The organism is Anabaenopsis sp. NIES-4685, from assembly GCF_059725405.1.
This window is the reverse complement of record NZ_AP043602.1, coordinates 3806122-3863792: the sequence shown is the minus strand read 5'-3', so window position 1 is coordinate 3863792 and position 57671 is coordinate 3806122. Positions and strand designations below refer to the sequence as shown.

The following is a 57671-nucleotide window of genomic DNA, read 5'->3' as shown; positions in this document are numbered from 1 at the left end:
TGTAAATAATCGATCGCATCTGCAGCTATAACATCCAAAGCTCTGGCTTGACATTGCTCTATCATCACTCTATTGATATCTATACCTTTAGATATATATCCAGAGTCCCTGAGTAATTCTAACCATTCACCCCGCCCACAGCCTATATCTAAAATAGGCGCGTCTGGTGTACCAATATTGGCTTGCTCAATCAGAGGCAAATATACTTTTAATCTATTTAATATATCTTCACGGCTACCCCGGAAATAATCTTCAAAAGCCACATAGAAAGCATCTAACAAATGTTCATCTTCATTGACAAAGGTTTGCAGCTGTTCTTGATCAAAAGGTGCGGGTAATCGTCGCCGCGCTTCCTCCAAAAATAATCCTATTAACCGCTTCTGCTGCATGAGATCATTTTTCACATAGCTGTCATTTCTGATATAATCATCATGGGTGGTTTGTAGTTGAGTATCTACTGTTTGTAGGCGCTCATGGGTGGTTTGTAGTTGAGTATCTACTGTTTGTAGGCGCTCATGGGTGGTTTGTAGTTGGGTATCTACTGTCTGTAGGCGCTCATGGGTGGTTTGTAGTTGAGTATCTACTGTCTGTAGGCGCTCATGGGTGGTTTGTAGTTGGGTATCTACTGTTTGTAAATTTTCATTAATCTGTGTTTTTAAGCTGGAGATTTCTGCTATTAGTTGTTGGTTGATAACTACAGATTCTCTGAGAGCTTGGAGCAAATTAAAATTTATTTCTCTTTGGTCTTTGAAGAGAAAATTTAATAATTTTAAAGTGGCTTTTTGTAACTTTTTGCTCAGATTAAAAGGAAAGCGGTTGAGTTTATCAGGCCACTTGGTGCGAGTATATGCCCTATCCTCAGCATTTTTGAGGAAAGATTCAATATAACTCAGGTGTAATGTCAGATTACTTGTATCTGGGTCAGATGATTTGATGACTCGATGAGGTTGACCCTTGCGTTTAGCCACCTCATTGCGGATCTTGGCCATTAATTCATCAACGTTAATTTCGGGATTGTTTTCTCCGATCATCGCTCAACATATCTAACTAAATTAAGCTGTATCCTATCATCAAGTGAACAGTGACTAACATGGTTTACAAAAAAAACTAGTTCTAGCTCTCCCTTAAAGATAGCTGTGGTTTAAATGTATCATTTCTGGGGAAAATTTCAGCAATTTTGGGTAATTTTTGGCAGCAGTTAACTATAATATTCTCATCGATCGCGATCACCATGGAAAACTAAAAAACATAGGGGCGATAGCGAAGCGCTGCTGCAAGCAGATCGCACCAGGGCTGCTGATAAACCAGCCGGGGAATTAATTCCCCGGCTGAAAGCGAAAGTCCACTAAAAGTGGACTATTAGGTAACATAAAATACTCTAAGCAATGATTTTTTCCCCTATTTTTCCTGTGAGAATTAACACTCAGTCGGATTTATCCGACTTTAGCTATTAGACAGGGGTTTCTAACCCCTGGCGGGGTGGGCGCTCGCACTTTGTGTTAGGGGCGCTCGCGAAGCGCTGCTGCAAGCAGATCGCCTTTGTCCTACGAGCGCTCACCTTTGTGGTAGGGGCGATAGCGAAGCGCTGCTGCAAGCAGATCGCACCAGGGCTGCTGATAAACCAGCCGGGGAATTAATTCCCCGGCTGAAAGCGAAAGTCCACTAAAAGTGGACTATTAGGTAACATAAAATACTCTAAGCAATGATTTTTTCCCCTATTTTTCCTGTGAGAATTAACACTCAGTCGGATTTATCCGACTTTAGCTATTAGACAGGGGTTTCTAACCCCTGGCGGGGTGGGCGCTCGCACTTTGTGTTAGGGGCGCTCGCGAAGCGCTGCTGCAAGCAGATCGCCTTTGTCCTACGAGCGCTCACCTTTGTGGTAGGGGCGATAGCGAAGCGCTGCTGCAAGCAGATCGCACCAGCGCTGGTGATAAACCAGCCGGGGAATTAATTCCCCGGCTGAAAGCAAAAGTCCACTAAAAGTGGACTATTAGGTAACATAAAATACTCTAAGCAATGATTTTTTACCCTATTTTTCCTGTGAGAATTAACACTCAGTCGGATTTATCCGACTTTAGCTATTAGACAGGGGTTTCTAACCCCTGGCGGGGTGGGCGCTCGCACTTTGTGGTAGGGGCGATAGCGAAGCGCTGCTGCAAGCAGATCGCACCAGGGCTGCTGATAAACCAGCCGGGGAATTAATTCCCCGGCTGAAAGCAAAAGTCCACTAAAAGTGGACTATTAGGTAAGATAGAATACTCTAGGCAATGATTTTTGACCCTATTTTCCCTGTGAGAATTAACACTCAGTCGGATTTATCCGACTTTAGCTATTAGACAGGGGTTTCTAACCCCTGGCGGGGTGCGCGCTCGCACTTTGTGTTAGGGGCGCTCGCGAAGCGCTGCTGCAAGCAGATCGCCTTTGTCCTACGAGCGCTCACCTTTGTGGTAGGGGCGATAGCGAAGCGCTGCTGCAAGCAGATCGCACCAGCGCTGGTGATAAACCAGCCGGGGAATTAATTCCCCGGCTGAAAGCAAAAGTCCACTAAAAGTGGACTATTAGGTAACATAAAATACTCTAAGCAATGATTTTTCCCCTATTTTTACTGTGAGAATTAACACTCAGTCGGATTTATCCGACTTTAGCTATTAGACAGGGGTTTCTAACCCCTGGCGGGGTGGGCGCTCGCACTTTGTGTTAGGGGCGCTCGCGAAGCGCTGCTGCAAGCAGATCGCACCAGCGCTGCTGATAAACCAGCCGGGGAATTAATTAAGCGTCTGAAAGCAAAAGTCCACTAAAAGTGGACTGGTAGGTAAGATAGAATACTCTAGGCAATGATTTTTGACCCTATTTTTACTGTGAGAATTAACACTCAGTCGGATTTATCCGACTTTAGCTATTAGACAGGGGTTTCTAACCCCTGGCTCACCCCTGGCTGGGGTGGGCGTTGACTATGAGCAATAGCGAAGCGCTGCTGCAAGCAGATCGCGGCGATCGCTGCTGATAAACCAGCCGGGGAATTAATTCCCCGGCTGAAAGCGAAAGTCCACTAGAAGTGGACTATTAGGTAACATAAAATACTCTAAGCAATGATTTTTCCCCTATTTTTACTGTGAGAATTAACACTCAGTCGGATTTATCCGACTTTAGCTATTAGACAGGGGTTTCTAACCCCTGGCTCACCCCTGGCTGGGGTGGGCGTTGACTATGAGCGATAGCGAAGCGCTGCTGCAAGCAGATCGCGGCGATCGCTGCTGATAAACCAGCCGGGGAATTAATTCCCCGTCTGAAAGCGAAAGTCCACTAGAAGTGGACTATTAGGTAACATAAAATACTCTAAGCAATGATTTTTGACCCTATTTTTACTGTGAGAATTAACACTCAGTCGGATTTATCCGACTTTAGCTATTAGACAGGGGTTTCTAACCCCTGGCGGGGTGGGCGCTCGCACTTTGTGTTAGGGGCGCTCGCTGCGGTGGGTTTTGACGGCGGACGTTAACTCTGCTGGGTAATATCCCCGACTTCTACCAAAATTTATCACTACCTGACAAGAACATAGTCAGAAGTCGGGGATATGAGTACTAATTCTGACAAAAAAAAGGGCATAAGTTGATTATGCCCTAGAAAAACCTATGAAAAAGGTATGTTCCTATTTATCTACGCAAAAATGAAATCTGCTGCAGTTAGAGTATAAGTACCAGTAAGTTGAACGAAGAAGTCATCTGCAGTACCAGCATTATCGGCACCAGGAACACCACCAGTACGCAAAATGTAAGTATTACCTCCTAATTCAAAAGCACTTAATCTGTTCTCACCAGCAATTCCTGCTGCTGCATTAACAATATTTCTGAAGTTATCTTCAACAGTTAGGTTAAGCGCCACCGCTGCAGCATCGACCACTGCTTGCACCCCAGCGACCGGCACGAACTGAGCCGCAGTAGTTCCTGTAGCTGTCAAATCAATTCTGTCGGTTCGTTTGAAGTCAGTGATGACATCGAATGTTGTATTCGCACCCGTTAAAGTTCCAGCAGTGGAGTCAGTAGCAGCAAGATAAACGAAGGTATTAGCACCAGCACCACCGGTTAATCTGTCAGCACCAGCACCACCGGTTAAGGTGTCATCACCAGCGCCACCGGTTAAGGTGTCAGCACCAGTACCACCGGTTAATATGTCAGCACCAGCAGTACCGGTAGCTGTTAAATTGGCAGTAAAGCCAGCTTGACCTGGATTAATTGTTATTCCAGTAGGATTGTTTCCAGTGAGGGTAGGAGCAGCGATCTGCAGGTTTCGGTTACCTGTGACATTAATGGTTAATGTATTTGAATCACTGGTTATTTGGGTGATGTTATTTGTCCCCGCTGCAGCAGCACCTAGGTTGGAAGTGATATTTAAGGTTGCAGTAACAACAGTTGGTGCAGGATTCAGTGGAGGATTCTGTGGAGTAGTTGTTAAGGTTAAGTTAACACTTTGTGCTGCTTCTCTAAGATTTAAAGTTTGTAGTGTTCTTGTAAATCTTGTGTTGTCATTAGCATCAACTCCTCCTCCACTTTCCAGGGTAAATCTGTCATCGGGAGCTGCACCACTGAGATCAACCGTTGTTGCAAACAATTCATAGTTGTTAATCCCGGTGATTGTACTAGCGTCTACTGTTGCTGTGGTCAAATTAACAGGAGGGTTCGCTTGAGGGTTCGCTAACCTTTCTAATCGCAAGGTTTCAATGCTAACAGCAGCATTGAGGGCAGTAAGTAAGCGAATATTAGCAGCAGTATTATCAAAGCCAATAGTTTCTCTATTACTCCTCAATACCAATGTATCTGTATCACTGCCACCATTAATAACATCATTTTGATTCCAGTTATCGACTGCATTCCCTACCAGGATAATAGTGTCATCGCCATCGTCGCCGATTAATGTGTGATTGCCGGTACCATTTACTGTCAGACGGTCATCACCAGCACGACCGATTAATTCATGATTGCCATTACCATTTACTGTCAGACGGTCATCACTATCATTACCTTCGGGACCACCTCTTAAGATGCTACGACCAGTAGTATTATTGACCGTGACAGTGTTGTTACCAGTACCACCATTAAATTCAACGCTTCCACCTTGAAGGATCAAGGGTAAAACATCATTGTTTGCATCCAAACCACCGTTTAAATCACCAGTGTGTTGTGAGGCTTCAACCCTTGTCTGAGCATTATCGTTTAAAGCGATTGGGTTGGTAACAGTTAGGTCAGCATCCCCAGTAATATTGATGGTTCTCAGAGCATTGCCATTGTTTGTGAATGCTAAAGTGTCAACTTCATTATTTCCATTTGTTTCTAGGTTGAGGGTAGCGATTCTGTCACCGAAGATGTTAAGTGCATTCAACTGAGAATCATTCAAGGTGACAGAAGCAGTGGTTGCATTATTACCAAAATCGCCAGTAATATTGGGGTCATTAGTAACGTCCTCAATACCAAATCTAATCCCTTGTAATCCTGAAACTGTCGGGCTTACTATGACAGTGTTAGGGATAACTGGGTTAGGGATAACTGGGCCTGTTGGGTTAGATTGAATGATTACTTCCTGAATACCGCTACCAGCTAAACGGGTGAAGTCAATATTATTAGTCAATCCGATTAATTCAACTCGTTCAACACTGGTTAAAGTCGGGACTGTACCATTGGCACCGTAATATTGGAAGGTATCTGTACCAGCTCCACCGTTGATCTGGTCTCCAGCTTGGACACTACTAGAAAATCCAATACCACCACCACTGTTGTCACCAACAAACAGGTCATTACCACTGGTACCTCGTACATTATCGAGTGCATTGGTGAGTACAAAAGTTCTGCGAGTATCAAATGTGCTTTCCTGCCCAAAATTCGTATTACCCGTTGCATCGGTAGCTACGCCTTCTTGTACAGCTACTCTCACCTCTGATGCACTAGCATTGGGAGTTACCGATAAAGTGTATACACTGTCACTAACTTTATTGAAAGCTCCCGGAGTACCATTTGTAATGCCGATATCGCCGGCTTCAAAGCCATCGACATTTTCTGTGAAAGTAAAGGTGAAAAGAAAGTCGCCGTTCTCTAAGGGTTGGTCATCAATTCTAACTTCTGGTCGCGCATCAACAGGCGAAGCACCACTGGCAATACTTTGGTTACCAGCAGCATCAGCAGCGGCTCCGGCTATTACACTGACGGTGGGTGTGGCACCTGCAGTGGGAGTAACTGCTAAGGTGTACTGAGTACCGGCGGTGACTTCGTTGAAAGCTCCTGCTGTACCGCCGGTGACTGTAATATCTTCAGCAGCAAAACCAGTTACAGCTTCAGAGAAGTTGAAGGTGTAGAGAGTATTGTTAAGACCAGGAGTAACTGTGACTGTGGGCGCTTTGGTATCAACTACTTGAACTACTCTCTGCTCTTCCACCGCCACTGTCAAATCACCTTCAAAGTTGGCATTAGGTGTAACAACTAAGGTGTACTCAGTACCGCTAACTGCGTTGAAAGCTCCTTTAGTCCCGTTGGTGACTGTAACATCATCAGCGTTAAAGTCTGTGGCAGGTTGGTCAAATCTGAAAGTGTAGGTGATATTTCCGGTAGCAGTCCCCTCCACATTGTCTGTAATGGTGACACCACCGGGAGTGGGAGATCCGCCGACTAACTGATCAACACGTCCGTCAAAATTGTTCAGGTCTTCCTGAGTTGCATTCCCCAGGATTTCTAGATACACCTCACCTTTGGTGGCAGTATTGAGTCTTCCAGTCCATCTACTGAGATCCTCTGCTGAAGCTGGCCGACCAAAAGCATTTTGATATACGAAACTAACAAACTCATTATTAGTTGTGTATTTACCTTGTGCTTCCGTGGAGTTAGCAGTACTATCAATAAGTTGAGCAATGGATAGAGTACCAGCCTTCAACAACTCAACTCCACCTTGAAGACCGCCTTCTTCTCCAGCCCGACCCAGTAACGCTACATAAAATTGTTGAATAGCTAACTCGTAGCTGTCATTTTTTGCAGTTTCAATGTTAGTTCTCAGGGTTTCTGCTTCGGGACGCTGACTATTCTGGATTCCCTGTAAAGTTTCCAGAACCCACTCAGATCGTTTGGATGGATCTGGTGTTGCGCCTAAACGCCCTGTTAAACTAATTCGAGCAACTATGTCTGGTTGCAGCGCAAAATTTGCGTAAACCCGGTCAATAAATTGATCTGTAGTTAAACTGTTTATTTCTGGTGAATTAGCAAAACCTGAGGCCAATTGTGCCAATGTCAAGGTTTTGCCTAGTTCCAGCCCCTGAACTAAACCTAGGGTATCTGCCGCTTTACCACGGAAAGCAATATATAAACTTTGGATTTGATCAATAGTTACTGTCATAACTTGGGATTTTCACTCCTTCAAGGTTGGATACAACGCAACACCACACTAATTGTAACAGAAAATTGACTGCAAGTTCTGTTACATACATATTATTATTTGGCTATCAATTTTACACTTCTTTGGTTCAAAAGTTGCCAGAGTGTAACATTGTGCCACAAATTATGATATAGCATTTCCTCTTGTTTTTGTCATCTACTTTTAGATAGATGTTTAATTTGGCTTTTTGTTGTCATCTACCTAAAGGTGTATATTAATTTAAGACTCGTGATCATATGCCTATGCCCATGGCCAGGGGTTAAAAATGCCCGAAACCTAGGCAGAATAGAGAATTCACATATTAATGTGAATTCTAAGAGGATGTTTGATCAGTCATGATTAGTGTATCAACTATTATGTTACCCCTCCCTAACCCTCCCCTTGTCAGGGAAAGGTGACTGGATTTTATTGTTTTTTGTGTGTTCCCCAATCCTTCCGGCGTTACCTGTTACCTGTTACCTAAGATAAAAATTACCTAAAGATTGAACCTAATACAAGATTTTAAATCTATCAAGCCATCACAGGAAGTACCGTTATGGACTTCAAAAACTACCAGTTCATCCACCCAGTCATAACTTACGCCTGTTTCGGAATGTATACCCACCGTAATCGTATAAACCCCCTTATTCATTAAGCAGGGAACTTGAAACACAACTTGTAATTGTTGATTTTGTGGAATATCCGGTAATTTAACCTGCTGTAAGTGGGTGTTAGTACCATAAATTACTAAACCCATGAGATTTCTTAAGGATATACCAACAACTAAATCAGAAAGCTCCCCTTGAGCTAGGATTAATATACTAATTTCAAAACTCTTACCCGTCTCTAATTTGGTGACTGCTTCACCCTGGTCATCCAGAATAGTTACCTCTTGAATGACTGCTAGCTGATTACCATGCCTACTTAAACCATCATAGTGATTATTTGGACTCTTATCATCAGGCTGGTCAACTAATTGGGCGCTCTGGGTGATTCTGGTTTCGGTTTCCGGCTGATCATCTGTGCTTAACAGGGCAATATAATGGTTAACTATATCATTAGGAGTACCTATTTCTAGCATTCTGCCAGAATTCATCAACATAGCGCTATGACATAACATTTTCACACTACTGGCATCATGGGAAACAAATAATATAGTTACCCCCTGTTCTTTGAGTTGACGAATTCGCTTCATACAGCGAGCTTGAAACTTTGCATCCCCCACAGCTAAAGCTTCATCTACTATCAAAATACTCGGTTCTGTATGAGCGACTACCGCAAAAGCCAACCTGACCACCATCCCACTAGAATAAGTCTTCACAGGATGGTCAATAAAATCCCCAATTTCCGCAAAAGCTGCTATATCATCAAACTTAGCTGTTATTTCTTCTCGACTTAAGCCTAAAATTTGACCGTTAAAAAATACGTTTTGTCTCCCAGTAAACTCTGGGTTAAACCCGCTACCTAGTTCAAGGAGGGCGGATACCCTACCATTAACAAATACTTCACCTGTAGTTGGGGTGAGGGTTCCGGCGATAATTTGTAAAAGTGTGCTTTTACCAGAACCATTTTGACCAATAATTCCTAAGGTTTCCCCTTGGGGAACCTGTAAGTTAATATCCCGGAGCGCCCAAAATTCCTGGGCGTAGTTTTTATTGGGTAGTAAAATTTCCTTGAGCTTATCTACTGGACGAGGATAACGCTTGTAAGACTTGGAGATGTTCTTTAGTGAAATGGCAATTTCCTCACCCATATCTATCTTATATTATTTTCCATGGTCGTAAGGTACAAAGTTTTTTAGTTTGAGGGAACAGGGAACAGGGAACAGGGAATAGGGAATAGGGAATAGGGAATAGGGAATAGGGAATTGGTGTGTGCTTCATTAGACACACAGAAAGGATATATTAGTAAAAACTTTGCTACAGGACATCAGCAAAAGCCGGACGCAGCTTTTTATAAACGGTAAACCCAAAACCAAATATAATCAAGGCGACTATACTAGCAACCCCCCATTCTCCCCAATGTTGCACCTCTCCCACTAAAATTAAATCACGATATACCTCGGCGATGGACGTGAGGGGATTTAACCAAAATACCCAATTGCGCCAACCTTCGGGAATTGAAGTAGCGGGATAAATAATTGGTGTTAAATACAACCAGATATTTAAAACTACCCCCAGGGTTTGGGGAACATCACGCAAAAAAACCGTTAACCCCGCAGCTAAATAACCCAAACCGGTGGTTAAAAGTAATTGGGTTAACCAAACCAAAGGTAACAGCGCCAGGGTAGTATGTAATGTGTGAGTTTGGATAGCGACAAATACAATCAACGCCATTAAACCAAAAGAACTTTCAATAAAGGTAGATAAAATTGGCACCAAGGGTAACAAAGCTAGGGGAAAAACCACCTTTTTAACTAAATTTGGTTGTCCTACCACGCAACCAGCGGACTGGATGAGTCCCCCAGAAAAAGCAATCCAGGGAAGCAAACCCGCAAATAACCACAATCCGAAGGTAAAATTATTTTCGGGGAGACTCGTCAGGCTTAACTTGACTCTCAGGACAATGGCAAATACGTAAGTATAAATCAGTAACTGTGAAAGCTGATTTACCAATGGCCACAAATTCCCCAGGATTGACCCCTTATACCGCGCTTCTAAATCTCGCCTGACTAGGGTTCTGAGTAAATCCAACTTAGCCCTTAACTGCTGATTTATTGGCAGTATACTCCTCAGCTTCCCTGGGTATCCCATAATTCCCACTAATTAATCCTTACTCATAACTGATTACTGATAGCGTTTTCTGATTATACTGCTCAACATACCCGACTTGTGTTAGAAATCGGGTATCTGACTAATAATAAACTACAGATGAGACTGTAACCATATTTGCAAATCAGCCACAGTGGTAAAGTCTAACAAGTCCTCACCCAAAGCCTCAATCTGTGATAAAGATAACCCCTGTATCTGTGATCCACACTGGGGGGAAACCTCACCCAAGCGACGATTTAATAACCGCATCACCAAAGATAAAGCTTCCTGTGTGCGACCCTGTTCCAGACCCCGTTCCAAACCCCGTTCCAGACCCTGTTCGAGACCCTGTTCGAGACCCTGTGTGCGACCCTGTTCGAGACCTTCTTCCTTAGCTTCCCGTATAGCTCTAGGTTCCACTAAATCCAATCCCAACATAGAGACAATTTCCTCTCTACTTAAGTTTGTAAACTTGTAAATAATAATTGTCGTCACTAAATCTATTATGGCTGTTTGTGACTCTTGCTGTGCTTGTGTGAGTAAAAACCTGGCGGTATCTATAGCTTCTGTTCCTTCCTTAACAGTCAGCAACATCAACCCTAACCCCAAACTCTGTTCCTCCACATCCCCCAACTCATCTAAATAGATTCGGTGTACTTGTCCTCCCGACAGTAGGGAACGATGAATGTTTAAATTACTGGGTTCTAAATTACGAGAGCCAAAAATAATCACTCCTACCCAGTCATCATAACGAATCGAGTGACGGTATAAAAACAGAGATAATTCTGAAAAGAACCGAAAATACAAATCTTCATCTTTTTGAAACTGTACCTCAGCTAAAAATACTACTTGAGAATCTGCATCATCGGGGGGTAAAAATACTCCATCAATGCGGAAGGAAGTTTCTTTGACTTCCACAGACTCAAACTGATAATTAGTAGCTGCTGGGGGTGGTTCCACTAGTTCAAACAATAAAGCCGGAAATTGCTTAAATAGTTTGTAAAAAATAGAATCCCTTCTCATGGGTGGTTTTTGGATATTTTAGCTCAATTGTCAAGCCAATAGGCTGGAAATGTATTTTTTACAGATTACCACGAACCCCCACTAGGGAATTAAATTAACCTTAACAACATACCCGACTTGTGTTAGAAATCGGGTATCTGACTAATAATAAACTACAGATGAGACTGTAACCATATTTGCAAATCAGCCACAGTGGTAAAGTCTAGCAAGTCCTCACCCAAAGCCTCAATCTGTGATAAAGATAACCCCTGTATCTGTGATCCACACTGGGGGGAAACCTCACCCAAGCGACGATTTAATAACCGCATCACCAAAGATAAAGCTTCCTGTGTGCGACCCTGTTCCAAACCCTGTTCCAAACCCCGTTCCAAACCCCGTTCCAGACCCCGTTCCAGACCCCGTTCCAGACCCCGTTCCAGACCCTCTTGGCGACCCTGTTCGAGACCCTGTGTGCGACCCTGTTCGAGACCCTGTGTGCGACCCTGTTCGAGACCTTCTTCCTTAGCTTCCCGTATAGCTCTAGGTTCCACTAAATCCAATCCCAACATAGAGACAATTTCCTCTCTACTTAAGTTTGTAAACTTGTAAATAATAATTGTCGTCACTAAATCTATTATGGCTGTTTGTGACTCTTGCTGTGCTTGTGTGAGTAAAAACCTGGCGGTATCTATAGCTTCTGTTCCTTCCTTAACAGTCAGCAACATCAACCCTAACCCCAAACTCTGTTCCTCCACATCCCCCAACTCATCTAAATAGATTCGGTGTACTTGTCCTCCCGACAGTAGGGAACGATGAATGTTTAAATTACTGGGTTCTAAATTACGAGAGCCAAAAATAATCACTCCTACCCAGTCATCATAACGAATCGAGTGACGGTATAAAAACAGAGATAATTCTGAAAAGAACCGAAAATACAAATCTTCATCTTTTTGAAACTGTACCTCAGCTAAAAATACTACTTGAGAATCTGCATCATCGGGGGGTAAAAATACTCCATCAATGCGGAAGGAAGTTTCTTTGACTTCCACAGACTCAAACTGATAATTAGTAGCTGCTGGGGGTGGTTCCACTAGTTCAAACAATAAAGCCGGAAATTGCTTAAATAGTTTGTAAAAAATAGAATCCCTTCTCATGGGTGGTTTTTGGATATTTTAGCTCAATTGTCAAGCCAATAGGCTGGAAATGTATTTTTTACAGATTACCACGAACCCCCACTAGGGAATTAAATTAACCTTAACAACATACCCGACTTGTGTTAGAAATCGGGTATCTGACTAATAATAAACTACAGATGAGACTGTAACCATATTTGCAAATCAGCCACAGTGGTAAAGTCTAGCAAGTCCTCACCCAAGCGACGATTTAATAACCGCATCACCAAGGATAGAGCTTTCTGTGTACGCCACCGTTCCAGAGCCTGCTCCAGACTTTCTTCCTTCACAACCAGCAACCTGAGTGTTAATTTTTATAGTCAAAATAGGGTCAAAAATTATGGACTACACCGCGATCGCCCACCCCGCTACATTAAAAATCACCATTACATCTGGGGCGACTCTGAGTTTAGGGAATCCCTGAACATAAAGGTGAGCGCCCGTAGGACAAAGTGCGATCTGCTTGCAGCAGCGCTTCGCTATCGCCCACCCCGCCAGGGGTTAGAAACCCCTGGCTAATAGCTGATAGCGGTAGCGTGGCGTTAGCCATAGTCGGATAAATCCGACTGAGTGTTAATTATCACATACTCATGACGGTTGACGGTTGACTGATTTGCCCTCCTCAAAAATTAACCTTTGTTATAAATTAATTGTTATAAATTATGGGGGTCTATTCCTTGAGACCTTAGATACTTTTCGAGTCTATCAGCCCGTAGGCGTTCCTGTTCGGCCTGTAGGCGCTAACTCTTTTCCCTCATGACCCAAATCTATTACCGCCGGGTCACTGATTCAGGTAAACTGAGACTTGGTTTATTGCATTGTGACTAAGTATGGAAATTGGACAAAAGGTAAAAGTTTTTCGTTTGCGCGATCGCGTGTCTGCTAGTATTGCCAAAAAACTCGGACAAATCGGCATTATTCAAGGCTACAAAGTCGCTGATGGCTGTGGAATTGGTGTAGTGGTACTGTTTGACGACAATTCATCTACTTGGTTTTTTGAAGATGAAGTCAAACCAGTGTAATAGATAGAACTCAAAGCAGAAGCTAAGAGTATTTGCCTAGTGCTAAGTTGGAGTAGAACAGATTGCCGGGAAAAAGAGAATCAACTAATGTCCCTGATATTGACATTTTTGGGCAAAGGCGGTACGGAGCGTACTAAAATTGCGATCGCCACCGCCAAGTTATTGGCAACCCAAGGTAAGCGGGTACTTCTAGCAGGGTTAACAGAACCAGTTTTACCCATGTTACTGGAGCAAACCCTAACCCCTGACCCCCAGGAAATTGCCCCCAATTTACAGGTAGTGCAATTTAAATCCTCTGTATTGCTAGAACGCAGCTGGGAAGAAGTGAAAAAACTGGAGGCGCAATACCTCCGCACACCCATCTTCAAAGATGTTTATGGTCAAGAACTGGTAGTATTACCAGGGATGGACAGCGCCCTAGCCTTGAATGCGATCCGCGAATATGATGCCAGTGGCAAATATGACGCGATTATCTATGATGGCACCGGTGATTCCTTTACCTTGCGAATGTTGGGGATGCCAGAATCTCTGAGTTGGTATGTGCGGCGATTTCAGCAATTATTTGTCAACTCCGATTTAGGGAAAACGATTGCGGAATCGCCCTTAATTCAGCCGCTAATTAGCAGCTTTTTTAATGTCAACTGGACAGCAGATAACTTTGCTCTACCCACCAACCAGGTGAATAATTTCTTAGACAAGGGAAAAGCAGCTCTTGCAGATCCTCATCACGTGGCGGCCTTCTTAGTGACTACACCAGACCCCCTACAAGTAGCAACTGCTCGTTATTTGTGGGGTAGCGCTCAACAAATCGGTTTAACGGTGGGTGGTGTGATGGTGGTGTCACCCACAGATCAAGTCAACCTCTCGGAAGAATTTAGACCTCTGACGGTGAGCGTTGTTCCCGACTCTCCCACAGGGGAATGGCAACCTTTAATAGATGCTCTACCCAACTTTGTAGAACAAGCATTACAGGCTCCCAAACCCATGGAAATCGACACCCATAACCGTCAAGTCCGCCTATTCTTGCCAGGATTTGACAAAAAGCAAGTCAAACTTACCCAATATGGACCAGAAGTTACAGTGGAAGCAGGAGACCAACGGCGTAATCTCTTCCTACCCCCGTCCCTAACTGGTAGACAGGTAACGGGAGCCAAATTTCAGAATAATTATTTGATAATTTCTTTTTAAGTCCTGGGTACTGGGAATTGGGTAATCAAAACCATCTATTCCCCATTCCCTAGTCCCTCTTCCCATTCATAAGTAAGTCTGATGTCAGAACCAACCCCTATTAAACCTAATTCCCAGCCAGCAGAGGCTATAGATTCAGTTAAACCCAACCAGGAAATGACAGCAGTTGCTGACCGCAGCGCCAAAACTCGCCAATTACTGGGGATGAAAGGCGCAGCACCGGGGGAAAAGTCCATCTGGAAAATCCGCTTACAACTGATGAAACCCATCACCTGGATTCCCCTGATTTGGGGGGTGGTCTGTGGTGCGGCTTCTGCGGGTAATTACACCTGGACTTGGGAAAATGTCTTGAAGTCCGCCGCTTGTATGTTGCTTTCGGGTCCTTTACTCGCCGGTTATACCCAAACTCTCAATGAATACTATGATCGGGAAATTGACGCGGTAAATGAACCCTACCGCCCCATTCCCTCTGGTGCTATTCCCTTACCCCAAGTCATTACCCAAATTTGGGTATTGTTAATCTCAGGTAATGCTCTGGCTTTTGTATTAGATGTGTGGGCTGGTAATGAATTTCCCACAATCACAACTATAGCTATTCTGGGTTCTTTTATTGCTTATATTTATTCAGCACCACCATTAAAGCTCAAACAAAACGGTTGGTTAGGCGGTTATGCTCTTGGTGCTAGCTATATGGCTTTTCCTTGGTGTACGGGTCATGCGTTGTTTGGTGAACTGAATTGGAAAATTGTCGTGATCACTGTGGTTTACAGCTTGGCTGGTTTGGGTATTGCTATTGTTAATGATTTTAAGAGTGTGGAAGGCGATCGCCAGTTCGGATTAAAATCATTACCTGTGATGTTTGGTGTCACCAGAGCCGCTTGGGTCTGTGCAGCCATGATTGATGTTTTTCAAGCGGTGATTGCAGTTTACCTGCTCACTATTCATGAAAACTTGTATGCGGCAATTTTACTGTTGTTAATCATCCCCCAAATCACCTTCCAAGATATGTATTTCCTGCGTGACCCTCTGAAAAATGACGTTAAATACCAAGCCAGCGCCCAACCCTTCCTAGTCTTGGGAATGTTGGTGGCTGGTATAGCTCTGGGCCATGCTGGCATTTAGTTTCTCTAGTCCAGGGGAAAAAATGATGGGTTAGGAGTAGTAGCCTAGTTGACAATTAAATAGACAAACCTATACACTTATCTACAAACCTATAAGTGTATTTATGTTTAAACCTCATGAGTTTGCAAAGAAAATTGGGGTGTCAGTCAAGACATTACAACGATGGGATTCAGTTGGGAAACTTCCTGCTAAAAGAACATTATCAGGACATCGTTTCTATACTGAAGATGACTTATTAATAGCCCAAGGACTGAAACCTATTGAATCAAAACGAAAAGTAATAGTTTATTGTCGGGTATCATCTAGTCGGCAAAAACCGGAACTAAAAAATCAAATATCCGCAATGGAAACTTTTTGCTTAAATAGGGGATTATCTGTTGATGATTGGGTGTCAGAAATTGGTGGAGGTTTAAATTTTAAAAGAAAAAAATTTCTGTCAATAATGATGTCGATGTTAAAAGGCGAAATTTCAACGATTGTTGTGGCTCATAAGGATAGAATGTGCCGATTTGCTTTTGATTTCATCCTGGAACTAGCTACATCTGTAAGATGTGAAATTATTGTAGCCAATCAAGAATCACTATCTCCACAACAGGAATTAGTCGAGGACTTAATGGCAATCATTCATTGTTTTTCTGGTCGCTTGTACGGGTTGAGAAATTATTCCAAGGAAATCAAGGAAACGCTTAAAAAAGCTATTGACGAACCTAAACAAGATATTACAGAATTAGACAAGAAAGAAATACAGTGTTGAGGTCGAGCAATGCTTTTATCCATCAAAACAAAGTTAAAGCTGAGTAAAGCCCAAGAAATAATAATGAATAAACACGCAGGTATTGCCAGGTTTACTTATAACTGGGGTTTAGCTACTTGGAATAATCTTTATAAAGATGGATTAAAGCCCAACAAATATATTCTGAAGAAATTTTTTAATAACCATGTTAAACCTGAGTTTGAGTGGATTAAACAAAAAGGTATTTGTCAGAAAATAACTCAATATGCTTTTGACCATCTAGGCGATTCTTTCTGTAGATTCTTTGGCGGTAAAGGTGGATATCCTAAGTTTAAAAATAAAGGACATCGCGACGCGTTTACCATTGATGCTGGAGGTAAGCCGATTCCAGTAGGCGGCAAATCAATAAAGCTACCGACGATTGGATGGGTAAAAACTTATGAAGGCTTACCACACACAACCTGTAAATCAATCACAATATCAAAAACTGCTAATAGCTGGTTTATTGCTTTCGCTTACAAGCAAGAACACAAAGCAATAGATAAGCAGCACGAGATTGTAGGGGTGGATTTAGGGGTTAAGGAACTAGCTACACTTTCTACTGGGGTAGTGTTTCCTAATCCTAAGCATTACAAAGCTAATTTAAAGAAGCTGAAAAGATTATCTAGAAAGTTTGCTCGCAAAAACAAAGGTTCTAATAACCGACACAAAGCTAAAATTCAACTGGCTAAACATCACGCTAGAGTAGCTAATCTTAGAAAAAATACTCTTCACCAAATCACTACTTTCTTATGCAAAAACCACGCAAAAATAGTAGTAGAAGATTTAAATGTTTCTGGGATGATTTCAAATCATAAATTAGCTCAAGTAATCGCTGATTGTGGTTTTTATGAATTTAAGCGCCAGTTAGAATACAAGGCTAAAAAGTTTGGTGGTGAAATTGTAATCGCGGATAGATTTTACCCTTCAAGTAAGACCTGCTCAAATTGTGGGCATATCCAAGATATGCCACTAAAAGAAAGAATTTACAACTGTGGAAGTTGTGGTCATTCAATGGACAGGGATTTAAACGCAGCAATTAACTTATCGAGGTTGGCTAAACCTTGAAAGCTTACTGAGGGAGTGTGATTCGTTCTTCCTAAATGAGTAGAAATGCTCAGGGACGGAAGGTAAGACTGGGTAAAAACCAGATTCTTATAACTGTGTGTACATGGTGCGACTCGTTCTCTCGATCGGGAGCATTTATGCTCAGGGATGAGAGGTAAGACTGGTAAAAACCAGATTCTTATAACCGTTCGTGTTCATGTGGGTGAAAATCCCACCCCCTAGGTGCAAGGGTGACAGCATCTCCCTTACGGTAGCGACTAGCCATCAATCCGTAAAGCACCGGAGAAAAGGCGTTCCTACTGAGAGCCTAACTTGGTACACGTCAAGCAAAGTACCCATGAGTAAGATTTCCTAAGATGTGTCTGAAGCGTCGTTACACAGAACCAGCCAAATAAGGCTGACAGGCTGGAACCAAAAGGTAAAGGATAAGGAGACGGCTGTCGTGGACAGACCGTTAAGCACTTCCGAGAAACCCGGCGTAAAGCATCACTCTAAAGGTACACAGAATGGACACACGGAACGAAGTAACCCCTTGTTAGCTCTTTTAGAAGGTCGAATCTAAAAGTAGGTGCTAACCGGATGCTGCAAGTGGGTCAGATTGAGTCAGAAGCGAACGCTTAGGGTAATGCCTAAGATATGCTGACAGATTCACGGTGATATGGAAGATAAAGTCTCAAGTAGGAATTATGTCTAAAACGAGTGTAAAGACTACGGTAGAATGGAACACGATTAACTGGAAACAGTTAGAACGTCGCGTTTACAAAATCCAAAAACGAATTTATCAAGCCTCAACCCGTGGTGATGTCAAGGTGGTTCGTGGACTCCAAAAGGTGCTGATGAAGTCTTGGTCAGCCAAAGCTTTGGCTACACGTAGGGTAACTCAAGACAACCAAGGAAAGAAAACCGCCGGTGTAGATGGAGTGAAAGCTTTATCACCCAGCGAAAGATTAGAATTGGTAGAAGAGTTAAAACTAGGGTCTAAACCCAAACCAACCAGAAGAGTTGGGATCGACAAACCTGGAAGGGATGAGAAAAGACCACTAGGAATACCTACAATCTATGATAGGGCTTTACAGTCGCTTGTCAAACTAGCCTTAGAGCCAGAATGGGAAGCCAAGTTTGAGCCTAACTCATATGGATTCAGACCAGGGCGCTCATGTCATGATGCCATGGCAGCAATATTTAATGCTATCAGATACAAACCCAAATTTGTATTAGATGCTGATATCGCTAATTGTTTTGACAAGATTAACCATCAAGCATTGTTAAAGAAACTGAACACCTACCCTAAACTACGTCGTCAAATCAAAGCGTGGTTAAAAGCAGGTGTGGTTGATAGCAAAGTCCTGTTTTCTACAGAAGAAGGTACACCGCAAGGAGGTGTCATATCCCCTCTGTTAGCAAATATAGCCTTACACGGTATGGAAGAAATTCTTAAAGAATTTGTTTCAGAATTATCAGGTAAAGGCTCTAGAGAGAAGAAGGCTAAAGCAATATCAATCATTAGATATGCGGATGATTTTGTAATCCTGCATGAAAATCTAACAGTTATTGAACAGTGCAGGGAAATCCTAGTCAAATGGCTGAATGAAATGGGATTGGAATTAAAACCTAGTAAGACCAGATTGGCTCACACTCTGTAGGAACACCAATCAGAGAAACCAGGATTTGATTTCCTTGGCTTCAATGTGAGGCAATACTCAGTTGGTAAATACAACTCAGGAATGAACACACATAAGGAAATTCTAGGATTTAAAACCATCATCACCCCATCAAAGAAATCTGTTAAGAATCATTACGAAAAGGTTTCTAGCACCATTAAAAGAAACTTACCAATACCACAAGTGGGATTGATAAGTCATCTTAACCCTATAATCAAGGGATGGTGCAATTACTACTCATCAGTAGTAAGTAAGGAAGTCTTCAGTAGTATCTATAACCAGGTTTACCGACGGCTTTACAGATGGGCAAAGCGCCGACACCCTAATAAATCTGATAAATGGATAGCCAAGAAATACTGGCATACAATTGGGGACAATAACTGGGAATTTGCAGTAAAAATGGAAGATAAATTCATCAAACTGTTTAGACACCCAGAGACTCCCATAGTACGTCATATTAAGGTTAAAGGTAACGCCTCGCCATTTGACGGTGATTGGGTATATTGGAGTTCAAGAATGACAAACCATCCCGAAGCCAACAAAAGAGTATCGACACTACTCAAAAAGCAAAAGGGTAAATGTCCAGAATGTGGGCATTACTTTAGGGACGGTGATGTAATGGAAGTAGACCACATCCTACCCCTTTCCAAAGGTGGAAAAGATGAATATAAAAATCTACAACTATTACACAGACATTGCCACGACAAGAAGACAGCCAGTGATGGAAGTCTTGTAGGTATTCATGACAAGAACCATATTGCTGAGGAGCCGTATGAGGTGAAAATCTCACGTACGGTTTTGTAGACGAGTCGGTTGGGTGACCGACCGGCTTAGTTTAATTAACCGCTCCCATGCTCCCCTTGAAGTAAGAAATAAATGTCTAGACTTGTCTAGGATTTATATAGCAGTTAATATACTTCTAACTCTTAATTTTGATCAGGAGTTACCGTGTTAGAGTTAATAAATCTTTGCATTCGGGGGATTCAACCATTATTAATCCCTATTTGCTTTGTTACCGCTTGGACTGTAATTATTCTGTTTGCTTGGAGTCTTTGGTCAGCAGCTCGAGATAGTGTGACCACAGCCAAACAAATGCATCAAATCCCCTGCCCTAGCTGCCAATTCTTTACCAATAATTACCGCCTAAAATGTACTGTACACCCTTCTACTGCCAGTACAGAAGAGGCTATTGATTGTTCTGACTATCAACCAAAAACTAATCCCATGCTTTACTAAAATAGGCAAGGGAAAACCGCCCATGAGAAAAAGCTAATTTATGCTAGTTCAAAACCTCAAAGACTGTCAAGAATTCATTGCCGGAGATAATACAATTCTGCGGGAACTGCTACACCCTGATAAACAACCCCTGGCATTAAGGTATAGTTTAGCTCATGCAACCTTACCAGTGGGGAAAACCTCTCAACCCCACTCCCTGACAACTTCAGAAGTGTATTATATTCTCAGTGGACAGGGAGAAATGCACATTGATGATCAAACTCAAATAGTCAGTTCAGGGGATGCGGTGTATATTCCTCCCAATACCAGGCAATTTATCCGCAACTGTGGTGTTGAACCGTTGGTATTTATTTGTATTGTTGATCCAGCATGGCGCAAAGAAGATGAGACAGTGTATCATAATACCTAAGACATCAGTTACTTAAAGTTTTAACTTTTCCAGAAATGGGGTAAATAGCGGTACTAATTCCCGGCGACTGACAACCAGGGTAGGAAAGGAGCGATCGCTATAATCTTGCCCTGATGACAAAGGAAAAGGCTCATCCTGGAGAGGTATCCAGCTAGCACCCGCAGCCTGTACAATCACCCAAGCCCCGGCGATGTCCCAAACCTTGGGTGTAGCCTCAATACCACCTAATGCAGCCCCTGTAGCGACTGTGAGGAAATTATAGCTAGCTACACCCAGCATCCGAATTTTACAGGGAAAATCCCTTTGAATCACGGAAGTGCTACGGGAACAGAGGTTAAAAAAGTGATTTTTAGTAGCATCATCACTACTGCTATGGATAGGGTGATGGTTGAGGAAAGCCCCTGAAGGTGTGACTAATCCAGAGGAACCAGCCCAGAAACCATGAAAAGCTTGACCTAGTGTGGGGACGTAAACATACCCAAATATGGGTGTACCTCGATACAGGAGACCCATGGAAATTGACCAGATGGGAAGACCCCTAGTAAAGTTAGTAGTGCCATCCAAAGGGTCTATGACCCAACACCATTCTGTATCGGGAAAAACTTTGTCACTCTCTTCGCTTAAAATACCATAACCAGAAAAATGAGAAGCGATCGCATCACAAATTTCCTGATCAGCCCATTTATCGGCTTGGGTAACTAAACTACCGTCAGGTTTTTGGGAAGCCTGCACTTTCCCAAAATCTTGCATAAGTTGCTTTCCCACTCTGGTAGTGGTGGTTTCGGCAAAGTCGAGAATTGCTGTCCAAAAATCATTCATGAATTAATTCTCACCCCAAGGCGTTCCTTCAACCAATATTTAGTCTAAATCACTTTCTAAAACCGAGGCGATCGCCTGTTTGGCATTGGTTTGAAATTCCCTAACATTAACGCGGTTGAGAAACCAAATTGACACTACCATACCCACGGCTTCTAAAAAGAATACCATTCCATAAGCCAGTTCTAAAGGGAGAAAATTACGACCAATATCTAAGATGGTACCGCCCATGACTACCGCGACTCCCCTAGAAACAGACTGAGCTAATCCCCAAGCGCCAATAAAAGTACCCGCGGCTTCAGTTGCTGTCAGATCCAGCATTAAACTAACGGCTGCAGTTGTTAACAAACCAGTGGCTAAACCGAACAGGAACAAACCTGACTTCAACAAAGCGACATTTGCTGTAAATCCTGATATACCCAGTAATAATGCACAGATTGCCACTAATATACAGCCTAAACGTGCGGTTCTGCGTTTACCTAAACGCGGCACAATCAAAAAACCGGTAATACCGTAGGATATCAAGATACCCATACCGTAAAAAACATTTAATCTGGTGCTTTCTGCTAAAGGCATATTAAACACCTGACCTGCATAGGGTTCTAAAACAGGGTCTTGCATAAATAAGCTGATGGTCATTACCAGCAAAAATGTGAAAAACAAACCTGTTTGACGACTAGCTGTCAAAATTTTCCAAGCCCTAGTCAAGCCAAGGCTGTCGTCTCGATTCTCAGTTGTGGAACGTTGGGAATATTGGGAATATTTTTTTTCCACGCCGAATGTAGCAATGATTGAAAGCCCAAAGACTATAGCTGGAACAAGGAAAAATAACCTGTTGACAACTGACTGTAAAGTTTCTATGTCTGCTTGTGGTGTTAATTGTGCAAGTAAACTAGAACTAATTATCGCTCCCACAATAATCCCCACCATCAGCATAGACCAGACAATGCCAACCACTTGAGAACGGTTATCTTCTTGGGATATGTCCACTAGTAAAGCAGCAAAGCTAGTGGCGCTGGCACAAATGGCTAAACCATATATAGCAAAAACTAAACATAACAATGCTGTCCAGCCGACGGTTGGGGTTGTCCATACCCAGCCATTGGTGCTGCTAGCAGCTAGATTTAATTGCCAGAGCACTTGTATTGCTAAAAATGATGCGATCGCAAATACTGCTGCTCCCAGCCAAACGTACCCAGTACGATTATAACCCCATATAGGTTTGAGGTCTGACATTTGACCAAACCAAATCCGGGCAGGTGAGACAAAAGCGGGTAATGCTAGCACTAGCGATACCAATGTTGCCGGAATTGCTATTTCTTGAATCATGACTCTGTTGAGTACACCCAGAATCAAGATAGACATCATGCTTAGTCCCATTTGAAACAAGCCTAAGCGGAACATAGTGATCAACTTGACCCTTGGCACAGTCAAGGATTGTCCTTTAGTATCAAATACATCACCGCTTGCCATAACTACTTTTTCTCGTTTACAAAAACTATTCCTTCTTTTACTAAGGATAAACAGTTACTAGGGATTTAAATATATGAGGGAATACGAGAATTTTGGAGTTACTGACTAACTTTCAAAGTTTGTAGTCAAGACTTTAGTCCTATCTACGAGATACTACGCAGTCAGCACAACCATGGAGGGTTTGAGGTTAAACTAAAAGCGTAAAGAAATGTAAATCAAATAATATTCTCAAATGGAAAACATCACATTAGGACAAAATGGACCGAGTGTTACACCCCTGTGTATTGGGACTTGGGCTTGGGGTGATAAACTTTTCTGGAATTATGGCGATGGCTACGGTACCCAAGAGTTGGAGGCGGCGTTTACAGCAGCATTGGAGGCTGGTGTGACTTTCTTTGACACTGCTGAAGTTTATGGAATGGGACTGTCAGAAAAATTATTAGGGCAATTTATGCAAACATCATCAAAACCTGTGCAAATAGCTACTAAATTCGGCCCTTTACCTTGGCGGTTTACAAGTCAGTCTGTTTCAGATGCTTTAACGGAGAGTCTCAAACGGTTACAAGTAGAGCGCATTGAACTGTATCAAGTCCATTGGCCCTTTGCTTTCTTTTTAAGTCAAGAAACTTTGATGAATACCCTAGCCGATGAAGTGAAGCGGGGTAGAATTGCGGCGGTGGGGGTAAGTAATTATTCAGCTACTCAAATGCGAGAAGCCCATCAAATATTAGCGTACCGGGGAATACCTTTAGTTGTGAACCAAGTCCGCTACTCTTTATTAAGCCGCCAAATTGAAACTAATGGAATTTCCGCCACAGCCCAAGAATTGGGCGTGACTATTTTGGCGTATAGTCCCCTGGCTCAGGGATTGCTGACAGGTAAATACACACCTGAGTGCGCCGAAACTCCCAGTGGTGTGAGGAAGATGGATCCGCGGTTTAGTAAAGAAGGTTTACAGAAAATTGCCCCTGTCATTTCTTTACTCAACAGTCTGGGAGAAAAGTATGGTCGCACTCCTGCCCAAGTAGCCCTCAATTGGTTAATTTCTCAAGGAAATGTGATTCCCATTGCTGGGGTAAAGACTCCCCAACATGTCAAACAAAATGCAGGCGCTTTGGGCTGGAGATTAAACACCGATGAAATTGGACAACTAGAACAGGTCAGTCGTCCTTGGTTGAGTTAATCAACCTTACTCTCTAAGTGCATTTGAGGATGACACAGAAGCGTCACGGCGGGTTCGCAGCTTGGGCTTGGGAGTCCCTCGTTTACCTTCGTCTCCACCATTGCTGTCCGATTTGTTCCAGGAGGAGCGGTTTCTGTCACCGGAATATTCACCACTACGACGCTTGGTTAACTTCGGCTTGGAGGAGGGTTCATCATCTTGGGGGTCTACCCCTGATTGCAACCAAGCAGGACGAGTTTGATCATAAGCAATTTGTAATGCGGCTGCGGCGATCGCATGAGCATCATATTCTTCAAGTAGTTCGCTGACTATGGGCAAGAATGAAGCTAGGCGTTCGCCAGTTAAGGCTTCTTTAACTTGTTCTTGTAATTTCTGGATATGTCGCGCTTCAATCTGGGCTCGTGTAGGAATGGACAACAATTGCCAATTTTGGCGGTTATGGCGCTCAAATACCTGTTGTTTACGCCGCTCAAAGGGCTGTACTAATGAAATTGCTGTACCTTCTTTACCAGCGCGACCAGTACGACCAATGCGGTGAACATAGGTTTCGGCGCTATCTGGTAAGTCGTAGTTAATGACATGGGAGAGCAGATCGACATCTAAACCCCGTGCTGCAATATCAGTAGCTACTACCCATCGCACTTGACGATTACGGAATCGGGTCAATAATCGCTCTCGTGCTTGTTGAGACAAGTCGCCGTGGTATTCGTCCACGCTATGACCGGCTGCTTGTAGTAAATTGGTGAGTTCCGCCGCTGTCCTTCTGGTACGCACAAAGATTAAAGCTGTTTCTGGATCTTCCATTTCTAGAATTGGCTGTAATGCTTTAGCTTTTGTCCAGTGGCGGGGGATAAGATAAGCTACTTGATTGATTTTGTTGGGTGTGGCTTTTGGCTGCTCAACGGTGACTGTGGCGGGGTTTCGCAGGAATTTATTAACAATCATGCGAATTGACGGTGGCATGGTTGCTGAAAATAAAGCTGTTTGCCGCTCTTTGGGGGCTTGAGATAGGATTTTGATCACATCATCAATAAAGCCCATGCTCAACATTTCATCGGCTTCATCCAAGACAAACCACTTGACTTGATCGAGTTTTAGACAACCCCTATCTAGTAAGTCAATCATCCGCCCTGGTGTACCTACGACCATGTGAACACCACGTTTTAGTTGCATCATTTGGCGTTCAATGGACTGACCACCATAAATTGCCAGAATCCGCAATCCTTCGTTACCTGCGAATTGGTTGATGGCATCGTGAACTTGAATTGCTAACTCACGGGTTGGTGCCAATACCATCGCTTGTACGGCTTTGTGATTCACATCTAGCTGCTCTAAAATTGGCAGGGAAAATGCTGCTGTTTTACCCGTTCCAGTTTGGGATTGACCGACTACATCCCGACCTGCTAGCAGTTGGGGTATGGCTTGGGCTTGAATATTAGTAGGTGTGGTAAAGCCAATGTTTTCTAATTGCTCAACACGTTTTTGTGAAATACCTAATTCTTGGAACGAAAGAGTCATTAATTCTCCTAGATTTTGTTTTTTGGTTTTGGTTTGGTAAATCTGACGGCAGTTGTATTGGTTTGCCAGATTTAAAAACAGTGTCTGCAACCCTCTTTTAGGTGAGGATGCTACGCAGTCAACTAACGCCGAGGGATACTCTGGAAAGTAGACTCAGCGATACCCTTTGCCGCTCTGACATGACTTCTCTTCTAGTCGATACCCTGGGAGATGGCAGTACTGCACTCAGTGAAAGCTACTTCTACTTTTGCTAACTACTGACAACTTCACCGTAGAGGTCATATGTATCAGCACCGTGAATCGCTACTGGCACGATGGTTCCCAATTTTGCCGCCCCATCGACATATATCTGACCATCGACTTCTGGGGAAAATCTGCCAGAGCGACCTATGAGCTTTCCACTTTCAGGGTGTTCTTGTTCAATCAACACATCAACGATTTTGCCGATTTCCTGTTGATTTTTTTTGGCGGCAATTGGCTCTTGAAGCGCCATTAATCTATGCCAGCGCTCATCCATCACCTCTTGGGGTAACTGATTAGCTAGCTTGTAGGCGGGTGTTCCTTCCTCCGGCGAAAAGGTGAATGCACCCACATGATCAAATTCGTGGCGCTTGATGAATTCTAGTAGATGCTCAAAATGTTCCTCTGTTTCTCCGGGAAAACCAACTATAAATGTTGTCCTGAGTACGGCGTTTGGTAGGGCTGCTTTGATGCGTTTAATAATCCCATCATTTACCCGTCCTTGCCAGGGACGATTCATTGAGCGCAGAATATCTGGATGAGAATGTTGTAGGGGCAAGTCTAAATATGGTAATACATTCTTGGTTTGTTTGATTGCCTCTATGACATCTGGGGTCAGCCCGGTGGGATATGCATAGTGCATTCTGATCCACGGTACATCTACTCGACCTAGAGCATGAAGCAATTCGGCTAACTTTGGTTGTCCATAGATATCTAGGCCGTAATTGGTGGTGATTTGGGAAATTAAAATAATTTCCTGCACGCCTTGACTGGCTAACTGCTCCGCTTCAGTAACTATAGATTCAATAGTACGCGATCGCTGGTTCCCTCGTAGATGGGGAATAATACAAAATGCACAACGATAATCACATCCTTCGGCCACTCGCAGGTAGGCAACGCCTTCAGTTGTAGTGCGATAACGCGGTGTGGTCTCGTCTGCAATGTAGGTCGGCTCTGGACTAACCTCTTTGACCTGCTCTCCTTGTTCTACACGCTCAATTACACTTACAATCTTGTGATAATCACCTGTGCCTACTAGTGCTACTGCTTCCGGCAACTCTGTTAATAATTGTTCCTGGAAGTGTTGCGCCATACAGCCAGTAATCACAACTTTCTTGTTGGCTTCTGCCAGTTCTACTAAAGTTCTGACAGATTCTTGTCTTGCTGTTTCTATAAAACTACAAGTATTAACTATAACATAGTCTGCTAACTCTTCATTTGTATCTACACCATAGCCTGCTTCTACAAGCAGTCCTAGCATATGTTCTGTATCAATTCGATTTTTCTCGCAACCCAGGTGCGAAATGGCAATGGTTGGCTTTTCACCCATATTTTGAAAACATTTTCCGTTTTTTCTAGTCGGATAAACAAGCAGCGATGGTTTCGCTTCTTGTGATATACACCTTTACACAGTCAGTGGCTAGAACAACAGTTTTTCACTGCCACCTACTGCCCGCGGGTGCAGTGCCATAGGAGATTTTCCGGCCATGTTATTATATATGTACTACTTAGTCTATTTCCCAGGGTAGGTTAAGTGTCTTTGAGTATGTTTAACACTTATATTTTTTTAACTTGTCTGTTGGTATTTTTGATTACCGCAGCGCCTGTGTTAATTTACCCGTCGGGAAGCCGCCCAAAGGGCTGGTTTTGAAAAGTCGCTACCCTCAGGGAAACCGCGCTCTCTGGGTAGGTGATTGGGACCCAGGAGTACGAGACAACGCCTAATAAAGCAGTAAACCTACCCTGACGGTCAGGCTTTGCCGACGACGGTGCGTGGGCGGGGCGCATAAACCGGGGGAAGTTGCCTTGCGTCTTGTGAGTGGCAAACTCCTCTTCTAGCCTATTTTTATCTTAACATATCTTAGAGGAGGTTTTACGATAATTTCCAACCTAGGGAAGAGGTAGTAAGACAACCAACTCAAAACACACTTGACTAGTTAGTTAAAAGTCAAGAGGAGCCAGCGCCATGAGCGGGTTCCCGGACTTCGGGTGACTGGCGTTCAATAGTCAACAGTCAAACAATTTTGGATTTGAGATTGGCAATTTTAGATTGACAGCACCCACAAGGGCATACAGGTTAAGGATATGAGATTTACCTTCTCCTATGCCACCCCGCACTACCACCCTATGAGGTTGACTCTGGTCAAGGTAGAGGGTAGTAGAGACGTTGAGGATTTGAGATTTGTGCCGCCCAAAAGCCGCTGGGCAGAGGGAATCAAAGAATTTTCTTTGAGTTGTTAGATTGAAAATCTCAAAAAACTGAAATAGACAAATCCGAAATTGAGGAATCCAAAATCTAAAATTGGCACAGTCAAATAAATTATAGACTCTAGACTGGTGGACACTAGACCCCGCAAAGCACCCCAAATATTAGGTATAAAACTAAGACGTGGACTTATATCAGTTATTTAAAACTCGAACACCAATTATTGGTGTGGTTCATCTACTACCACTACCCACCTCGCCCCGTTGGGGAGGTAATCTCAAAGCGGTAATTCAGCGTGCCGAACAAGAAGCAGCAGCCCTGGCCAGTGGAGGGGTGGACGGCATTATTGTGGAAAACTTTTTTGACGCGCCTTTTACCAAAAACCAAGTTGATCCAGCTGTTGTAAGTGCCATGACTGTGGTGGTACAACGAATCAAAAATTTAGTGACATTGCCCATTGGTTTAAATGTTTTGCGCAATGACGGCAAAAGTGCAATGGCGATCGCCTACGCCACCCAAGCACAATTCATTCGCGTCAATGTATTGACAGGGGTGATGGCAACGGATCAAGGATTAATTGAAGGTGAAGCTCATCAATTACTGCGTTATCGCCGAGAATTAGGCTGTGATGTCAAAATTCTAGCTGATGTGTTGGTGAAGCATGCCCGCCCCTTGGGTTCCCCTAATCTCACAGTTGCCGTGAAAGACACCATTGAAAGAGGTTTAGCAGATGCCATAATTTTGTCTGGCTGGGCTACTGGTAGTCCTCCTAACCAAGAAGACCTGGAACTAGCTATTGGAGAGGCAAATGGCACTCCAGTGTTTATAGGTAGTGGAGCGAACTGGCAAAATATTGCTACACTGATGCAGGCAGCAAATGGGGTGATTGTTTCCAGTTCCCTGAAGCGCCATGGTCGCATCGAGCAACCAATTGACCCGATTCGCGTCAGTCAATTTGTGGAAGCTGCCCATACTCGTTGGCATCCCAACGGCAAGATTCAGTCTATTTCTGGGGCTGTGAAAATACATTCTTAGGAGACTCCAAGGGATGGTTCGGGAAGTAATTTTCCCAGACTATGACTAATGACCAATGACCAATGACCAATCACCAATTAGCAGTTTATGATTCGCCGCCGTTCTACTCCTTGGATTCATAAATGGTCGCGTCCATTGATGGCCGCGATCGCTGGATTTGGTGCCTTGACCACAGGTTACATCACCATAGAAAAGTTAACAGGAGGCAGTGCCGCTTGTGTAGCCCAAGCTGGTGCCAGGGGCTGTAATGATGTCCTTTCTAGTCCTTGGGCAACCATCACCATTCTTAACCTGTCCGCGCCCTTAGCCTTATTTGGGCTTTTAGCGTATGTGAGTATGGTGATTTTGGCTGTTGCTCCCTTAGCTTGGAAACCAAGTGATAAAAATACTGTCAAACAACTGGAAAACTCAACTGGGTGGCTACTGTTGGTAGTATCCGTGGCTATGTCTGTTTTCAGTGGCTATTTAATGTACCTACTGGCATTCCAAATCCAAGCTGTTTGTTATTACTGTATTGCCTCCGCTGTGTTCTCTGTGAGTCTTTTAGTTTTGACCATTATCGGTCGTCCTTGGGAGGACAGGGGGCAAATTTTCTTTACCGCTATTATTGTGGCCATGATCACACTGATTGGTACTTTGGGTGTGTATGCTGGGGTGAATTCTTCAGGTACAACTTCTGGAGAACCTCAAAGAATTAGGTTTACACCCCAAGTAAATCCTGACCCGGCTTTTGGTTGGGAAATCACCACTACATCTGGTGAGGCAGAAATTGAACTAGCAAGACACCTAACAACCATAGATGCTAAGGAATATGTTGCCTATTGGTGTCCTCACTGCCATGAACAAAAGCAACTTTTCGGTAAAGAAGCTTACAAGATTCTTGAACAGAACAATACTATGGTGGAGTGTGCTGCTGACAGCCCTAAAGGTCAACCAGAAGTGTGTCAAGCTGCCAACATTAAAGGCTTCCCCACTTGGATCATTAATGGTGAAGTCTATAGCGGGGTTCAAAACCTCGACGAACTGGCTAGAATTTCCGGCTACACTGGCCCTAAGAACTTTCAGTATTTTCGATGATTGATCAAGGTTGGCTGTTAGTACTGACTGTCAAATCAACACCCATCAAAAATCAACAGTCAACATTATTGTTGACTTTTTTTTTGCCATGGAAAATGACTAATCTTTCCAAATCATAGATTTATGGTATTGGGATTTTTGTACTAGAGTATGGACTTGCCAATCTGGGTCTGGTTGAGGATAGTCTAGGCGGTAATGACCACCCCGGCTTTCAGTTCTAAATGCGGCACTTTTGAGAATCAGATGCGCTATATCTAATAAATTCCGGGTTTCTGCCCAAAGTCGCAATTGCTGTTCCACATCTGTGATCTGGAAACTCACCGATTGATTAGGACTCAAAGAAACTAAGAATTGACTCAAAGGTAAAGCGGCAAAATCTTTTTGCCAAGATTCTACAATGGCAATGGCTGATTCTAAACCTGACTGCTCCCGACAAATTCCCGCACTTTGCCACAGCAAAGTTGGTAAATTTTTTCTCAGTATTTCTAGCTGTGTTTTTTGGCTTTGCCATTCACTGATATCGAGGCTGAATTCTCGTACTGGCACTATTGGCACTTCTGAGGATGGTGTCATATCTTGGAGATCAATATTTGCCATCTGGGCTCCGAAAACAATACATTCCAGCAAAGAGTTACTTGCCAAACGATTGGCACCATGTACCCCTGTACTGGCATTTTCTCCCACTGCGTACAAACCGGGAATGTTGGTGCGATTCATTAAGTCAGCAACAATACCACCCATCCAATAATGGGCAGCTGGGGCTACAGGAATGGGTTCGTGGAAGACATCAATTCCCCAATATTGACAAACTTTAATGATATTAGGAAAGCGATGACGAATTTTCTCAGGAGATATGGGGCGCATATCTAACCAGACGTGGGCGGTAGCAAGATCAACGGCGGTGTGTTTAAGATGGCTGAAAATAGCTCTACTAACTACATCTCTGGGTGCTAGTTCACCCGCGGGATGATAATCAAAAGCAAAACGCCGCCCAGTGTCATCAATCAAGTGTGCGCCTTCGCCACGTACGGCTTCACTAATCAGAAAGTGGTCTGCACCCGGTAAGGTGAGGGAAGTGGGGTGAAACTGCACGAATTCTAAATCTCGCAGAATAGCCCCGGCTCGATAGGCCATAGCTACCCCATCCCCTGTACTGACGGCTGGGTTAGTTGTTTGGGCAAAGACTTGGCCACCGCCACCGGTTGCCAAAACCACGGCAGAGCTTCTGATGGGTGTGATTTTACCTTGATAGAATAGGCTGATTCCCTGACATCTGCCGGTTTGGGGTTCTATCCACAAATTCAAAGCCAAAGCTTGCTGGATCACTTGAATGTTTTGGCGACGCAATACTTGTGCTGTCAGGGTGGTGGTGACTTCCCTACCTGTACTATCGGCGGTATGGAGAACGCGGGGGTGAGAATGGGCGGCTTCTAAAGTTAAAGCCAAAGCTTGACCGTTACGGTCAAAGGCTACTCCCAAGTTTACCAGGGATTGAATACACTCACTTGCTCTTTGGGCTAGGAATTCTACGGCTGTGCGATCGCACAAGCCTGCACCTGCGTGTAATGTATCCTCAATGTGTAATGAAGGCGAATCTTCTGGGGCGATGGCGGCCGCAATACCTCCTTGGCCAATCACTGGCAGATAAACAGACAGTTTCTTTGGTAATTAAGCCAACTCGCAATTTCTCTGGTAGACACAGTGCTGTATATAGTCCAGCAGCACCAGCACCGACTACTAAAACATCAAATTGGCTAGGAATATCTATTTGCAGCAAAGTCTAATTTGGGTAGCAGGGGCTTTTAATTAGGGAGTAGTGGGACGGGTCTCTCCCATTTTGAGAAAAAGCGGCCACTCCCTAATTTTAGGAAGTAGGCTGCTATTCCGTATATTTAGTTAGCTTAACTGTTGAGACAGTTATCTGTAGATGCCGTTGTTAAAGCGATCGTCTCCAGCGTTGAAGATGGTTTCTAATTCTGTGACTGTAAAGTTATCTAAGTTAGCTTGTAAAAGTTCTTTTTGGCGATCGCTTAATCCCGGAATATTCAAGACATCCTCCACCTGATCGTAAGGAGCATTGAGTACGATTTTTTTGGCTAGGGTGGGGTACAGACCTGGATACTGTTGAAAAGCTCGGACGTTGGTATTATTCAAATCAACTTTTTGACCAAATTCTGTGCCTAACTTAGCATCTGCTCTATTCTGCCGTGTCACCGCCAAAACTGCCACTGGACTAAAAGTCACACTGTTTATATTAGCAGCCGCAGCTATCTGAGTTGTTCCCAGCCATCCCCAGGATCCGACTACCAAGCTAAATACTGTTAATAAACGCACCAATGTTTTCACAATTTTTCTCCCTCTTTCCATGAAAATAAGATAATCATGTTTTGCTAAATGCTATCAACTATAAGCTGAATTCAGGCCAAAGATGTCAAGCATACCGTTGAATACTGGTCAGCGTCTCATCTTCGGTTCTTGACCATAGATAGGTTGAGTATATCTATATGATCGTCATGATCTTCCTTTACCTGAAATTGGAGCTTCATAGCCTAGTCAGCACATAGCAGTCATCAAAAACTAATATACAGTGTATTAATACCCCCAATATTTGCTGCTACTGGGTTGGGTCTGATGTTTACAAAAAGTTATCTAGATGACTGGGATTTTGGCAAAACCTATAGATAGGTTTTTTCTATACTAGCAACATATTGAGAGAATTTTTAAGCGGCAGATGCAGCTATTAAGAACAGGCTATCTACCAAAATTGTACTTAAAACTGCGCCACTAAAGGCGTACCAATGTTTTGATTTTGTACGTAAGGGTAAAACCCCTGCGGTTAATAGCATTAGTAGCCCCATTACTGCCCAGCCTTGTCCCCAGGGCGTTTGTACTTGGATTAAGGCATTTTGTAATATTGCTGACACGTTATTCGGGTCTACCTGCATAATTTGCCGCCAATAAGGCATCAAGTTTACTATATAAAAATATACATCAGTCAAAGCTGTACCGAGTAAGGAACCTAAATAAAACCAGTTACCAATTGGCCCCCAATTCTTAAGGAGACACCAAGCGGCAAATGGCAAACCGATTGATTCTACTGGTAAATGCCATAAAGGTTCCCAACGTAACCAACCCCAGTAAATGGCTCCTGCTAACCAACTCCAGCTAAAGCCAAAAAGCAAATCTCCCCATATATAAGTTTGAGGACGCGACATTAAAATAAAACTCAGCCATACCCAAAATCCTGTCAGGGCTACACTTAGCACTGGTAGCGATCGCACTAATGGCGCTTCTATAAATACTGGTACTGATACCAAAAACACAGCCGCAGCCAAGATTAACCAAGTCTGTCCCTTGGTCGTAGATATGAGTAGGGAAGCAGATAAGCCAAGTGTAGATTCTAACTTATTGATACTATTTTGCCCCTGGTCAATGGGGGGTAAATCAGTATTTATAGGAGTCTGGGGAGTAGTGATGGCTGGCGTGGTGCAGCCATAGGAAGACAAAGTATTGTTAATCAAAGTTTTTAATATTTGTTACTAAACTTTATGTTAATTAAGATATCACAGTTAAAAATGCCCTGGGGGGGGATTTTTAGTTTAGCTAATTTTTGCATAAATTGACTAGCAACAGGGTAAACTGTGCTGATGACTTTTTCCTGGCAAGTGGCCCAAACAGATGTTTTTATAATTGGTTCTAGCGCTTGGCTATCGCAAATAAATTAAATGGTTTTATCAAAACGGCAATGGTTCGTATTCCTAAGTGCAGCATCTGCTATTTACTCGGTTGCAGCATTTCCAGCAAAGGTTTTAAGTACCGAAACTCTCCTGGGGTCAGAGGAGGTACAGCAACTGAATATCCTGCAAGCTATTTTTTTAGGCTTTGTCCAGGGAATGACTGAATTCCTTCCCATCAGCAGTTCAGCACATTTAAAGGTTGTACCTGTAGTACTGGGTTGGGGGGATCCGGGGGTAGCTTTTACGGCGATTATTCAACTGGGTAGTATTGTGGCTGTGCTGTGGTATTTCTGGGGTGATATGACCCAAATCATCAAGGGAGCAGCAAAAGCGATCGCCGTCAAAGACTACCAAAGCCATGACTTCAAGCTATTTGTGGGAATTAGTTTGGGAACAGTCCCGATTATCTTCTTAGGACTGTTAATTAAAGGATTAATCCCAGACTACGATAATTCACCCCTGAGAAGTCTAGCAGCGATCGCCATAGCCTCTATATTCATGTCGCTGTTATTGGGAATAGCAGAAAAACTGGGTAAACGTCAACGTGACTTTGAGCATCTGACCATGAAAGATGGGTTATGGATGGGTTTAGTTCAATGCTTGGCTTTAATCCCTGGGGTATCTCGTTCAGGTTCCACTATGACTGGTGGACTATTTATGAACTTAGAGCGGGATACAGCTGCAAGATTTTCGTTTTTGCTGGGAATTCCCGCCATTACCCTAGCAGGATTAGTGGAGTTGAAAGATTTTTTAGCAGTGGGTGTAGGTAATGTGGGTATGGTTCCTATGGTTGTCGGAGTCATTTCATCTGGGATATTTTCATATATGGCGATCGCTGGGTTGATACAATTCCTCAAGACCCAAAGCACCTGGGTATTTATTTGGTATCGCCTAGCCTTTGGTGTAGCAATCTTAGGTGCAATTAGCACCGGATTGTTGAACAATAGTTGATATTCATTGGTTCCGGGTTTCTCATCATGTCTACCATCCGTCCCGCTCAAATCACCAGAGTATTACCCGATTCTATAGGCGCAGAAATTGGCTTTGAAGCGGGGGATGCTATAGTTGCCATCAATGGCATACAACCCCGTGATTTAATTGATTATCAGTTTCTCTGTGCTGACGAAGTGCTAGAACTAGAAGTTTTAGACCCATCTGGAAAAACTCATCACATTGAAATAGAAAAAGATTACGATGAAGACTTGGGGCTAGAATTTGAAACTGCTTTATTTGACGGTTTAATTCAATGTAATAACCGTTGTCCCTTTTGCTTTATTGACCAGCAACCACCCGGTAAGCGTTCCAGCTTGTACTTAAAGGACGATGATTACCGTCTGAGCTTTTTATATGGTTCCTACTTAACCCTAACTAACTTAGCTGAAAAAGAATGGCTGCGGATTGAACAAATGCGCTTGTCTCCATTGTTTGTTTCTGTTCATGCTACGGAACCGGAAATCAGAATCAGACTGCTAAAAAACCAACGTGCAGGCAAAATTTTACAGCAAATTAAATGGTTCCAAGATCGCAGACTGCAAATTCATGCTCAAGTAGTTGTTTGTCCTGGGATCAACGATGGTCAACACTTAGAAAAAACCCTGAAAGATTTAGCAGTATTTCATACTGGAGAAGTACCCGCAGTCGCATCAGTAGCAGTAGTTCCCCTGGGTTTGACGCGGTTTCGCCCAGCAGCAGATGAACTGATACCGGTAACAAGGGAAAAGGCTCAAGAAGTGATTTCCCAAGTCAAAACCATGTCCCAGAAATTTCGCCAACAATTAGGATCGGGTTTTGCTTGGTTAGCAGATGAGTGGTTTTTGATTGCGGGTGAGGAATTACCCAGCGCAGCGGAATATGAAGAGTATCCGCAGATTGATAACGGTGTGGGTTCGATTCGTTTATTTATTCAGCAATTTGCATCTACCGCAGCGCAGTTGTTACCGTCAAAGCTAGATGAACCGAAAAAATTGACTTGGGTGGTGGGTAATGCTGTGGAACAAGCATTCCAACCGATTTTACAACGCCTCAATACTGTTGAGGGTTTAGAAGTGAAGATGGAGGCTTTAGCAAGTGATTACTGGGGACAAAATATTACTGTCACTGGGTTAATTACGGGTCATGACCTAGTTTTAAATCTTCTGGGAAAGGATTTAGGAGATGGAATTTTATTACCAAAGGTGATGTTAAAACATGGGGAATTAATATTTTTAGATGATATGAGTGTTGCTGAGGTAGCTGCAAAATTAAATACAAAAATTTTGCCAGTTGCTGGGGTTGAGGAATTAATCAATACTTGTATTAATTAATTGATACAGTACTGGTAGTTTGGCGATCGCCCTGATCTACACTCATCAAACCAGACTAAGAGGATGTTTGATATAGCCTTTTTCAGGCTCATGAAGTACACACCAATTCCCTATTCCCTATTCCCTGTTCCGGTGTTCCCTCAAACTAAAAAAAATTGTACCTCACGAGCATGGGAAATGCTATAATTTTTATCTGAGGGAACAGGGAAGACACAAAAAAACAATCAAATCCAGTCCCCTCCCCTTACAAGGCGAGGTTTAGGGAGAGGTCAAATAATATTCGATACACTAATCATGACTTGACAAACATCCTCTTAGCGCTGAACTCACCAGAACACCCTATTTTTTACTTGAGTTTTGCGCCAACTTCTGGCTAAATTAGATTAGAGTATAATCATGATGTGAGAAGTCGGGGATCTAAGATTTGCAATGGGGGGTAAGATACCCGACTTCTGGGTAAATTAGATGAGAGTATAATCATGACGTGAGAAGTCGGGGATCTGTATTGCGATCGCCATGGGTTCAAAGTTATGAAAATGAACAGTTGCAAAAAATACTCTAGTTGTCAATTCATCTTACCAATCATCTTGAGCTTAATTACAACTGTAAATCCTCGGTTAGTTAAAGCTCAACTGATACCAGATAACACCCTCAATTCTTCTGTGAGGAATGAGACAATCAAAGGAAATACCAGTGATATTATTGAAGGAGGCGTAATTAGGGGTATTAATTTATTCCACAGTTTTACAGATTTTAACGTTGGTGCAAACCAGGGGGTGTATTTTAGCAACCCAGATAATATTAGTAATATTTTAACCAGGGTGACTGGGATCAGTCATTCCAATATTTTGGGAACTTTGGGAGTGTTGGGAAATGCGAACTTATTTTTAATTAATCCCAATGGTATTACCTTTGGAGCTAATGCTAATTTAGATGTAAAAGGTTCTTTTGTGGCCTCTACAGCCGATAAAGTTATATTTGATAATTATGAGTTTAATAGTACTAATCCCACACAGCCACCTTTATTAAATATTAATATTCCCAGAGGGTTAGGATTTCGGGACAATCCTGGTAATATTAGCCTGAATAATTCAAATCTCACCATTCCTGAAGGTAAAACCTTAGCTTTAATCGGTGGTAATGTCAGCATTGATAACGCCAGGATTATATCACCGGGAAGTCAGGTAGAGTTAGGTGGTTTAACCCAAACGGGTACAGTTAATTTAGATGAGGGTTTGCGTCTGAGTTTTCCTGATAGCTCAGGGAGCGCAGATATAGATATAACCAAAGGAAATGTCAGTTTAACCAATGGCGCTCAGGTCAATGTTACTGGGGGTGGTGGTGGAAGTATTACCATTAATTCCCGCAACTTAGATATTACCAGAGGTAGTCAACTGCGTGGGGGAATAGCATCAGGTTCGGGTTCAGTAGATACTCAAGCAGGAAATATTCAAATTAATAATACAAATCAAATTAATTTAGTTGGTAGATTCAGTGTTATTGATAATCTGGTGAGAGATTTAGGTACAGGTAACGCCGGATATATTAATATTACTACAGGTTCTTTAACTGTGAAAGATAGCGCTTATCTTGATACTAGCACCAGTGGTCAGGGAAATGCGGGTAACATAAATATTCTGGCTTTAAGAGGAGATGTGATTTTTGAGAATACCGGTTATTCACCGGTAATTTATACTGGCATTTATACAGCTAATGGGCAAGGTAAAGCAGGGGATGTAAATATTAGTGTCAAGAATGGCTCCTTAGTAGCTAAAAATGTTGAGATTAATTTAGAAAATAATCAAGGTAGGGGAAACGCTGGTAATATTAATCTCACAGTCAAGGATAATATTACTTTCGATTATAGCGATTTGAGGAGTTATACTCAACCTAATACGGTTGGTGATGGGGGTAATATTAATGTTATCGCTGATCAATTAACTATCAACAATTCTTCTGTGTTTAATGCTGGTGTTTCTGGCATAGGGAATGCTGGTAAGATTAATCTTAGCGGTAATCATATAGATATTACAGATGGGTCTCAAATATCTGCTAGTACATCGGGTATTGGTAATGCTGGTAATATTGAGATTCTCGCCGATGGTACTACTCGCATAGATGATAGTTTAATTTCTAGTCGGGTCAATAGTCAAGCTAGAGGTAGCGGTGGGGATATTACCATTAAAACCAACTCCCTAGAGGTTACTAATGGTTCTCAAATTCAAGCTAATAGTTTTGGTGTAGGTAATAGTGGAAATCTAAATTTTCATACCCAAACTATGAAGGTTGACGGTGTGGGAACCGCAATAGGAAATGTCATCGGAATTTTTACCAGAGCAGGTATCTTGGGTCGGGGAAATGCAGGTGATATTAATATTAATACTGGGTCTTTAGAGGTGACAAATGGTGCTAGTTTATTAGCTAGCTTAGGAGGGGAGGGTCAAGGGGGAAATATTAATATTAATGCTGATAATTTAGTGAAATTTGATGGTTTTGGGAGTGTAGCTGAAAATCTGATTTCTGCTACTGGTGTAGGAAATACAGGTAATATTAATATTGCTACTGGGTCTTTAGAAGTGACAAATAATGCCTATCTCAACGCCTCTACATCGGGACAAGGTAATGGGGGAAATATCAATATTCACGCCAGAGAACAGGTAACATTTGCTAATGGAGTGCTGACAGGTGCATCTAGTAATGTCGGTCTGACTGGGGTAGGTAATGCTGGTGATATTATCATTAATACAAATTCTTTAAATATCGGCACTTTTAGCGGTTTAACTACAGCTACCCTGGGAAAAGGAAAGGCGGGAAATATAATTATTAATGCTGCTAATAATGTTGATATTCAACAGGTAGGTCGGGTTTCTTCTGATATTTTAAATGGTACGGGAAATGGTGGAGATATTCAGATCACAACTAGTTTTTTCAGAATGTCTGACAATGGGGTTATAGAAGCTAAAACCGGAGGACAAGGAAACGCGGGTAAGGTAGAAATTAATGCTGGTGCTGGGGTGGAAGTTTCCGGTAAAGCTAATATTTCCACTAATGTAGAACCAAGAGCAGTGGGAAATGGCAATGATATCATGATTATATCGCCATCGGTGACTATTACAGATCAGGCTCAACTGGTTGCTAGTACTGGGGGACAGGGAAACTCAGGAAATGTGAGAATTATTGCTAGTGACCAGGTAGTTTTTGAGGGGGGAAGTAGGGAGCAAGTAAGTGGTGTATTTACTGTGGTGAAACCTACGGGTAGAGGGGATGCTGGTAATATTGAGGTGAATACATCTGTGTTGACTTTGAGTAATGGTAGTGAAATTAATGCTAGCACCTTGGGAGCAGGTAAAGCTGGTAATATTGTGATGAATGCTCGTCAGCTGGAGATTAAGGAAGATGGGCGTATTTTATCTGTTACTGAAGGTGAGCAAAAGGCTGGGGATATTGTCCTTAATATTATTGAAAGTATTAATCTGAATCAGGGTAATATTTTAGCAACTACAACCCCTAACTCTACAGGAGATGGGGGTAATATTCTCATAGACCCCATGTTTTTTACCTTAAATAATGGTTCTAGAATTGCGGTTAGTAGTGAGGGTAGCGGAGATGCTGGTAATATTAATTTAAGGGCGGGAAATCTGACTGTTAATGATAGTTCGGCTTTGTCTGCGGGGACATTTAGCGGTGAGGGTGGGAATATTATTTTGGATATTGATAATCTTTTACGGTTGAATAATGGTGAGATTGCCACTGCAGCAGGTGGTACGGGAAATGGTGGTAATATCAATATTAATGCTGGCTTTTTAGTAGGGAGAAATAATAGTCAAATTAGTGCTAATGCTGTTGAGGGTAATGGAGGTAATATTAAAATTACCACTAACCGCCTCTTTTTTACCCCGGAAAGTATGATTAGCGCTAGTTCACAATTGGGTATTGATGGAGTGGTTGAAACTAAGATTCTGGGGGTAGACTCGACTCAAGGGTTAATTGAACTACCAGAAACTATAGTAGATGGGAGTAGGTTAATTGCTGAAAATGTCTGTTCTCAGGGAAGTGATAGCGAATTTTACCGCACTGGTAGGGGTGGTTTACCTGTGACTCCCAATCAGGTTTTAGAAACCCATACTGTTGATGTGGGGTTAGTTAAACCGGTGGTCAGTTCTCCTGTGAGAGTGGTTTCTCAGTCCAATTTCAAAAAATCTCGCCGGGAAATTGTCCCAGCTAGGGGTATGGTGGTTAATCAGGATGGTAGTGTGATCTTGGTTGGTTATGACCCTGGGAATAGGGGGTTACAACGGCCAGGAAATAATATCAATTTACCAGGAAGTTGTTCATAAAGAGTTGGTTTTACTGAAAGTGATTTGTTGGCGATCGCCTGGATGTATGATCATTTACATTTATATTAATATTTTGTAATATTTTGTGGTGCTAATACTACTCAAGTCAAAATAAGTAGGTGAACTTTGAAAAGTTTAAAACGCCATCTTGGTAACTACTTGGTCTTATTGATTTCCCCATATCATAAGATTTTACGTTTAATGGCGTTACAGAACCTGAGAAGGGTTTATCAGCAAAATATAGGATTGATAACAGTATTACTATTTATCACATCCATGACCATTTCCCCCGTAGTTGCTCAGAGTCCAAATGATGCTTTAGTAATAGTCCAACAAGCTCAAGATTTATACACACAGGGAGAATTTACCGCAGCGGTAAGTAAGTGGAAACAAGCTGATTATACTTATGCGCTCCAAGGAGATAGACTCAATCGAGCTATGGTATTAAGTAATCTGGCTTTAACTTATCAACAATTGGGAAATTGGCCCAAATCAGCAATATATATAGATGAAAGTTTAAATATTCTAGGTACTCTGGAACAGACAACTGAACAACAGCGAATTTTAGCCCAAACTTCGGATATTCAAGGACAGCATCAGTTAATGATCGGTCAAACAGAACGGGCTGTGGAAAGTTGGCAAGATGCTGCTAAAATTTATGGTGAGATTGGTGAATCAGGGTTATTATTTGCTAATCAGGTCAATCAAGCCCAAGGGATGCAAAAGTTGGGCTTTTATCCTAGGAGTTGTCGGATTTTACTGACTGCTTTTCAGATCAATGCCGAAAATTGCCAGGGAAATTTACAAACATTAATCCCTAGTTTAGATCATGTTACTTTGAGTCAAGTTAAAGGATTGCATAGTTTAGGTAATTCTTTGAGAGGTGTGGGTAATTTGGCTGCGTCTCAAGGGGTTTTAGAGATTACACAGCACCTTGTCCAAGGTTCTTTTCCTGAATATGAAAGTTATATTTTACTGAGTTTAGGTAATACCAAACGCAGTTTATGTGAAGAAAATCAAGATAAATTTTGTCAACCAGCACAGGAAGATTACCGCCAAGCAGTTGGTCAAGCACCAGTAGGACAGATTAAACTAGAGGCAATTCTCAATCAGATGGAATTATCTCAAGATATATCCCCAATTCAGGAAGCTGAAAAACTGATTGGTAATGTACCCTTGAGTCAATCTAGGCTATATGCAGAAATTAAGTTAACTGAATATCAATTCTGTCAGGAAGCAACAAAGTTAACCTGTCTGCAACCCAGGGAGGAAAATGATCCCAAGAATAATTGGGATCAAGATTTAGTTTCCACAACATTGTTAAAACTAATTAACATAGCTCAGACAGCAGCAGAATTAGGAGATCAACGCACCCAGTCTCATGCTTTAGCTCTGGTGGGAAGAGTATATGAGCAACTGGGAGAATGGGAAAAAGCCCAAAAATATACTCTGTTAGCTTTAGATATAACTCAACAATTAACAGCTTTTAATATTTCTCTACTAGATTATCAAATCCAATGGCAGTTAGGTAGATTATATCTTCAACTCCATCAAAAACCAGCAGCAATCACAGCTTATGCTCATGCGGTTAATTACCTGAAAAATTTGCGTAGTGATTTGGTAAGTTTGAATCCAGATGTACAGTATGATTTTAGGGAAAGTGTTGAACCAGTATATCGGAAATATATAGATTTACTTTTAACCGACCATCCCAGTCAAGATGATTTAAGAAAAGCCCGTGATGTGATTGAGTCTTTGCAATTAGCAGAGTTAGAAAACTTTTTTAGAGATGCTTGTATAGAAGATAATACCGTTAATATTGATGATTTTGTCCAGCAATCAGCCCAAGCTAAATCACCTACAGCCATATTTTATGGGATTATTTTACCCCAGCGCCTAGAGGTGATTGTCACTCTACCTGAACAACCTTTATTACACTATACTACGGAAATTAATCAGGAGAGATGGGAAAGTAAATTAGAACAATTACAGGAAATTGTCAAAAAATCTTACCCAGATCCCCAGTTAAACCGGTTATCTCAACAGGTTTATCAGTGGTTGTTTGCTCAGGTTGATCCTGTGTTAACAGCAAATAATATTCAAACTGTGGTGTTTGTTGTAGATGGATATTTACGTAATGTTCCGATGGGGGTTTTGGATGATGGAGAAAAGTATTTAATCCAAAAATATGCGATCGCCTACAGTCCTGGTTTAAAATTACTTCAGCCCCAAACCCTCAAACAACAGTCCCCAATTACCTTATCTGCTGGAATCAGTACAGATCAAGCTCCCAGTTTTCCAGATGAAAATAACTTGGGACCCTTACCATTTGTCAGGTTAGAACTCGATCAGATCAAGTCTTTATTCCCAGGGGAGCAACTGCGTGAGGAACAGTTCACTAAAAAGAACTTACAACTGAAAGTTAGTCAAACTCGTCCCCAGATTATTCACATAGCAACTCATGGACAATTTAGCTCTAATCCTCAAGACACTGTTATATATGCTTGGGATGAACCTGTTAATATTAATGAATTAAGGGATTTATTAGCAAATAGAGAGCCACTAACATCTGAGAATATTGAACTACTAGTTCTGAGTGCTTGTCAAACAGCTACAGGAGATAACCGCGCTGCTTTAGGATTAGCAGGGTTAGCAGTCCGTTCTGGCGCACGTAGCACTTTAGCGACTTTATGGACAGTAGATGATCAATCAACTGCAGTCTTAATCAAACGATTTTATGAGGAATTAATTAATTATCCTGATTTGACCAAAGCCCAAGCTCTGCAAAAAGCACAGTTATATCTTCTAAGTAACAACTTTTCACCCAGTGATTGGGGTACAGTTGTTTTGGTAGGAAATTGGTTATAGCTTGATCACTCTCCACTGTCCACCAAGCTACAACAATCTACTACCCTTTCGGTAACTATATCATGTAAATCAATATCCATTAACAATTTTTGCCAATCTGCTGGGGAATTTTCCACCGCTAAAGTAAAAGCATCCTGCCAAATACCCTCTTGAGCTAAAATAAAAGCCTGCTCTTCCTTGGACTTACCCGCTAAGGTTGGGGTTAAAGAATTGAGTTTTTCTGTGTCTATCCATACCCACCCATTCACACCAATGTCATCTTGGGGATTACATTTCAAAGAAACTGATAAATACCAATGATATTTCTGATTATCCTCTAGTTTTATTTTGTCTGCCAGGGATAGGCGAATAATTCCGGGAGTTGCTTCTAAGGTGACATTACCTTGATAAACTGGTGGATGTTTTCGTCTATCTGCAACCCCATCCCAGATAATTAATTTACTGCTCTCCACATCTCTAGGTGAGTAGGGAACATAAAACCAGAGACTGGGTGATGATTTTATAGTTGTTCCCCACACAAGACTTAAAAGACTGGGTTCAAGAATACTGGGTACTATAGCAGTTAGGGGGGGTTGGATGTGAGGACAATTGTTAGGACTACGTGAGACCTCCTTGTACCCTACCCACTGGTGCGCCTTTGTCTCCTAAATCTGGGGGTGGTTCGTCTTTTTTTTGCAGGAATTGAATTAATGAAACCTGATTGGGGGGAGATTCCCCTTGTACTTTCAGTAATATCAGTGGGAAGCTGATTAAGCCCAGCATTAATACTGAGATATATTTATAGTTAATTTTACTTAGTTTCCTTAACATGATTTATCCTCGTAATTGGTGAAACATAGGCGTAAATTGTGATGAAAACTAATGCGATAATCGCGGGAATTAATGGACCTGTAATATAAATGTAATAGCCAATACCAGTTATGATGATAATTTCCCCAAGCATGATGATTACAGATAATGATTTTCCTCCATATAAAATAGGTATACCCCCTATAAAAGTAATCAGTAAAATTGCAGCAGCATCACCCCACCAAGGTAAAAAGGTCAATAGTTTTCTCTCCCCTAAAGCAATACTGATTAATTGACTAGTCATATGTGCATGAATCTGGACTCCGGCCATCTCTTCACCAGGTTTATCACTCACAGGGGTAGCATAGAAATCATTACCTTTGGCGCTGGATATATAACCTACCAGAACGATTTTATTTTGGAAGAAATCCGCAGGAAAATCATGATTAATTACCCTGTGTAAACTGATTTCTGTAGCTATATTTTTGGTAGAGCGATAGTTCAATAATATTTGATAACCACCATCATCTATTGTTTGATAAAAGCCGACTTTGTTTTTTAACTCCGGTAAAATTACCTGACCCAGTTTAAATAACTTACCTGTGGGAGTTTGTCTAACTTCTAATTTTATTCCTGCTGATTTGCTTAAAAAGTTCCGCGCTAGTTGTAAACTTAAAGCATGGCGAGCTTGACAAACAGAACTATCAGGGGGGTCCATATAAATAAGATGGCGACGCAGGACACGATCGCCATCAACTACAAAGTCATTAAAGCTAAGATTATTTTTTCTGCTGTTCTGGGGTGGAGAATAACCGTAATCATCAGAGGTGGTAATTATGTGTTCACCAACTTTACAGATGGGGAAAATATGGGAATTTTCTCTCAAATAACTAGTTAATTGGGGATAAATATCTACTTGATTAACTGAGTAGGTGGGAATATCCCGGAGGATATCTAAACCTATGGTTGCGGGTTGATGTTGATTAATTTTTTGTAAGGCTTTTAATAATAATTCATCGGTGATTTTAGAGGTGTTGAATAAACCAGGAAAATTGTTAATGTCCTCATCCGTAACTTTGACAATTACTATCTGGTCATCTGCTTTTTCCTCCCTTACCATCCCCATCATTTGATCATAAGTTTTGAGTTCCCCATCCTGTAACCAACCGAGCGATCGCACCCCCATCACTAAACCAGTACACACAAAACTGGCTAATAATAATTGGATAAAATTCACCCTGTGTAATTTTCGGCTGGGGGTTTTTTCTCCGCGTAAATCCTCCCAGGTTAGTGGTACTATTCCCGGATTTTGAAACATCATCGGTAACCAAGTTGCACAGGGAAACTTATCTTCTAACCCTTGTAATTTCTCCCTAGCATCTCTGAGAGAAAGATATAGAGAATTACCCCCAGCCAAATTTTGTAAAAAGTATTCCACAAACTTATGAGCTACTGCATCAGGAATCAACTCCCGCATCACTATTATTTGAGGAATCTGCAACTGAAAAAGACTTTTAGCTAATCCTAATCCATCACAGGAGTTAAAGATTGCTAACTTTAAACCTCTGTCAATTGCCTTCCTTAATCCCTTACATAGGTCATCAATAGTCATACTATCATCAGGATTAATATCAATTTTACCTACTTGGGATTCCGTTCTACTATGTCCGGCAAAAAAGATAATATCCCATTGATATTCCCACAACTGGTCATTAATTTCCCTGCGTTGGGGTTGATATAAACAACATACATCAACATCAGGTAAACCCTGTAATATATCTTTATCGATATCAATATCAATACCTTGAGGACTACCCAAAATTACTAAAACTTTGACTTTTCCAGGATTGGTATTTATGCATTTAGTTGCTTGGTAATTTCCATAACTCCAACCCAATTCGGCGTAGGGATAGGATTTAAACATATCCCATTCATACCAAGGTAGCTTTTGTAAACATTCATCATGACCACGCATCAAAAATCGCGCCGGTTCAGTTGGGTTTAACTGTTCTTTAATACAATCATGAATTTCCCGAAACCCTTCGGACTTCACCCATTGATTTAAACTCTTTTTTAACTCAATACTAGATTGATGACACTGTTCTAAGCATGATTGTACATATGTTTGAGTGATAATTTGCTTATTTTTAATGCGATAGGATGCTGCTAAACTCCGGTAGATTTTCCAGTGAGATTCACATCCCTGGTGTAGTTCTGGAGCAGGAGGTAAGTTTCCTTGGCGACCACAAATAATGGTGCTGTAACCCTCCTCCTTAATCTCCAAACTCACGTGAAATCCCTGTTTTAGGTGACCATTCAAGTCAAGAGTTACTACTTTACTCATGGTGGTGCTTTCATCACTTGACTCATAATTATACAATAAACTCCTCTGTAATCTCTAGCTCTCCAAAACAAATTTTAATACTAAAAATTTCTTGTATTTCCCCATGAAATTGAAACCGGAGAAACTGATCATTCTCCCCAGATTCTACCTGCATTTCTAATTTTCCCTGTGCGTCAAATAACATTAACCGCAATCCAGAAGGTAATTTTTTTTGTATATAGGAATACAAATTTATAGATATCGCCATTTCTGAGTTAAATACTGGAGTCACCGCTACACATAACGCCACCCCCTGCTCACCTTGAATAAAATCTAACTTTTTACCCCTAATAATTGTGTTGCTATCTCTAAAACCAAAACTCAATTGATGGACAGGATCGGTGAAAATATTCTCTAATAACTCCCAACCAGATTCATAAACATGATTTAACCAGTCACTGAGTTGAACCATAGGGGTTTCTGATGTTAATTGACTGATATGCTCAAATAACGCTTTTATTGGTAGTAACTGATTAACAGATATATCTTCTGTTGTCACTTCTGGGGTAAACCCCAGTAAATGCGCCGAACTTTCTTCTAGATTAATCTCAACTACCACATAACCGATTCTCTCATCCATGACTTCTAAGGGAATAGGACATTTTTCCTGGTTACCAGTTATGGGACGACATTCTAAACGCCCCACACCTGTAATTTCTAAATCAGCAACATCAGCAGCGAAACGTACCACCGGATTCCAACTATCTCCCGCTGTTAAATCCGTCTCAATTCCCATAATACCTAAGTAATTATTTACTAAGTACACAGCCAAAGTATTGAGATAAACTTGCTGTGCTTTAACTTTATTAGGCTGTTGTTGAGCAAATTTTACAGCAGTATTAATTGCTTGTTGAGTAATAATTAATGGGATAGCAATATTTGCTTGTTGCACATAACTTTGATTGGACATAGTTGTTATCTACCTTGTAATTTTCATAATTGGATGGGAGATTTACTAAAATCTACTTTTAGATATACCCTTGCTCATTACCGAATTTACGTAATAAAGGTAAGCAATTACGGCTATACCACTTCGGTAAATTTTTGCTTTCAGCATCGTTTAAATTAAACTCTTGGGTGATTTCTTTCCAAGCAGGAATATCAGGCGGTAATCTCCGTAAAATAATTACTTGAGCCGTAATTTCTGGATGATGGGGAAAATGGACATTACGTAATACTTGATCAGGGTCATTTTTTACCCATGTAGCCGTTTGCTCCCATATATCCAGTGATGGTTCAATGTCTCTGTGAGATAATGGTTTATTAATCAGGGGATAGATTTTTTTGTTTCTGATTTCTTCATTATGTCGATATCTAGCCAAAGCATTTTTTAAATGTCTGTTGAACCAGGTAATTACTTGGGTTTGTGTAGAATCATATTCATGTAAATTTTGACAGCAATATCTCCACATGTCCTGTAATGCGTCTTCATAGTAGGGTTTATATTCTCGCCAAAGTTCCCCAGATGCGGTTACTAATAGGTATATTTCATTGATTTTTTGATACTTTTGTTTGCTTTTTGGGGGTAATCTGATCGCCTCATTAATCAGTTCACATAGTTTTTCATTGATATCACTCATAAACAAGTTTTCCAGGTTGAATGTAGTACATAAGGTTAAATATGTATTTTCGTTTAACCCACACATTTATCTATGGGACGCTGACAGCTATTTTTCGCATTTATTTTTATATTTATATCTTATATAAATTATCTTATTTAATAAGTAATACTAATCCTTAAAGGTGCGAAAACTCGGTTTCAGCTTCTAGTAATAACTAGAAGTTGACAATTACCCTCTGGTGAGGTAACTATGAACAAGTTGCATAAATTACTTATGACTACCACCGCCACAGTATTTCTATTTGGCGGGAATATGAACGTAGCTCCCGCACAAAATAGCCCTGAATTACTCGCAGCATTTACTTCTCAAAAGAGCGATCGCCAAGTAGGGATAGACCAAAGCTGTGTTCATTACTTTTATGACAGTGGTGACTTAGTAGAAAAATGTACATCTTTTATTAACAGTGGTTATACTCGTCCGCGCACACGCCAGGTAGATGTACGAGGTAGATGGAGACGTAGCGGGAACTTTATTTATGTTGAAGTCAGAACTTCATCAGGGTTATCTGGTACCAGGAAATATGAAATTATAGACCAAGGTTTGGTAAATGTACAAACAGGAACTCGTTTAATTAAACAGTAATGCTCCTGGGAGTTCTTCCAATTTTTACACACCCATCAAACTTTTTTAATACTATTCTTTAACGCAAAGGGGCGCTAAGGTAACGCTAAGGTGCGCAAAGGTGGAAGGATCACAACTTGTAACTAAAACAGGGATTCTATTTAGTAGTGCGGGTATCTTACCCGCTATCTCTAATTAATTTAACCCCAAAGGGGACGCTTACCTACGTCAATAAAACCACAATAGCCAATTATCTATAACGAATTCGTAAACTCGCTCGATATTTAGATTATTTATACATTACTAGCACACAATAACTAATCTCTATCAATTAACCTGCGAAAACTTGCTTCCAGCTTCTAGTAATAAGTAGAACGTTTTTCAGGTTAACTTTATGTCAGCGATTTTATCTACTCCCAGAATCTTTGGGCTTGTACTCATTGGTTTAATGATTACTTCCTGTCGTGGCTATACTTCTAGTTATATTCAACCGTCAACTCCCACTGTGAACCGTCAACAGTCAACTCCCACTGTGAACCGTCAACCATCAACTGTCAACAGTCAGTGGTTGGAACAACAAAGAGCCGATAGCGAAAGAGAAAACGCAGAGTATCGGAGGGTATCTGGCTGTATGGACAATTGTCTGGGCCAGTACTGATCCAAACTGTATGTCTAGATGTTCTTAATCTGATTGGGTGATCAATCAAATTCATGCAATGGTGGGTGAGGCTGGGGTCAACCCACTTTGCTATTTATGATTGATATATTTTATTGTCCTCTGAAGTGGCGTGATGGACATTTTATGGTAATCTCCGATTGGTTTTATAGGAAATTTTATATAAAATGGACGAAGACCAGGATATTATGGAAATTCCTCTACGAACTCTTGTTTGGATGGGAGACTCTATGAAAAATATCCGATCATTTCCTGAAGAGGTGCGTGCATCACTAGGCTATGCGCTGCAATTGGTGCAAGCAGGGGAAACACCAATGGATACCAAGCCTTTTAAGGGGGTTGGTAGTGGCGTGTATGAAATCGTCAAACGTTACGATACCGATACTTACAGGGCTGTTTATGCAGTAAAGATTGGAAAAAAAATTTATGTCCTACACGCTTTTCAAAAGAAATCAAAGCAGGGAATTAAAACCCCACAGGCTGATGTTGACCTCATTAAACAAGGTTATCAGGATGCGGTAGCAAGAGAGAAACAACAATGACACAAGACTCCGTTTTTGAAGAAAGCAGTGGTAACGTATTCGCTGATCTGGGTTTATCGAATGCAGATGAACTTTTTACTCAGGGGAAAGATAGGGATTCAGGTACTTCGCCTTCTGAAACAACGCCACCTCAAACAGCGCGAAATCAGCGAACTTCTCGGTATTACCCAGCCAGAAGTATCTCATTTAATGAAAGGAGAATTTCAACGGTTCAGCGAGGGAAAACTGCTGATTTTCCTCAAGCGACTAGATACGGAAATCACCTTGCATCTTCGCAGTCGTTACGCGCAAGGCGAATCTGCTGAAACCGTCATATCACTATAAAGGAGCTTACTCTCTAGGTTGCTCAGGTGGTTTATTTTCAAGATAAAAATATGAGACTCTTAATTTATTCCCTGGCTCCCTTAAGGGTGATCGCCCCCACACTGCTGCACTGAGCCGATCGCCCATTGGTACAGTCAACCGTCAAACGAATTGGTAAACTCGCTCCATATTTAGATTATTTATACATTACTAGCACACAATAACTAATCTCTATCAATTAACCTGCGAAAACTTGCTTCCAGCTTCTAGTAATAAGTAGAACGTTTTTCAGGTTAACTTTATGTCAGCGATTTTATCTACTCCCAGAATCTTTGGGCTTGTACTCATTGGTTTAATGATTACTGCTTGTCCTAACGGTACTTCTAGTAACACTTCTAATGGAGGTGGTGGTAATAATAATGGCGGCGGTGGGGGTAATAATACCCTCACTGTTTCAGTTCCTTCATTAGGTGCTTCCGAAACCGTTACTAAGAACACAACCCTTGGAGAGATTAATAGCGCTAGGGCAAATTTAGAAGCCCAATGTCGGGCACGTTATCCCATTTCAAGAAATACTCAGCAAAACCAACAACAGCTTGATTGCTTGAGAGAAGTAGAGACAGCGTATAACCAAGCAGTTAATTTTATCGGCAGTGGTCTTAATGGTAGTAGTCAACAAGCTGATACTGGATCTAATGATGCTTATCGTAATCTGTTGCGACAAAATGCGGCTGATACTTACGCTGATTGCGCTAGGATTGGTGATCCTAGCTTAAATTGTGATCTTGATCTGCGTGGGGTTCCTTAAATTTAAACTAAAGACTAGGATTTCTTACTCACACACCCATCAAACTTTTTTTAATACTATTCTTTAACGCAAAGGGCGCTAAGGTAACGCTAAGGTACGCAAAGGTGGAAGGATCAAAACTTCTAACTAAAACAGGGATTCACAGTAGTAGTGCGGGTATCTTACCCGCTATCTCTAATTAATTTGACCCAAAGGGGAAGCTAACCTACGCCAATAAAACCACAATAGCTGATTATCTAGATAATCGGCTATGAGACTCTTAATTCATTCCCTGGCTCATTCCAATATTACATAACCAACAAAATGATAAATGAAAAAAATCAGCTTTTTTCCTCAAATATCATTATTGAACTATTATTTAATTTCTGAGTTGATTCGCCCCTTATTATTTAGCATTATCATTGTGACTGTGGTAGCTGAGTCTATTGGCATATCCTTTGAGCAGTTTAAATTTCTAATTAATAAACAGTTATCTTTTCCAGTTTTAATATATCTACATATTCTTAAATTACCTGAGTTTATTGTATTGGCTTTACCTATTGCCACTTTAATGGCAAATATTTTTACTTATCAGAAACTCTCTAGCAATAGTGAAATTATTGCTTTACAAAGCTGTGGAGTCAGTTTATACAGGTTAACTTATCCCGCTATTATTACCGGTTTGTTGGTAACGTTCATCCAATTTACATTTAATGAAATATTTGTTCCCCCCGCTAATTATCAGGCTGCGATCACTTTAGAAAGTTCTCTAAATATTAATAGGTCAAACCTGAAAAACTCTAATATCTTTTACAAGGAGTTTTATCAAGATTATGTTGGAGAACAGAATCAAAGGTCTCTTAAGTATCTATTTTATGCAGATAAGTTTATTGATGGCAAGCTGCAATCTGTCACTCTATTAATTCGCGATGCGCAAAGACTGAAGATAATTATTACTTCTAGTTTTGCCCAATGCTATGAGCAACAAGAATATTGCTATTTTTATCATGGTTCCCACAGTCTGATTAATGCTGATGGCTCCTATGGTCAAAGGGTTATGTTTGATACTATGCCCTTATATCTGCCTCATATATCTTCACAGTTTCAAGCAGACAGAGAAAAGCTTGATGACCGAGAAATGAATATATATCAAGCTTATCAGCGATTGTCTGTTCTGGAAACAGCAGGCGATCGCCGTGAGTTCCTCAATCTCAAGTTTCACATTTACAAGCGATTTAGTTCTGCTGTCTCCTGTACTGTCTTTGCTTTTTTGGGTGGGGCGATCGGCATTAATTTACAACCCAGAGTTAGATATAATAGCTTTGCTTTGACTCTAGGAATTATTTTAATTTACGATGCAGTTCAAATAATATCCGGTGTTTTCATTATATCAGATGTTGTCTCTTTTTCCTGCCTATGGTTGCCAAATATACTTGCTATTCTGATTGGAGTTCATTTATTAATTAATAAAACCACACCATAACTGTTTACTTTTTATCAGTATGGTAATAAACCGCTTAAAGATGTTTTACGTAAAAATCAAGTAGAGTAGCAAGTGTTGTTTAAATGCAATTTGAATGGAATCCAGACAAGGCGAACTCGAACCTGAAAAAGCATGGCGTTTCATTCAACGAGGCGTCTACTGTTTTCAATGATCCTTTATCTGTGACATTCCCTGACCCAGATCACTCTTACGGTGAGGAGCGTTACGTTATCATTGGATGATCCAGTGCTAATCGTATCCTGATAGTCTCCCATACAGATCGAGCAGATCGCGTTCGGATTATCAGCGCACGAGAAGGAACCCGCACAGGAGCGGAGGTTTTATGAAGATGGAGAGTAACCACGAGCTAGAAGACGACTTAAGACCTGAGTATGACTTTAGCAAGATGCAGGGTGGTGTTAGAGGAAAATATGTTGATCGCTACCAAGCAGGAACAAATGTAGTATTACTTGAACCTGACGTTGCTCAAGCCTTTCCCACAAGTGAATCGGTTAACGAAGCACTTCGTCTGCTTATGCAAATCGCTCAGAGACAGAAATCTTAAACAGCAAACCGATGGCTTTAAGCATCATTCCCCACCCATCAAAACCATCCCTCTTGTTCTAGGGTTTCAATCAGCTGTAAACCACGGGGGTCACCTACCCCTAATAGTGAGGCTTTAGCGTCTTCCCGCACTCCTAAATCCTTGTCTTCGGCGAAGGCTTGAATCAAAGCGTCGATCGCTGTGGCATAGATAATATTAGACGGTAATTCTCGGCACAACTGCCCAATTGTCCAAGCGCAGTTACTCCGCACTGCTGCTACTGGGTCTTGGACTAAGGCTTCAATTACTGGTGGTATTGCTCCCACAACAGTCTCATATCCAACATCTGCCATTTGGGCTAAGGCGCTAGCAGACCACAAACGCACGGCGGAAATGTCGGTTTTTAAAGCGTCTGCTAGGGGGGCTAGAGAACGGCGATCGCGGCAATTTCCTAAAGCCCAAACTACCCCCTTACGTACATAGCCATTCCAGTCTTTGTTAAGTTGATTTATTAACGGTTCTACTGCTTCTGGGCTGGGATTGCGTCCAATCCCATAGGCTGCACTCACCCGCACCAAGGGACAGGTATCAGTTAACAGGCGAATTAAATGGGGTGTAGCCCGTGCATCTTCCAGATCACAAAAAGCACGAGCTGCAAGCATCCGTTGTTGGGGTTGATGATTTTCTAAAAGAGCTAGCATTTCCTCTGGATCTGGCTTTGGCCCTTGAGATTCAGTGGTTAGGGGTGCTATGTTATCCAGGGGGCTTTCTAGCTCTTCCTCTCCATCAAGTAGGCTTAGGTCTTCTTCGTCATACATAATTAATATTTATATATTTATCTGGTAGCATTAAATAGATATATTTAGATCATTTAGGGGTGAACTACCTACAAGGTAAATAAAACTAGGACTCCTGACTACAAACCTTTAGTTAGTGATTTTAGCATCCATAGGGATTGGGTTTGATAACCTAAGTTATGGTAAAGGTTGAAGGCTGCTGAGTTGGATGGAAAAACCTGTAAACCAATTTGGCGATCGCCTCTTTGAGTTGCCCAATTTTCTACATACCTCATCATAGCTGTACCAATACCCCGTCGCCGATATTCTGGGACAACGTAGAGAAGAAAAATGTGAGCATGGCGATCGCCCCGCACTTGATCTATGGCATTTCCTACCCAGAGACAGGCAATAATAGGGGATTCCTCACCCAAACACTCTACCCACCACAAGGGTGTATCTGGGGAGAAATACTGATCAACGGTTCTGGCTAGATGGGCAAAGTCTTGCTGGGGAAATAGTTCCCGGTAAGTTTGCTGCATAAACTTGACCAGCAGCGATCGCTCTTGTGTTGAACCGGGACGAATATAGTAGCCCGGTAGCAGTTCCTCAGACAAACTCAGTTACCGTTAAATTCTTGGTTACGGGGGGTAAAATAGACAAACACACCCCAGGGGTTTGTGAAACAGAAAATAATTCTTCTTCCCCATTCACCCATGTTCCTATTTGCCCATTCTCTTCTACTGGTGCGGGTGCTGCCATATCAGAGGGTAGGAAAATACGGGCGCTGACTGCTACCAGTGCTAATGAAAAGATTAACACTACGAGCAATGGGGCAATATACTGACGAATGATCACCATAATTTAATTGCAATCTTGGGGCTGCTGAGAATATTGGCTTGACTTATTCTATCGAGTTTTGAAGCTGGTTAGCGTTGCTCCCGTTCCAAATCATCAATAGCCCTCTCGCAGTACCAATTTTCTGGCATTCCCGGATAATTAACCCTTGCTTGTTGAATCAATTGTTCAGCAGCGGCTACATCACCTCCTAATTTAGCAATGAGTTTGTTTTTGAGATGGCTATCGGTTATCAGGGTTGTTGTTTGCTCCTGTACCGCATCTCGTCTGTTTTGAGATCTTAAGCGTGATTGTTCTCGACCTAGCTGCCAAAACAAAACGTAATAAAGTGTACCAAAGATTACAACTAGACTGAATGTTCCGAAGATTGTTAGTTGGTTAAGTTCTAGAAATCCTAAAACTAACTGTGAGAGAACATACCCGAGTAACAAGCCGGTGAGTAAGAGAATAAATGTGCCAACAATAATAACTATTTGGTTCCCCATAAATCCTCATCTTCTTCAAGTCCTGGTCTGGATATTGCCACTGGTTTAGGGTTCCAAGGGGCAAAGAATGGTAACAGAAGTAATCCTGGGATAGCAGCAACTATGCTGATAATGAAAAATAAAGGCCAATCCGTAATTTTTGCTAAATTCCCAGCATCCGCGACTAGAATATCACGACTGACCGCCATAAAACTGGATAATAAAGCATATTGGGTGGCCGAAAACCGCTGGTTACACATATTCATCAAAAAGGTCACAAAGGCTGCTGTTCCCAAGCCAGCACAGAAGTTTTCAATGTTAATTGTTAACACTAAAGCCGAGTAGTTTTGACCAATATTAGCCAGGATATAATAAGCTAAGTTACTCACCGCTTGCAAAGCACCAAATAACCACAGTGAACGATTGAGACCAATTCTACTCAAAATTGCTCCCCCTGCTAAGGTGCCAACGATGGTAGCAATTAGTCCCATACCACCTTGAATTGCGCCAATGTCGGTTTGGGTAAATCCTGTTTGCAACAAAAAGGGTGTAGACATATTGTTGACAAAGGAATCGCCGAGTTTATACAGGACGATGAACAGCAAAATTAAAATTGCTTGGAGTACACCGTGGCGCCGAAAAATTCCCCAAAGGGTAAAATTACCGCAGCTGCTAAAGATTCTGGTGGGCTGGTTTCTTTGGGTTCTGGTGCAAATAAGGTGGCAATAATTCCAATACCCATACCGAAGGACATCAATAAGTAAACTGATGACCAAGGTAAACTGTCCGCTAAAATTAATGCCAAAGACCCTGTGAATAACAGCGCTACTCGATAACCTAGGACGGAAACAGCAGCACCTGCTCCTAATTCTAATTCTTCTAGAACATCGGTACGGTAAGCATCTGCGGCAATGTCTTGACTGGCACTTAAAAAGGCGATCGCCACAGCATTGATCGCTAATAATTGTAATGCTTGCTTGGGTTGTTGCCAAGCCATGAGGGCAATAGCAATGAATAACCCAATTTGCAGTATAATTAACCAGCCGCGTCGCCTCCCTAAAATTGGCACTGCAAACCTGTCCAGCAAGGGTGACCAGATAAATTTTAAGGAGTAGGGTAGACCCACAAGGCTGAATAAGCCAATGGCTCCTAAATCTACCTGTTCTACAGTCATCCAAACCTGGAGGGTTCGGCTGGTTAAGTACAATGGTAAGCCGGATGAGAAACCTATTAATGTCAAGGCGGCCATTTTACGGCTACCAAAAACTTTTACTAGCGATCGCACGGGGTTCATTTTGTCCAGGTTCTTTCTCAATTTGATCAATTGCAGTTATCTTGCCACAGTTGCTGTATTATTCTTAGGAAACATGGAATTTAGTTAAAATTCTTTGAGTTGATGAATTTGATGACCTGTGATTTTTACACCATGTGCAGCCAAGCATTTTTCCCAACCTGCACGAGTACCAATGTCACTTTTTTGCTTGAGTAATCCTAATTGCTCTTCTTGTTGGGTGAGTTGGGCAAATTGTTGGTAGTGTGGGTAATTGGGAGTTACAAAGGTTTCTTTGCGGTGCAGAATGGGCGGATTGGCTCTATCTGCATAATCTCGGTGAGTGATGTATAGGGTTTTTAAGTCAATGGTAATACTGGCTGTTAAGGCTGGATGGGGATCACTGTCAAATTCTGGGTAAAATAAGTAAGATATTTGTTGTTTGTCAAGATGGTATTTGATTAATGTGGCTCCATCTACACGCCCGATGGTGCGGCTAGCACAGCTTTCATAAATTCGTAGTAAGGGGTCAAGGGCTGCTAGGGCAGACACATGAACGTAAAGTGCGCCCCGTGTGTGTTTGCCAATTTTGCTCTTTTCGCAGGCTTTGTGGATAACTTGGGGATTACCTAAGCTGAAAAGCTTTTGGTCAGCTACTTGACAAGCTTCTTCGTAGCTACCAAAAAAGGCTTTGATGTCTTGGCGCATTTCTGGGGGTAGTTTGTGCCATGTGGGACGTTGATCAAAGTGACTGAGGGCAAGATATACTTGAATGTCTAAGGAACGACGATAGGCGATCGCATCCCATTCTGCTTCATCGGTAACTTGTAAAACTACATTAAAGGCTCGGCGGAAGCTACCAAATTCTGTGAGTAGTTCCTCTTGATTCCCTAATTCACCTTTTACAGGTAACCTGCCACGTTTTGTAAAAAATTCCATCAGTGGTTTTAGTTGTTCCTGGTAGTCTTCAAACCGCTTACTGGGAATACGTACTCTAGGTGTAGCAGTGCTAGAAAAGAAGCGGAT

General features: G+C 41.9%; 46 protein-coding genes and 3 pseudogenes (2 of these 49 only partly in view). 24 read left to right on the top strand and 25 right to left on the bottom strand.

What is annotated here, in order from left to right; genetic code table 11:
* The 7 genes from AC6IZ0_RS16570 to AC6IZ0_RS16540 all read right to left on the bottom strand — a co-directional run.
* A protein-coding gene (locus AC6IZ0_RS16570) for a methyltransferase domain-containing protein (RefSeq protein ID WP_497723927.1) crosses the window boundary here: on the bottom strand, positions 1–1031 show its 5' portion. Its footprint begins 379 nt before the window's first position; 1031 of the gene's 1410 nt are visible here — the first part of the coding sequence; the start codon lies at positions 1029–1031; its stop codon lies beyond the left edge, outside the window.
* A 2629-nt stretch (positions 1032–3660) separates the two neighbouring features.
* Positions 3661–7374 (bottom strand): Ig-like domain-containing protein, encoded by a 3714-nt coding sequence (locus AC6IZ0_RS16565; protein WP_497723925.1) that lies wholly within the window; start codon positions 7372–7374, stop codon positions 3661–3663.
* A gap of 514 nt (positions 7375–7888) precedes the next feature.
* Positions 7889–9145 (bottom strand): ABC transporter ATP-binding protein, encoded by a 1257-nt coding sequence (locus AC6IZ0_RS16560; protein WP_497723923.1) that lies wholly within the window; start codon positions 9143–9145, stop codon positions 7889–7891.
* Between the two features lie 166 nt (positions 9146–9311).
* Entirely contained in the window at positions 9312–10145 is an 834-nt protein-coding gene (locus tag AC6IZ0_RS16555) for an ABC transporter permease (protein WP_271731873.1), read from the bottom strand.
* Between the two features lie 111 nt (positions 10146–10256).
* Positions 10257–11165: an Rpn family recombination-promoting nuclease/putative transposase gene (locus AC6IZ0_RS16550; protein ID WP_497723920.1), complete on the bottom strand. Its 909-nt coding sequence runs from the start codon at positions 11163–11165 to the stop codon at positions 10257–10259.
* Positions 11166–11317: 152 nt separating this feature from the next.
* Positions 11318–12298: an Rpn family recombination-promoting nuclease/putative transposase gene (locus tag AC6IZ0_RS16545; protein WP_497723918.1), complete on the bottom strand. Its 981-nt coding sequence runs from the start codon at positions 12296–12298 to the stop codon at positions 11318–11320.
* Between the two features lie 152 nt (positions 12299–12450).
* Entirely contained in the window at positions 12451–12606 is a 156-nt protein-coding gene (locus tag AC6IZ0_RS16540) for a hypothetical protein (RefSeq protein ID WP_497723917.1), read from the bottom strand.
* Between the two features lie 540 nt (positions 12607–13146).
* On the opposite strand from AC6IZ0_RS16540, the gene petP reads away from it, so the two are divergent.
* The 9 genes from petP (at position 13147) to AC6IZ0_RS16495 (ending at position 20794) form a co-directional block, all read left to right on the top strand.
* Positions 13147–13338, top strand: a complete 192-nt coding sequence (gene petP / locus AC6IZ0_RS16535) for a cytochrome b6f subunit PetP (RefSeq protein ID WP_271731811.1) — start codon at positions 13147–13149, stop codon at positions 13336–13338.
* 87 nt (positions 13339–13425) lie between these two features.
* The gene (locus tag AC6IZ0_RS16530) at positions 13426–14526 is read left to right on the top strand and encodes a Get3/ArsA fold putative tail anchor-mediating ATPase NosAFP (RefSeq protein ID WP_280792512.1); all 1101 of its coding nucleotides are present in this window, start codon (positions 13426–13428) and stop codon (positions 14524–14526) included.
* 81 nt (positions 14527–14607) lie between these two features.
* Positions 14608–15648: a chlorophyll synthase ChlG gene (gene chlG / locus AC6IZ0_RS16525; protein WP_497723915.1), complete on the top strand. Its 1041-nt coding sequence runs from the start codon at positions 14608–14610 to the stop codon at positions 15646–15648.
* Positions 15649–15751: 103 nt separating this feature from the next.
* Positions 15752–16402, top strand: a complete 651-nt coding sequence (locus AC6IZ0_RS16520) for an IS607 family transposase (protein WP_497723914.1) — start codon at positions 15752–15754, stop codon at positions 16400–16402.
* A gap of 9 nt (positions 16403–16411) precedes the next feature.
* On the top strand, positions 16412–17488 hold the full coding sequence (locus AC6IZ0_RS16515; RefSeq protein WP_497723912.1) for an RNA-guided endonuclease InsQ/TnpB family protein: 1077 nt from the start codon (positions 16412–16414) through the stop codon (positions 17486–17488).
* 686 nt (positions 17489–18174) lie between these two features.
* The gene (locus AC6IZ0_RS16510) at positions 18175–19131 is read left to right on the top strand and encodes a reverse transcriptase domain-containing protein (RefSeq protein ID WP_497723911.1); all 957 of its coding nucleotides are present in this window, start codon (positions 18175–18177) and stop codon (positions 19129–19131) included.
* 81 nt (positions 19132–19212) lie between these two features.
* Positions 19213–19953, top strand: coding sequence for a group II intron maturase-specific domain-containing protein (locus AC6IZ0_RS16505; RefSeq protein ID WP_497723910.1), 741 nt, complete (start codon positions 19213–19215; stop codon positions 19951–19953).
* Between the two features lie 144 nt (positions 19954–20097).
* Positions 20098–20385 carry a hypothetical protein gene (locus AC6IZ0_RS16500; RefSeq protein WP_271731814.1) on the top strand — a complete coding sequence of 96 codons (288 nt, stop codon included), beginning with the start codon at positions 20098–20100 and terminating at the stop codon, positions 20383–20385.
* A gap of 40 nt (positions 20386–20425) precedes the next feature.
* Entirely contained in the window at positions 20426–20794 is a 369-nt protein-coding gene (locus AC6IZ0_RS16495) for a cupin domain-containing protein (RefSeq protein WP_497723909.1), read from the top strand.
* A gap of 12 nt (positions 20795–20806) precedes the next feature.
* Here AC6IZ0_RS16495 and AC6IZ0_RS16490 read toward each other — a convergent pair whose 3' ends face one another.
* Positions 20807–21613 carry an inositol monophosphatase family protein gene (locus AC6IZ0_RS16490; RefSeq protein ID WP_497723908.1) on the bottom strand — a complete coding sequence of 269 codons (807 nt, stop codon included), beginning with the start codon at positions 21611–21613 and terminating at the stop codon, positions 20807–20809.
* A gap of 39 nt (positions 21614–21652) precedes the next feature.
* Positions 21653–23083, bottom strand: coding sequence for a BCD family MFS transporter (locus tag AC6IZ0_RS16485; protein WP_497723906.1), 1431 nt, complete (start codon positions 23081–23083; stop codon positions 21653–21655).
* Between the two features lie 232 nt (positions 23084–23315).
* On the opposite strand from AC6IZ0_RS16485, the gene AC6IZ0_RS16480 reads away from it, so the two are divergent.
* Positions 23316–24266: an aldo/keto reductase gene (locus AC6IZ0_RS16480; RefSeq protein WP_497723905.1), complete on the top strand. Its 951-nt coding sequence runs from the start codon at positions 23316–23318 to the stop codon at positions 24264–24266.
* Between the two features lie 6 nt (positions 24267–24272).
* Here AC6IZ0_RS16480 and AC6IZ0_RS16475 read toward each other — a convergent pair whose 3' ends face one another.
* Complete coding sequence (locus tag AC6IZ0_RS16475; RefSeq protein WP_271731819.1) at positions 24273–25784, bottom strand: DEAD/DEAH box helicase; 1512 nt, start codon at positions 25782–25784, stop codon at positions 24273–24275.
* A 250-nt stretch (positions 25785–26034) separates the two neighbouring features.
* The gene (gene rimO, locus AC6IZ0_RS16470) at positions 26035–27354 is read right to left on the bottom strand and encodes a 30S ribosomal protein S12 methylthiotransferase RimO (RefSeq protein ID WP_280792506.1); all 1320 of its coding nucleotides are present in this window, start codon (positions 27352–27354) and stop codon (positions 26035–26037) included.
* Between the two features lie 1059 nt (positions 27355–28413).
* Between rimO and btpA the strand changes: the two genes are divergently transcribed.
* The gene (gene btpA / locus AC6IZ0_RS16465; RefSeq protein ID WP_271731823.1) at positions 28414–29265 is read left to right on the top strand and encodes a photosystem I biogenesis protein BtpA; all 852 of its coding nucleotides are present in this window, start codon (positions 28414–28416) and stop codon (positions 29263–29265) included.
* Positions 29266–29352: 87 nt separating this feature from the next.
* Positions 29353–30342 carry a vitamin K epoxide reductase family protein gene (locus AC6IZ0_RS16460; protein WP_497723903.1) on the top strand — a complete coding sequence of 330 codons (990 nt, stop codon included), beginning with the start codon at positions 29353–29355 and terminating at the stop codon, positions 30340–30342.
* A 99-nt stretch (positions 30343–30441) separates the two neighbouring features.
* Here AC6IZ0_RS16460 and nadB read toward each other — a convergent pair.
* The 3 genes and pseudogenes from nadB to AC6IZ0_RS16445 form a co-directional block, all read right to left on the bottom strand.
* Positions 30442–32119, bottom strand: a pseudogene (gene nadB, locus AC6IZ0_RS16455) (L-aspartate oxidase).
* A 140-nt stretch (positions 32120–32259) separates the two neighbouring features.
* Positions 32260–32688, bottom strand: coding sequence for a photosystem II complex extrinsic protein PsbU (psbU, locus tag AC6IZ0_RS16450; RefSeq protein WP_271731828.1), 429 nt, complete (start codon positions 32686–32688; stop codon positions 32260–32262).
* 374 nt (positions 32689–33062) lie between these two features.
* A complete protein-coding gene (locus AC6IZ0_RS16445; protein WP_497723902.1) occupies positions 33063–33863 on the bottom strand; it encodes a DUF3120 domain-containing protein in 801 nt (266 codons plus the stop codon).
* Between the two features lie 204 nt (positions 33864–34067).
* On the opposite strand from AC6IZ0_RS16445, the gene AC6IZ0_RS16440 reads away from it, so the two are divergent.
* From AC6IZ0_RS16440 to AC6IZ0_RS16425, 4 genes are all read left to right on the top strand, one after another.
* Positions 34068–35030, top strand: a complete 963-nt coding sequence (locus tag AC6IZ0_RS16440) for an undecaprenyl-diphosphate phosphatase (protein ID WP_271731831.1) — start codon at positions 34068–34070, stop codon at positions 35028–35030.
* A 26-nt stretch (positions 35031–35056) separates the two neighbouring features.
* Positions 35057–36382, top strand: coding sequence for a TIGR03279 family radical SAM protein (locus tag AC6IZ0_RS16435; protein WP_271731832.1), 1326 nt, complete (start codon positions 35057–35059; stop codon positions 36380–36382).
* A gap of 587 nt (positions 36383–36969) precedes the next feature.
* Positions 36970–40719: a two-partner secretion domain-containing protein gene (locus tag AC6IZ0_RS16430; RefSeq protein WP_497723900.1), complete on the top strand. Its 3750-nt coding sequence runs from the start codon at positions 36970–36972 to the stop codon at positions 40717–40719.
* A gap of 276 nt (positions 40720–40995) precedes the next feature.
* Entirely contained in the window at positions 40996–43587 is a 2592-nt protein-coding gene (locus AC6IZ0_RS16425; RefSeq protein ID WP_497723898.1) for a CHAT domain-containing protein, read from the top strand.
* Positions 43588–43592: 5 nt separating this feature from the next.
* Here AC6IZ0_RS16425 and AC6IZ0_RS16420 read toward each other — a convergent pair whose 3' ends face one another.
* From AC6IZ0_RS16420 to AC6IZ0_RS16400, 5 genes are read right to left on the bottom strand one after another with little or no spacing between them, the layout of a single operon-like run.
* The gene (locus AC6IZ0_RS16420; protein WP_497726084.1) at positions 43593–44132 is read right to left on the bottom strand and encodes a DUF928 domain-containing protein; all 540 of its coding nucleotides are present in this window, start codon (positions 44130–44132) and stop codon (positions 43593–43595) included.
* 52 nt (positions 44133–44184) lie between these two features.
* On the bottom strand, positions 44185–44397 hold the full coding sequence (locus tag AC6IZ0_RS16415; RefSeq protein ID WP_497723897.1) for a hypothetical protein: 213 nt from the start codon (positions 44395–44397) through the stop codon (positions 44185–44187).
* Positions 44378–46720, bottom strand: coding sequence for a CHASE2 domain-containing protein (locus tag AC6IZ0_RS16410; RefSeq protein WP_497723895.1), 2343 nt, complete (start codon positions 46718–46720; stop codon positions 44378–44380). Before AC6IZ0_RS16410 ends, AC6IZ0_RS16415 begins: the two co-directional genes overlap by 20 nt.
* Positions 46721–46748: 28 nt before the next feature.
* The gene (locus tag AC6IZ0_RS16405) at positions 46749–47669 is read right to left on the bottom strand and encodes a DUF1822 family protein (protein WP_497723894.1); all 921 of its coding nucleotides are present in this window, start codon (positions 47667–47669) and stop codon (positions 46749–46751) included.
* Between the two features lie 58 nt (positions 47670–47727).
* Positions 47728–48339 (bottom strand): sigma-70 family RNA polymerase sigma factor, encoded by a 612-nt coding sequence (locus AC6IZ0_RS16400; RefSeq protein ID WP_497723893.1) that lies wholly within the window; start codon positions 48337–48339, stop codon positions 47728–47730.
* A 231-nt stretch (positions 48340–48570) separates the two neighbouring features.
* Between AC6IZ0_RS16400 and AC6IZ0_RS16395 the strand changes: the two genes are divergently transcribed.
* From AC6IZ0_RS16395 to AC6IZ0_RS16360, 8 genes are all read left to right on the top strand, one after another.
* Entirely contained in the window at positions 48571–48963 is a 393-nt protein-coding gene (locus AC6IZ0_RS16395; protein ID WP_497723891.1) for a hypothetical protein, read from the top strand.
* 373 nt (positions 48964–49336) lie between these two features.
* Positions 49337–49600 carry a hypothetical protein gene (locus AC6IZ0_RS16390; RefSeq protein ID WP_497723890.1) on the top strand — a complete coding sequence of 88 codons (264 nt, stop codon included), beginning with the start codon at positions 49337–49339 and terminating at the stop codon, positions 49598–49600.
* Positions 49601–49785: 185 nt separating this feature from the next.
* A complete protein-coding gene (locus AC6IZ0_RS16385; RefSeq protein WP_497723888.1) occupies positions 49786–50160 on the top strand; it encodes a type II toxin-antitoxin system RelE/ParE family toxin in 375 nt (124 codons plus the stop codon).
* Positions 50161–50220: 60 nt separating this feature from the next.
* The gene (locus AC6IZ0_RS16380; RefSeq protein ID WP_497723886.1) at positions 50221–50484 is read left to right on the top strand and encodes a helix-turn-helix domain-containing protein; all 264 of its coding nucleotides are present in this window, start codon (positions 50221–50223) and stop codon (positions 50482–50484) included.
* A 280-nt stretch (positions 50485–50764) separates the two neighbouring features.
* On the top strand, positions 50765–51271 hold the full coding sequence (locus tag AC6IZ0_RS16375) for a hypothetical protein (protein WP_497723885.1): 507 nt from the start codon (positions 50765–50767) through the stop codon (positions 51269–51271).
* Positions 51272–51581: 310 nt separating this feature from the next.
* Complete coding sequence (locus AC6IZ0_RS16370) at positions 51582–52733, top strand: LptF/LptG family permease (protein WP_497723883.1); 1152 nt, start codon at positions 51582–51584, stop codon at positions 52731–52733.
* Between the two features lie 83 nt (positions 52734–52816).
* Complete coding sequence (locus AC6IZ0_RS16365) at positions 52817–52975, top strand: BrnT family toxin (protein WP_497723881.1); 159 nt, start codon at positions 52817–52819, stop codon at positions 52973–52975.
* A 101-nt stretch (positions 52976–53076) separates the two neighbouring features.
* Entirely contained in the window at positions 53077–53298 is a 222-nt protein-coding gene (locus AC6IZ0_RS16360) for a hypothetical protein (protein WP_200990035.1), read from the top strand.
* Between the two features lie 38 nt (positions 53299–53336).
* Here AC6IZ0_RS16360 and AC6IZ0_RS16355 read toward each other — a convergent pair whose 3' ends face one another.
* From AC6IZ0_RS16355 to AC6IZ0_RS16330, 6 genes and pseudogenes are all read right to left on the bottom strand, one after another.
* Positions 53337–54095, bottom strand: coding sequence for a HEAT repeat domain-containing protein (locus AC6IZ0_RS16355; RefSeq protein ID WP_280801911.1), 759 nt, complete (start codon positions 54093–54095; stop codon positions 53337–53339).
* Between the two features lie 98 nt (positions 54096–54193).
* Positions 54194–54595 carry a GNAT family N-acetyltransferase gene (locus AC6IZ0_RS16350; protein WP_271733756.1) on the bottom strand — a complete coding sequence of 134 codons (402 nt, stop codon included), beginning with the start codon at positions 54593–54595 and terminating at the stop codon, positions 54194–54196.
* Positions 54596–54662: 67 nt separating this feature from the next.
* The gene (locus tag AC6IZ0_RS16345; protein WP_271733750.1) at positions 54663–54914 is read right to left on the bottom strand and encodes a DUF8624 family small hydrophobic protein; all 252 of its coding nucleotides are present in this window, start codon (positions 54912–54914) and stop codon (positions 54663–54665) included.
* A gap of 68 nt (positions 54915–54982) precedes the next feature.
* Positions 54983–55396 carry an ABC transporter permease gene (locus AC6IZ0_RS16340; protein WP_271733749.1) on the bottom strand — a complete coding sequence of 138 codons (414 nt, stop codon included), beginning with the start codon at positions 55394–55396 and terminating at the stop codon, positions 54983–54985.
* Positions 55381–56669, bottom strand: a pseudogene (locus AC6IZ0_RS16335) (AmpG family muropeptide MFS transporter). The gene AC6IZ0_RS16340 and the pseudogene AC6IZ0_RS16335 overlap by 16 nt, the downstream one beginning before the upstream one ends.
* Positions 56670–56753: 84 nt before the next feature.
* Positions 56754–57671: pseudogene (locus tag AC6IZ0_RS16330) on the bottom strand (DNA phosphorothioation-associated putative methyltransferase); it runs 538 nt beyond the window's last position.

What these genes read in the sequence shown, in the direction of transcription:
- AC6IZ0_RS16565 (WP_497723925.1), bottom strand. Translation starts at nt 7,374, where the DNA reads ATGACAGTAACTATTGATCAAATCCAAAGTTTATATATTGCTTTCCGT.
- AC6IZ0_RS16560 (WP_497723923.1), bottom strand. Translation starts at nt 9,145, where the DNA reads ATGGGTGAGGAAATTGCCATTTCACTAAAGAACATCTCCAAGTCTTAC.
- AC6IZ0_RS16555 (WP_271731873.1), bottom strand. Translation starts at nt 10,145, where the DNA reads ATGGGATACCCAGGGAAGCTGAGGAGTATACTGCCAATAAATCAGCAG.
- AC6IZ0_RS16550 (WP_497723920.1), bottom strand. Translation starts at nt 11,165, where the DNA reads ATGAGAAGGGATTCTATTTTTTACAAACTATTTAAGCAATTTCCGGCT.
- AC6IZ0_RS16545 (WP_497723918.1), bottom strand. Translation starts at nt 12,298, where the DNA reads ATGAGAAGGGATTCTATTTTTTACAAACTATTTAAGCAATTTCCGGCT.
- petP (WP_271731811.1), top strand. Translation starts at nt 13,147, where the DNA reads ATGGAAATTGGACAAAAGGTAAAAGTTTTTCGTTTGCGCGATCGCGTG.
- AC6IZ0_RS16530 (WP_280792512.1), top strand. Translation starts at nt 13,426, where the DNA reads ATGTCCCTGATATTGACATTTTTGGGCAAAGGCGGTACGGAGCGTACT.
- chlG (WP_497723915.1), top strand. Translation starts at nt 14,608, where the DNA reads ATGTCAGAACCAACCCCTATTAAACCTAATTCCCAGCCAGCAGAGGCT.
- AC6IZ0_RS16520 (WP_497723914.1), top strand. Translation starts at nt 15,752, where the DNA reads ATGTTTAAACCTCATGAGTTTGCAAAGAAAATTGGGGTGTCAGTCAAG.
- AC6IZ0_RS16515 (WP_497723912.1), top strand. Translation starts at nt 16,412, where the DNA reads ATGCTTTTATCCATCAAAACAAAGTTAAAGCTGAGTAAAGCCCAAGAA.
- AC6IZ0_RS16510 (WP_497723911.1), top strand. Translation starts at nt 18,175, where the DNA reads ATGTCTAAAACGAGTGTAAAGACTACGGTAGAATGGAACACGATTAAC.
- AC6IZ0_RS16505 (WP_497723910.1), top strand. Translation starts at nt 19,213, where the DNA reads ATGAACACACATAAGGAAATTCTAGGATTTAAAACCATCATCACCCCA.
- AC6IZ0_RS16495 (WP_497723909.1), top strand. Translation starts at nt 20,426, where the DNA reads ATGCTAGTTCAAAACCTCAAAGACTGTCAAGAATTCATTGCCGGAGAT.
- AC6IZ0_RS16490 (WP_497723908.1), bottom strand. Translation starts at nt 21,613, where the DNA reads ATGAATGATTTTTGGACAGCAATTCTCGACTTTGCCGAAACCACCACT.
- AC6IZ0_RS16485 (WP_497723906.1), bottom strand. Translation starts at nt 23,083, where the DNA reads ATGGCAAGCGGTGATGTATTTGATACTAAAGGACAATCCTTGACTGTG.
- AC6IZ0_RS16480 (WP_497723905.1), top strand. Translation starts at nt 23,316, where the DNA reads ATGGAAAACATCACATTAGGACAAAATGGACCGAGTGTTACACCCCTG.
- AC6IZ0_RS16475 (WP_271731819.1), bottom strand. Translation starts at nt 25,784, where the DNA reads ATGACTCTTTCGTTCCAAGAATTAGGTATTTCACAAAAACGTGTTGAG.
- rimO (WP_280792506.1), bottom strand. Translation starts at nt 27,354, where the DNA reads ATGGGTGAAAAGCCAACCATTGCCATTTCGCACCTGGGTTGCGAGAAA.
- AC6IZ0_RS16460 (WP_497723903.1), top strand. Translation starts at nt 29,353, where the DNA reads ATGATTCGCCGCCGTTCTACTCCTTGGATTCATAAATGGTCGCGTCCA.
- AC6IZ0_RS16440 (WP_271731831.1), top strand. Translation starts at nt 34,068, where the DNA reads ATGGTTTTATCAAAACGGCAATGGTTCGTATTCCTAAGTGCAGCATCT.
- AC6IZ0_RS16435 (WP_271731832.1), top strand. Translation starts at nt 35,057, where the DNA reads ATGTCTACCATCCGTCCCGCTCAAATCACCAGAGTATTACCCGATTCT.
- AC6IZ0_RS16425 (WP_497723898.1), top strand. Translation starts at nt 40,996, where the DNA reads ATGACCATTTCCCCCGTAGTTGCTCAGAGTCCAAATGATGCTTTAGTA.
- AC6IZ0_RS16415 (WP_497723897.1), bottom strand. Translation starts at nt 44,397, where the DNA reads ATGTTAAGGAAACTAAGTAAAATTAACTATAAATATATCTCAGTATTA.
- AC6IZ0_RS16410 (WP_497723895.1), bottom strand. Translation starts at nt 46,720, where the DNA reads ATGAGTAAAGTAGTAACTCTTGACTTGAATGGTCACCTAAAACAGGGA.
- AC6IZ0_RS16405 (WP_497723894.1), bottom strand. Translation starts at nt 47,669, where the DNA reads ATGTCCAATCAAAGTTATGTGCAACAAGCAAATATTGCTATCCCATTA.
- AC6IZ0_RS16400 (WP_497723893.1), bottom strand. Translation starts at nt 48,339, where the DNA reads ATGAGTGATATCAATGAAAAACTATGTGAACTGATTAATGAGGCGATC.
- AC6IZ0_RS16395 (WP_497723891.1), top strand. Translation starts at nt 48,571, where the DNA reads ATGAACAAGTTGCATAAATTACTTATGACTACCACCGCCACAGTATTT.
- AC6IZ0_RS16390 (WP_497723890.1), top strand. Translation starts at nt 49,337, where the DNA reads ATGTCAGCGATTTTATCTACTCCCAGAATCTTTGGGCTTGTACTCATT.
- AC6IZ0_RS16385 (WP_497723888.1), top strand. Translation starts at nt 49,786, where the DNA reads ATGGACGAAGACCAGGATATTATGGAAATTCCTCTACGAACTCTTGTT.
- AC6IZ0_RS16380 (WP_497723886.1), top strand. Translation starts at nt 50,221, where the DNA reads ATGCAGATGAACTTTTTACTCAGGGGAAAGATAGGGATTCAGGTACTT.
- AC6IZ0_RS16375 (WP_497723885.1), top strand. Translation starts at nt 50,765, where the DNA reads ATGTCAGCGATTTTATCTACTCCCAGAATCTTTGGGCTTGTACTCATT.
- AC6IZ0_RS16370 (WP_497723883.1), top strand. Translation starts at nt 51,582, where the DNA reads ATGAAAAAAATCAGCTTTTTTCCTCAAATATCATTATTGAACTATTAT.
- AC6IZ0_RS16365 (WP_497723881.1), top strand. Translation starts at nt 52,817, where the DNA reads ATGCAATTTGAATGGAATCCAGACAAGGCGAACTCGAACCTGAAAAAG.
- AC6IZ0_RS16360 (WP_200990035.1), top strand. Translation starts at nt 53,077, where the DNA reads ATGAAGATGGAGAGTAACCACGAGCTAGAAGACGACTTAAGACCTGAG.
- AC6IZ0_RS16355 (WP_280801911.1), bottom strand. Translation starts at nt 54,095, where the DNA reads ATGTATGACGAAGAAGACCTAAGCCTACTTGATGGAGAGGAAGAGCTA.
- AC6IZ0_RS16350 (WP_271733756.1), bottom strand. Translation starts at nt 54,595, where the DNA reads ATGCAGCAAACTTACCGGGAACTATTTCCCCAGCAAGACTTTGCCCAT.
- AC6IZ0_RS16345 (WP_271733750.1), bottom strand. Translation starts at nt 54,914, where the DNA reads ATGGTGATCATTCGTCAGTATATTGCCCCATTGCTCGTAGTGTTAATC.
- AC6IZ0_RS16340 (WP_271733749.1), bottom strand. Translation starts at nt 55,396, where the DNA reads ATGGGGAACCAAATAGTTATTATTGTTGGCACATTTATTCTCTTACTC.